Annotated in this window: 48 protein-coding genes and 2 tRNA genes (2 of these 50 only partly in view); 24 read left to right on the forward strand and 26 right to left on the reverse strand. The window is 70.3% G+C overall.

What is annotated here, in order from left to right; all coding sequences use genetic code 11:
• The 6 genes from HNQ61_RS16630 to HNQ61_RS16655 all read right to left on the reverse strand — a co-directional run.
• Positions 1-273, reverse strand: the 5' portion of a protein-coding gene (locus HNQ61_RS16630; protein ID WP_205761216.1) for an N-acetyltransferase. It extends 252 nt beyond the left edge of the window; the window shows 273 of its 525 coding nt (coding positions 1-273); it begins with the start codon at positions 271-273; its stop codon lies beyond the left edge, outside the window.
• Positions 267-1,433: an aspartate aminotransferase family protein gene (locus tag HNQ61_RS16635; RefSeq protein WP_170032489.1), complete on the reverse strand. Its 1,167-nt coding sequence runs from the start codon at positions 1,431-1,433 to the stop codon at positions 267-269. The genes HNQ61_RS16630 and HNQ61_RS16635 overlap by 7 nt, the downstream gene beginning before the upstream one ends.
• Positions 1,420-2,181: an acetylglutamate kinase gene (gene argB, locus HNQ61_RS16640; RefSeq protein ID WP_170032491.1), complete on the reverse strand. Its 762-nt coding sequence runs from the start codon at positions 2,179-2,181 to the stop codon at positions 1,420-1,422. The genes HNQ61_RS16635 and argB overlap by 14 nt, the downstream gene beginning before the upstream one ends.
• Positions 2,178-3,176 carry an N-acetyl-gamma-glutamyl-phosphate reductase gene (gene argC / locus HNQ61_RS16645; RefSeq protein ID WP_170032493.1) on the reverse strand — a complete coding sequence of 333 codons (999 nt, stop codon included), beginning with the start codon at positions 3,174-3,176 and terminating at the stop codon, positions 2,178-2,180. Before argC ends, argB begins: the two co-directional genes overlap by 4 nt.
• A gap of 266 nt (positions 3,177-3,442) precedes the next feature.
• Complete coding sequence (locus HNQ61_RS16650) at positions 3,443-3,907, reverse strand: arginine repressor (protein ID WP_205761226.1); 465 nt, start codon at positions 3,905-3,907, stop codon at positions 3,443-3,445.
• Between the two features lie 129 nt (positions 3,908-4,036).
• On the reverse strand, positions 4,037-4,942 hold the full coding sequence (locus HNQ61_RS16655; protein WP_170032495.1) for a hypothetical protein: 906 nt from the start codon (positions 4,940-4,942) through the stop codon (positions 4,037-4,039).
• 391 nt (positions 4,943-5,333) lie between these two features.
• On the opposite strand from HNQ61_RS16655, the gene HNQ61_RS28305 reads away from it, so the two are divergent.
• The 3 genes from HNQ61_RS28305 (at position 5,334) to HNQ61_RS16670 (ending at position 9,274) form a co-directional block, all read left to right on the forward strand.
• Positions 5,334-7,079, forward strand: coding sequence for a lamin tail domain-containing protein (locus HNQ61_RS28305; RefSeq protein ID WP_205761228.1), 1,746 nt, complete (start codon positions 5,334-5,336; stop codon positions 7,077-7,079).
• A gap of 169 nt (positions 7,080-7,248) precedes the next feature.
• Complete coding sequence (locus HNQ61_RS16665) at positions 7,249-8,871, forward strand: tetratricopeptide repeat protein (RefSeq protein WP_170032498.1); 1,623 nt, start codon at positions 7,249-7,251, stop codon at positions 8,869-8,871.
• 142 nt (positions 8,872-9,013) lie between these two features.
• Positions 9,014-9,274: a hypothetical protein gene (locus HNQ61_RS16670; RefSeq protein ID WP_170032500.1), complete on the forward strand. Its 261-nt coding sequence runs from the start codon at positions 9,014-9,016 to the stop codon at positions 9,272-9,274.
• Positions 9,275-9,406: 132 nt separating this feature from the next.
• On the opposite strand, the gene HNQ61_RS16675 is transcribed toward HNQ61_RS16670, so the two are convergent.
• The 3 genes from HNQ61_RS16675 to HNQ61_RS16685 form a co-directional block, all read right to left on the reverse strand.
• Positions 9,407-9,931, reverse strand: a complete 525-nt coding sequence (locus HNQ61_RS16675) for a metal-dependent hydrolase (protein WP_170032502.1) — start codon at positions 9,929-9,931, stop codon at positions 9,407-9,409.
• 216 nt (positions 9,932-10,147) lie between these two features.
• Positions 10,148-10,564: a hypothetical protein gene (locus tag HNQ61_RS16680; protein ID WP_183685714.1), complete on the reverse strand. Its 417-nt coding sequence runs from the start codon at positions 10,562-10,564 to the stop codon at positions 10,148-10,150.
• A gap of 20 nt (positions 10,565-10,584) precedes the next feature.
• Complete coding sequence (locus HNQ61_RS16685) at positions 10,585-11,085, reverse strand: hypothetical protein (RefSeq protein WP_170032506.1); 501 nt, start codon at positions 11,083-11,085, stop codon at positions 10,585-10,587.
• A 188-nt stretch (positions 11,086-11,273) separates the two neighbouring features.
• On the opposite strand from HNQ61_RS16685, the gene HNQ61_RS16690 reads away from it, so the two are divergent.
• Both HNQ61_RS16690 and HNQ61_RS16695 read left to right on the forward strand, forming a co-directional pair.
• Positions 11,274-11,963 (forward strand): response regulator, encoded by a 690-nt coding sequence (locus HNQ61_RS16690; RefSeq protein WP_170032508.1) that lies wholly within the window; start codon positions 11,274-11,276, stop codon positions 11,961-11,963.
• Positions 11,947-13,617, forward strand: coding sequence for a HAMP domain-containing sensor histidine kinase (locus tag HNQ61_RS16695; protein WP_170032510.1), 1,671 nt, complete (start codon positions 11,947-11,949; stop codon positions 13,615-13,617). The genes HNQ61_RS16690 and HNQ61_RS16695 overlap by 17 nt, the downstream gene beginning before the upstream one ends.
• Positions 13,618-13,801: 184 nt before the next feature.
• Here HNQ61_RS16695 and HNQ61_RS16700 read toward each other — a convergent pair whose 3' ends face one another.
• The gene (locus HNQ61_RS16700; RefSeq protein WP_183685716.1) at positions 13,802-14,197 is read right to left on the reverse strand and encodes a hypothetical protein; all 396 of its coding nucleotides are present in this window, start codon (positions 14,195-14,197) and stop codon (positions 13,802-13,804) included.
• Between the two features lie 265 nt (positions 14,198-14,462).
• Here HNQ61_RS16700 and HNQ61_RS16705 point away from each other — a divergent pair, with 265 nt between their 5' ends.
• The 6 genes from HNQ61_RS16705 to HNQ61_RS16730 all read left to right on the forward strand — a co-directional run bounded on the left by HNQ61_RS16705 (position 14,463) and on the right by HNQ61_RS16730 (position 21,918).
• The gene (locus tag HNQ61_RS16705; RefSeq protein WP_170032514.1) at positions 14,463-14,990 is read left to right on the forward strand and encodes a Spy/CpxP family protein refolding chaperone; all 528 of its coding nucleotides are present in this window, start codon (positions 14,463-14,465) and stop codon (positions 14,988-14,990) included.
• A gap of 101 nt (positions 14,991-15,091) precedes the next feature.
• Positions 15,092-16,366, forward strand: coding sequence for a serine hydrolase domain-containing protein (locus HNQ61_RS16710; protein ID WP_170032516.1), 1,275 nt, complete (start codon positions 15,092-15,094; stop codon positions 16,364-16,366).
• An 838-nt stretch (positions 16,367-17,204) separates the two neighbouring features.
• The gene (locus HNQ61_RS16715) at positions 17,205-18,545 is read left to right on the forward strand and encodes an efflux RND transporter periplasmic adaptor subunit (protein ID WP_170032518.1); all 1,341 of its coding nucleotides are present in this window, start codon (positions 17,205-17,207) and stop codon (positions 18,543-18,545) included.
• A gap of 12 nt (positions 18,546-18,557) precedes the next feature.
• Positions 18,558-19,328, forward strand: a complete 771-nt coding sequence (locus tag HNQ61_RS16720; RefSeq protein WP_170032520.1) for an ABC transporter ATP-binding protein — start codon at positions 18,558-18,560, stop codon at positions 19,326-19,328.
• Positions 19,325-20,539 carry an ABC transporter permease gene (locus tag HNQ61_RS16725; protein WP_170032522.1) on the forward strand — a complete coding sequence of 405 codons (1,215 nt, stop codon included), beginning with the start codon at positions 19,325-19,327 and terminating at the stop codon, positions 20,537-20,539. Before HNQ61_RS16720 ends, HNQ61_RS16725 begins: the two co-directional genes overlap by 4 nt.
• Before the next feature lie 35 nt (positions 20,540-20,574).
• Positions 20,575-21,918: a TolC family protein gene (locus HNQ61_RS16730; protein WP_183685718.1), complete on the forward strand. Its 1,344-nt coding sequence runs from the start codon at positions 20,575-20,577 to the stop codon at positions 21,916-21,918.
• Positions 21,919-22,374: 456 nt separating this feature from the next.
• Here HNQ61_RS16730 and HNQ61_RS16735 read toward each other — a convergent pair whose 3' ends face one another.
• The 8 genes from HNQ61_RS16735 to HNQ61_RS16770 form a co-directional block, all read right to left on the reverse strand.
• A complete protein-coding gene (locus tag HNQ61_RS16735; protein ID WP_170032526.1) occupies positions 22,375-23,511 on the reverse strand; it encodes a metallophosphoesterase in 1,137 nt (378 codons plus the stop codon).
• A 559-nt stretch (positions 23,512-24,070) separates the two neighbouring features.
• Positions 24,071-26,269 carry a M3 family metallopeptidase gene (locus tag HNQ61_RS16740; RefSeq protein ID WP_170032528.1) on the reverse strand — a complete coding sequence of 733 codons (2,199 nt, stop codon included), beginning with the start codon at positions 26,267-26,269 and terminating at the stop codon, positions 24,071-24,073.
• Between the two features lie 818 nt (positions 26,270-27,087).
• Positions 27,088-27,474, reverse strand: a complete 387-nt coding sequence (locus HNQ61_RS16745; RefSeq protein ID WP_170032530.1) for a response regulator — start codon at positions 27,472-27,474, stop codon at positions 27,088-27,090.
• Between the two features lie 115 nt (positions 27,475-27,589).
• Positions 27,590-28,156 (reverse strand): DUF488 domain-containing protein, encoded by a 567-nt coding sequence (locus tag HNQ61_RS16750; protein ID WP_170032532.1) that lies wholly within the window; start codon positions 28,154-28,156, stop codon positions 27,590-27,592.
• A 7-nt stretch (positions 28,157-28,163) separates the two neighbouring features.
• Positions 28,164-28,808 carry a YceI family protein gene (locus HNQ61_RS16755; protein ID WP_170032534.1) on the reverse strand — a complete coding sequence of 215 codons (645 nt, stop codon included), beginning with the start codon at positions 28,806-28,808 and terminating at the stop codon, positions 28,164-28,166.
• 75 nt (positions 28,809-28,883) lie between these two features.
• Positions 28,884-29,843, reverse strand: a complete 960-nt coding sequence (locus HNQ61_RS16760; protein WP_170032536.1) for a tetratricopeptide repeat protein — start codon at positions 29,841-29,843, stop codon at positions 28,884-28,886.
• Between the two features lie 161 nt (positions 29,844-30,004).
• Positions 30,005-30,754, reverse strand: a complete 750-nt coding sequence (locus tag HNQ61_RS16765) for an energy transducer TonB family protein (RefSeq protein WP_170032538.1) — start codon at positions 30,752-30,754, stop codon at positions 30,005-30,007.
• A 175-nt stretch (positions 30,755-30,929) separates the two neighbouring features.
• Positions 30,930-31,574 (reverse strand): TolB family protein, encoded by a 645-nt coding sequence (locus tag HNQ61_RS16770; protein ID WP_170032540.1) that lies wholly within the window; start codon positions 31,572-31,574, stop codon positions 30,930-30,932.
• A gap of 228 nt (positions 31,575-31,802) precedes the next feature.
• Between HNQ61_RS16770 and HNQ61_RS16775 the strand changes: the two genes are divergently transcribed.
• Entirely contained in the window at positions 31,803-32,381 is a 579-nt protein-coding gene (locus tag HNQ61_RS16775) for a hypothetical protein (RefSeq protein WP_170032542.1), read from the forward strand.
• Positions 32,382-32,498: 117 nt separating this feature from the next.
• Complete coding sequence (locus tag HNQ61_RS16780) at positions 32,499-32,855, forward strand: hypothetical protein (protein WP_170032544.1); 357 nt, start codon at positions 32,499-32,501, stop codon at positions 32,853-32,855.
• Between the two features lie 247 nt (positions 32,856-33,102).
• Here HNQ61_RS16780 and HNQ61_RS16785 read toward each other — a convergent pair whose 3' ends face one another.
• Both HNQ61_RS16785 and HNQ61_RS16790 read right to left on the reverse strand, forming a co-directional pair.
• A complete protein-coding gene (locus HNQ61_RS16785) occupies positions 33,103-34,989 on the reverse strand; it encodes an ATP-dependent nuclease (protein WP_170032546.1) in 1,887 nt (628 codons plus the stop codon).
• Between the two features lie 644 nt (positions 34,990-35,633).
• Positions 35,634-36,698, reverse strand: coding sequence for an aminopeptidase (locus tag HNQ61_RS16790; RefSeq protein WP_170032549.1), 1,065 nt, complete (start codon positions 36,696-36,698; stop codon positions 35,634-35,636).
• 1,077 nt (positions 36,699-37,775) lie between these two features.
• On the opposite strand from HNQ61_RS16790, the gene HNQ61_RS16795 reads away from it, so the two are divergent.
• The 4 genes from HNQ61_RS16795 (at position 37,776) to HNQ61_RS16810 (ending at position 40,495) form a co-directional block, all read left to right on the forward strand.
• Positions 37,776-37,899: transfer RNA gene (locus HNQ61_RS16795), tRNA-OTHER, on the forward strand.
• 31 nt (positions 37,900-37,930) lie between these two features.
• A tRNA-OTHER gene (locus HNQ61_RS16800) sits at positions 37,931-38,057 on the forward strand.
• Between the two features lie 363 nt (positions 38,058-38,420).
• Positions 38,421-40,061, forward strand: coding sequence for a TROVE domain-containing protein (locus HNQ61_RS16805; protein WP_170032551.1), 1,641 nt, complete (start codon positions 38,421-38,423; stop codon positions 40,059-40,061).
• A 110-nt stretch (positions 40,062-40,171) separates the two neighbouring features.
• A complete protein-coding gene (locus tag HNQ61_RS16810) occupies positions 40,172-40,495 on the forward strand; it encodes a hypothetical protein (protein ID WP_170032553.1) in 324 nt (107 codons plus the stop codon).
• A 24-nt stretch (positions 40,496-40,519) separates the two neighbouring features.
• Here HNQ61_RS16810 and HNQ61_RS16815 read toward each other — a convergent pair whose 3' ends face one another.
• Both HNQ61_RS16815 and HNQ61_RS16820 read right to left on the reverse strand, forming a co-directional pair.
• Entirely contained in the window at positions 40,520-40,816 is a 297-nt protein-coding gene (locus HNQ61_RS16815) for a hypothetical protein (protein ID WP_170032555.1), read from the reverse strand.
• 47 nt (positions 40,817-40,863) lie between these two features.
• Complete coding sequence (locus HNQ61_RS16820; RefSeq protein ID WP_170032557.1) at positions 40,864-41,154, reverse strand: hypothetical protein; 291 nt, start codon at positions 41,152-41,154, stop codon at positions 40,864-40,866.
• 132 nt (positions 41,155-41,286) lie between these two features.
• On the opposite strand from HNQ61_RS16820, the gene HNQ61_RS16825 reads away from it, so the two are divergent.
• Positions 41,287-42,561, forward strand: a complete 1,275-nt coding sequence (locus HNQ61_RS16825) for an RtcB family protein (protein WP_170032559.1) — start codon at positions 41,287-41,289, stop codon at positions 42,559-42,561.
• Positions 42,562-42,682: 121 nt separating this feature from the next.
• Here HNQ61_RS16825 and HNQ61_RS16830 read toward each other — a convergent pair whose 3' ends face one another.
• From HNQ61_RS16830 to HNQ61_RS16845, 4 genes are all read right to left on the reverse strand, one after another.
• The gene (locus HNQ61_RS16830; RefSeq protein WP_170032561.1) at positions 42,683-44,188 is read right to left on the reverse strand and encodes a M28 family peptidase; all 1,506 of its coding nucleotides are present in this window, start codon (positions 44,186-44,188) and stop codon (positions 42,683-42,685) included.
• A gap of 242 nt (positions 44,189-44,430) precedes the next feature.
• Complete coding sequence (locus HNQ61_RS16835; RefSeq protein ID WP_170032563.1) at positions 44,431-45,003, reverse strand: hypothetical protein; 573 nt, start codon at positions 45,001-45,003, stop codon at positions 44,431-44,433.
• A 4-nt stretch (positions 45,004-45,007) separates the two neighbouring features.
• On the reverse strand, positions 45,008-47,689 hold the full coding sequence (locus tag HNQ61_RS16840; protein WP_170032565.1) for an IPT/TIG domain-containing protein: 2,682 nt from the start codon (positions 47,687-47,689) through the stop codon (positions 45,008-45,010).
• Positions 47,690-48,223: 534 nt separating this feature from the next.
• On the reverse strand, positions 48,224-50,887 hold the full coding sequence (locus HNQ61_RS16845; RefSeq protein WP_170032567.1) for an IPT/TIG domain-containing protein: 2,664 nt from the start codon (positions 50,885-50,887) through the stop codon (positions 48,224-48,226).
• A 503-nt stretch (positions 50,888-51,390) separates the two neighbouring features.
• On the opposite strand from HNQ61_RS16845, the gene HNQ61_RS16850 reads away from it, so the two are divergent.
• The 6 genes from HNQ61_RS16850 to HNQ61_RS16875 all read left to right on the forward strand — a co-directional run.
• Positions 51,391-52,854 (forward strand): 3' terminal RNA ribose 2'-O-methyltransferase Hen1, encoded by a 1,464-nt coding sequence (locus tag HNQ61_RS16850; protein ID WP_170032569.1) that lies wholly within the window; start codon positions 51,391-51,393, stop codon positions 52,852-52,854.
• Positions 52,851-54,389, forward strand: a complete 1,539-nt coding sequence (locus HNQ61_RS16855) for a hypothetical protein (RefSeq protein ID WP_170032571.1) — start codon at positions 52,851-52,853, stop codon at positions 54,387-54,389. Before HNQ61_RS16850 ends, HNQ61_RS16855 begins: the two co-directional genes overlap by 4 nt.
• 37 nt (positions 54,390-54,426) lie before the next feature.
• Entirely contained in the window at positions 54,427-55,353 is a 927-nt protein-coding gene (locus HNQ61_RS16860) for a DNA polymerase beta superfamily protein (RefSeq protein WP_170032573.1), read from the forward strand.
• Positions 55,354-55,582: 229 nt separating this feature from the next.
• Complete coding sequence (locus HNQ61_RS16865) at positions 55,583-56,353, forward strand: nucleotidyltransferase domain-containing protein (RefSeq protein ID WP_170032575.1); 771 nt, start codon at positions 55,583-55,585, stop codon at positions 56,351-56,353.
• Between the two features lie 295 nt (positions 56,354-56,648).
• Positions 56,649-56,927 (forward strand): hypothetical protein, encoded by a 279-nt coding sequence (locus HNQ61_RS16870; protein WP_170032577.1) that lies wholly within the window; start codon positions 56,649-56,651, stop codon positions 56,925-56,927.
• A protein-coding gene (locus HNQ61_RS16875; RefSeq protein WP_170032579.1) for a polynucleotide kinase-phosphatase crosses the window boundary here: on the forward strand, positions 56,924-57,272 show its start. It continues 2,237 nt past the right edge of the window; the window shows 349 of its 2,586 coding nt (coding positions 1-349); its start codon is at positions 56,924-56,926; its stop codon lies beyond the right edge, outside the window. The genes HNQ61_RS16870 and HNQ61_RS16875 overlap by 4 nt, the downstream gene beginning before the upstream one ends.

Genomic DNA, 57,272 nt, shown 5'->3' on the forward strand with positions numbered 1-57,272 from the left:
GATGATCTCCGCCAGCTCGGGGCTGAAGCAGCGCAGCCCGCCGCACCCCAGCAGGCGGCCCTGCTCGTCCACCGCCACCACGAACTCGCGAAACAGGCGAACCAGCTGCTCCCGCGTCTTGGGGAGCATCAGGTTCTGCGCGGCGAAGTAGTTGATCAGCGGCTCCACCTGCAGCATGTCGCTGATGGTGGCGGCGCGGATCGTCACCGTCTCCCCCGGCGTCACGGGCGCCAGGTCCAGCATCGCGGTCCCACCGCCGATCTGCGTCAGCATTCCAGCACCTCCTCCAGGATGGCCACGCCACGGCGCAGCTCGTCGTCGCTCACGATCAGCGGCGGCAGCAGGCGAACCACGTCCGCCCCCGCGGTGCACGCCAGCAGCCCGGCTTCCAGTGCGCGGTTCACCACCGCGCCCGCATTGTCCGTCTCGATGCCCCACATCATCCCCGCGCCGCGCACGTCGCGGATGCACTCGTGGCGCAGGGCCAGCGCGCCCAGCAGGTCGCCCAGCAGCGATGCCTTGCGCCGCACATCCGCCAGAAAGACGTCCGCGCCCAGCTTGCGCACCGTCGCCAGCGCGGCCGACGCCACCAGCGGCCCGCCGCCGAACGTCGTCCCGTGGTCCCCCGGCTGCAGCGACGCCGCGACGGCTTCCGTCATCAGCACCGCGCCCATGGGGAGCCCGCCGGCCAGCGGCTTGGCAAGCGTCATGATGTCCGGCCGCACGCCGGCCTGCTCGTGCGCCCACAGCGTTCCCGTGCGGCCCAGCCCGGTCTGCACCTCGTCAAAAACCAGCAGCGCGCCGTGCTCGTCGCACAGCGTCCGCAGCGCGGCCAGGAAGGCGGGCGGAACAACGCGCACGCCGCCCTCGGCCTGGATCGGCTCGATGATGACGGCCGCCACGCGCCGGGTGCGGAGGATGGCCTCCACGCCCTCCACGTCGCCCACGTTCGCGAAGCGCACACCCGGCATCAGCGGGCGGAACGGCTCCTGGTACGCCGGGCGGTCGGTGACGGCGAGCGCGCCCATCGTCCGCCCGTGGAAACCGCCGTGAAAGGCGAGCACCTCGTACTGCCGCCCCTGCGCCCAGCGCCGCGCGAACTTGAGCGCCCCCTCGTTGGCCTCCGCGCCGCTGTTGCAGAAGAACACGCGGTCGGCAAAGGAGTGGGCCGCCAGCCACGAGGCGAGCTCGCCCGCCGGGCCGGTGCGGTACAGGTTGCTGGTGTGGATGAGCCCCGCGTCCAGTGCGCCGCGGATGGCGTCAGCCACGTCCGTGTCGCCGTAGCCCAGCGCGTTGACGGCGATTCCGCCCACGAAGTCCAGGTAGCGCCGCCCGTCCTCGGCGATCAGCGAGCAGCCTTCGCCGCCCGTAAAGACGGGCTCGGCGGGCTTGTACACGCCCAGCAGGGCGGATGCGGTCTCAGTCGCCGGCATGGGCCGTCTCCCGTGCGTGGTGAATCCGCGTTCCCGCGGCGCCGTCCGTAATCATTTCCAGGTCGCCGATGCGCACCGCGCCCACCGACTCGGCCGCCCGCAGCGCCGCGCGCAGCTTGGGCCGCATTCCGCCCGCCGCCTCGCCGCTGGAGAGGAGCGCGTCCGCCTCGTCCGCATCCAGCGCGCTCACCGCGGTTCCCCCGCTGCGCACGCCGGACACGTCGCTCACGAAGAGCAGTTCATCCGCCGCCAGCGCCGCCGCGATCCCCGCCGCGGCGTCGTCCGCGTTCACGTTCAGGCCGCCGCCGTCGGGGGCGCGCGAGACGGGGGAGATGACGGGCGTCAATCCCATCTTCAGCCACCCGTGAACCAGCTCCGTGCGCACCTGCGTCAGTTCGCCCGTGCGGCCCAGCGCTCCGCCGTGGGAGACGCGGCCATTCAGCAGCCCGGCGTCCTCGCCGCTCACGCCCATGGCGTCCACGCCGGCGTTCAGCAGCGCGGCGGCCCAGCGTTTGTTCACCGATCCGCTCAGCACCATGCGCACGACATCCATCACCCGCGGCGTGGTCACCCGCAGTCCGTCGCGCCACTCCGGCTCCAGCCCCAGCACGCGCTGCAGGTCCGACACTTCCTTGCCGCCGCCATGGACAAGAACCGTCTCGATCCCCGATGCCGCCACCGCCCGCGCGACTTCGCTCATCCACCCGGCGTCCTCGGCCAGGTTGCCACCCACCTTGATCACCCTCACAGCAGCGCCTCCGTCTCGGGCCAGCCGAACATCAGGTTCAGGTTCTGTACGGCCTGCCCCGCCGCGCCCTTGCGCAGATTGTCGATGGCGGCGACCACGATCAGCATCGGCGAGGAGACGTCGCGGACGGCGGTGACGCCGATGGCCACGCGATTGGTCTGGACCACGTCGGCCAGCGAGGGGAGCCGTCCGCCGGAAAACACCTGGACGAAGGGCTCGCCTGCATAATCATCCAGCCAGAGCGACGCGGGGTCGCCGGCCAGCGGCACGTGCAGCGGTACGTAGATCGTCTCCAGGATCCCGCGGCGCACCGGCAGCAGGTGCGGGGTAAAGACGAGGTCCGGCGCGGCGCCTTCCGACAGCGCGGCGGCCTGCGACCGCATCTCGGCCAGGTGCCGGTGGATGTTCCCCGCCGCGTAGGCGCTGAACCCTTCCGCGACCTCGGCAAAGAGCAGCTCCCGCTTGGGCGACCGCCCCGCCCCGCTCACCCCCGACGCCGCGTTGATGATCACCGGGCCGGCCGTCAGCCCGCGGCGGAAAAGGGGAGCCAGGGCCAGCGTCGCCGCCGTGGGATAGCACCCCGGGTTGGCGATGAGCCGCGCCCCGGCGATGCGCTCGCGGTGCAGCTCGGGAAGGCCGTACACCGCCTCCCGCGCCCACTGGGGCGTGGCCTCGCCCGGCACCCGCAGGTCGGCGGAAAGGTCGATGGCCCGCACCCCGGCCGCGTGCGCCCGCTCCATCCACTTGGCGCTTTCGCCGTGCGGCAGGCAGCTGATGACGCAGTCGCAGGCCGCGAGGTCCGCGTCCGCCGCGCGCACCAGCGCCGGGCCCGTGGCGCCGTGCACGAGTTCGCTGAGCGGGGTGCCCGCTTCAGACTCGGAAGTCGCCCAGGCGATGGTGGCCCGCGGGTGCGCCGCCAGAATGCGCAGCAGTTCGCGCCCGGCGTATCCGCCCGCTCCGAGGATTCCGATCCGTCCGACAGAATAGTTATTCATCACGACGGAATACTATGCACAATCCGGGTGGGCGTCAACCCGTTTGCCTGTAACAGTCTCTGCAAGTCGCTCCAGGAGTGTGACTTCGGGCGGATGCCGCGCCGCGGAGGGCGTTACGGACCATCTCACGCAGAGCAGCAGAGCAGCAGAGAAAAGACACGGAAACGGGAAAAAGGCAGGAGAAAGATCGAGTCTTTCTCCTGCCTTTTTCTCTTCTCTGCGCCTCTGCTGCTCTGCGTGAGGCGCTTCTTTTCCGTGGATGATCGTCAGCCGCTGTCCGTTCGCCGGTCGGCGATGGCTTCGATGCGGGATACGATGACGTCGCGGTGGTCGGGGCTGCGCAGCACGATCAGGATGGTGTCGTCCCCGCCGATGGTGCCCACGATCTCCGACCACCCCTCCGCGTCAATCGCCACGGCGATGGGCTGCGCGCCGCCCACGAGCGTCTTGAGGACGAGCAGGTTGCCCACGCCGTCCGCGCCCACGTACAGCGCGGGGAGCAGGCGGCTGAGGGTGGGACCCACGTCCGGGCCGCCCGCGGGGACCACGTATCCGCTGCCCCCGTGCTCGTCCGGCGTCTTTACCAGCCCCAGGTTGCGGATGTCGCGCGAAAGGGTGGCCTGCGCCACCTCGATGCCCCGCGCGGCCAGCAGTTCGCGCAGTGCCTCCTGTGACGGAACACGATGGGTGCGGACGATTTCCAGAATGGCCGCATGCCGCGGAAGCTTCACGGATGATGGGGGCAAGGGGATGAATGGCGTTCACTGGCCGAAGATACATGCCGGGCACACCGCGTTCCACTCCGCGGGAGCGAGACGCGATCGGGCGATGAAACGGCGCGTTTGGCTGACCGACTCCGCTCAGGCCCAGTGTGCCGCGTCGGATGGCTCGGGCGTGGCGGGAAGCGCGAGGACGGAGGGAACGCGGAACGTGGGGGGCGAGAGCGCCGCGATCTCCGCCGCCGCCGCGGCGCCCCGCCCGTCCGAAAGGCCGGCGCAGAATCCGTGGGCGTCGCGCAGCGCGGCGAACCAGAGCAGCGGGCGCGGGCCGTCCACGCGCTCCAGAAACTCCGACGCGGTGCGGATGAACGCCGCCTCGTCCCCGGCGTGCAGCGCGGTGCGCATTTGCAGCCACCGGCGGCAGTAAACGAACGGATCTTCTTCCGTTTCCGGCCACGCCAAGTGCGGCGCGAGCAGTTCCACCGCGGGGCCGCCCATATCCGGCTCGCGGGCCAGCAGCAGCGCCAGTTCGGTGACGATCTCGTTGAGCGAAAGGGCGCGCAGGCGCGGAATCAGCGGCGGCGCCGGCCTGCCGAGCTGCGCCAGCGGCCACGCATCCGCATCGCCCTCCAGGTAGTTCCACAGCGCGGCGGCCGTCCGCAGTGCGCCCTCGGCATCCACTCCGGAAGCGACACGGGCGCGCAGGTGGATGTGCGACAGGTGCACCCGCCGCCCCTCCGCGTTGGGAAATCCGTGCTCCTCGCTGACCCGGTTGGCGACATCGAGCGCGACATCCAGTTCCCGGAGCGCCGCGTCCCACTGGCCGTGGCAGTACGCCAGATACGCCTCGCCCGCGTGGTGCATCGTCTCCGCCAGCATGCGCCCGCGCGGCGAAAGCTCCGCCGCCGCCAGCGCCTCGCGGGCCTGCACCAGCCACTCGCCCGCGGCGTCCAGGTCGCGCGCTCGGGCGTGCCGCAGCGCCGTTTCGCGCGTGTACGACACGGCCCGCAGCCCGGCGGAATCCTCCGCGCCCAGCCACGCGATCACCGCCTGCTCCGCTGGGAAGCCCCGCCGTCGTGTCCTGGACGAGCGTGCCGCCGCGCAGATACTCCGCCCCGCGCCGCACGGCATCCACCAGGCCGTCCAGCGCCACGCATTCTGTTGTCGTGTCCATTGGCGGTGTGGATTGCGTGCGGAGGGGGAAGTTGATGCTACCAGGAGGAAAGCGGCGAGCGGACAAGAGTAAGCGCAAAAGGAAAGTGATTCAAGCGATGGGTGTCGCGGTGATCTGAACGGGGATGAGAGGATGCTGGCCGGCATCCAGCCCACGCATTACCTTAGGCGACCATTCCTGACACACTGCTGGCCGCCGGCTCCCGCCTCAGCGGGCCGCGGCTGCACGACACTTCCCATCCCCCTGCCCCGCAAGAGGTTGCGCATGCGCCTGTCCCATTCGCCCCGTGCCCTGCTGCTCCTTACCGGCCTGCTCGGCGCGCCGCTGGCCGCGTGCGATACGCCGTCCGGTGTGCCGCGCGCCGTTCCCGCGGACGGAGCCGCGCGCGTCGTCATTCCCGCCAAGGGTACGGCGTCCACGCTGGACGTGGGAAGCTGGAACATCGAGTGGTTCGGCGACGCGTCCAACGGGCCCGCGAACGAAACGCTGCAGCTGAGCAACGCCAGAGACGTCATCGGCGGCGCGGACCTGGACATCTGGGGCGTGGCGGAAATCGTGAGCCAGACGCAGTTCAACACGCTCGAGTCGCAGCTTTCCGGCTACAGCGGCGTGCTGGCGAGCGAGTCGACCGTCACCAACGGCTCCACCTATTACGCCGCGAGCGAGCAGAAGGTGGGCATCCTGTACCGCAGCTCCATTGCGACGCTGCTGGGCGCAAAGGTGATTCTGACCGCCAACGACGCGGACTTCGCCGGCCGCCCCCCGCTGGAGGCCCGCCTGCGCGTGACGCTGAACGGCGCCACGGAAGACATCGTCGTCATCGTGCTGCACATGAAGGCATTCGACGACCTTGCGGGATGGACTCGCCGGCAGGCCGCGGGCACGGCGCTCAAGAGCTACATCGACACCACCTGGCCCACGCAGAAGGTGATTGTCGTGGGCGACTGGAATGACGACGTGGACACCTCCATCACCTCCGGGCAGGCGTCGCCGTACCAGAACTTCGTGAGCGACGCGGCGGACTACCTGTTCCCCACGCGCGCCCTCTCGCTGGCGGGAATCGCGTCGACGACCGGCTATTCCGACATGATCGACCACCACCTCGTCACCAACGACCTGAGTGCCACCTATGTCGCGAATTCCGCGCAGGTGTACCGGGTGGATTCATACATTTCCAGCTACGCGTCGACCACCAGCGACCACTATCCCGTCCTCAGCCGCTACACCTTTGGCAGCGGCGGCGGATCGACGGCGGGCGTGACCGTCACCGCGCCCAACGGAGGGGAAAGCTGGGCGGCCGGAAGCGCGCGCTCCATCACCTGGACCTCCACCGGCGTCACGAACCTCAAGCTGGAGTACACGCTGAACGGCTCCACGTGGAGCGTCATCACCGCGAGCACGCCCGCGTCGGCCGGCAGCTACGCGTGGACGGTTCCCTCCACGACGTCCACGACGGCAAAGGTGCGCGTGACGGACGCCTCCGTGTCCACGCGGACGGATGCAAGCGATGGCGTGTTCAGCATCACCGCGTCGTCCACGCCGGCGAGCGTGACGGTGAACGAGATCATGGCCAACGAGCCGGGAAGCACTACGGCGGCGGAGTACGTGGAGATCGTGAACCTGGGCGGAACCAGCGCCTCCATCGGAGGATGGACGCTCAGCGACGCGGCGGGCGTGAAGCACACCTTTGCCGCCGGCACCACGCTCGCCGCGGGGAAGGCGATCGTCGTCTTCGGCGGGGCGGCGGGGATTCCCGTGGGGCTGGCCAACGCGGTTTCCGCCTCCACCGGTACGCTCGCGCTGGGCAACAGCGGCGATTCCGTGATCCTCAAGGACGGCTCGGGCGTGGTCAAATTCACCTACGCGTATCCCTCGTCCCTGGCGGGAACCGATGGCGTGTCGATGAACCGCAGCCCGGACGCCAGCGCCACCGGAAGCTGGGTGCTGCACACCGCGCTCGGCTCTCTCTCGTCATCCCCCGGCGTGCGCGCGAACGGCGTCGCCTTCTGAGTGATCGATGCCAGGCCCCGGGTCCCCGCGGACCCGGGGCTTTCGCGTGCCATCCCGCGCCGGATGTGGTGCCGGCGACGATCCTCGTCCAAAGGGATTGGACCACGCCACGGATCGCGTGTAGATTCAACGGCTTCGCGCGTTTCTCCCTCCCCTTCCCGCCGGACCGATGCGCCGCAACGCCCTGCTTCTGACCGCCCTGCTCGCCGTCCCCGCCGCGCTGCCCGCGCAGCACGAGGGCGGACACGGCGCCGCGCCCGCGGCTCCGCCGGTGGCGGATTCCACGATCACGCTCCATCGAGAGGCGCTGGGCACCTTTCACTGGCCCGTGCGCACGGTGTCGCAAGAGGCGCAGGCGTACTTCGATCAGGGGACGCGGCTGATGTTCGCCTTTGCCCCGGACGATGCGTATCGCTCGTTCGCCCAGGCGCGCCGGCTGGATCCCGCGTGCGCCATGTGCTGGTGGGGCGAGGCGTGGTCGCTGGCGCCGTACCTGAACGGCCCCATGGACGCGGAAGACGCGCCTGCCGCCTTTGCCGCCGCCGCCCGTGCACGCGCACTGGCCGCGGAAAGCGGCTCGCCGGCCGAGCGCGCGCTGACGGAGGCGATGGCGGTGCGCTTTGCGCCGGAGCACCCCGCCGGCGGCCGCGCACGGCTGGACTCCGCGTACGCCAAGGCGATGGAGGACGTGCATGCACGCTTCGCGAATGACGCGCAGATGGCCACGATGTACGCCGAAGCGCTGATGCTGCTTGAGCCTCGCCGCGGCATCTGGAGCCTGGAAAAGCCGTCCGTCACCCGCATTCTGGACGTGCTCCAGGGCGTGCTGGCGGCGGACCTGGGCCACCCCGGCGCCTGCCACCTCTTCATCCACGCGACGGAAACCACGCCGCGCGTGGGCGAGGCCGAGGCGTGTGGCGAGCTGCTCTCCGCCTCCATGCCGCGGGCGAGCCACATCAACCACATGCCGTCACACACGTTCAACCGCGTGGGCCGCTGGGGCGACGCGGTGACGGTGAACCAGCTTGCGGTCCGCTCGGATTCCGCCGCGCGCACGGGGGACGGAATCTCCGTCTACGCCGCCCACAACCAGATGATGCTGGCGTACGCCGCCGCGGTGGATGGGCAGTCTGCGGTCGCGCGGCTGGCGTCAAACGGATTCGCGGAACTCGTTCCGGAGGGCGACGGTGCGTCGCTCCAGGCGCTGATGGCCGTGCGATTCGGGCGCTGGGACGACGCGCTGGCGCTCACCGCCGCGCCCACGCACCCGGTGCACCGCGGCCTGTGGGCGTTCGGGCGCGGCTACGCGCACCTTCGCGGTGGGCGCGCGGACAGTGCCGCCCTCTACCTTGCGCGGGTGGACTCGCTGGCCACGAACACGCCGCAGACCATGGTGGTGCGCCAGCATACGCCCGCGCGCCTGCTGGGCGTGGTGAGCAACATCCTGCGCGGGGAGATGGAGCGCTCCGCCGGACGCGCAGACGAGGCGATCACCGCCTTTCGCGCCGCGGTCGCGCTGGAAGACCAGCTGGTGTACGACGAGCCGGAACCGCTCCCCTTTGCCGCCCGCGACTGGCTGGGCGCGGCGCTTCTGGATGCGGGGCAGGCGGATGAGGCCGCGCGCGTCTACACGGACGCAGTGGCGGACCGCCCCGGGAACGGATGGAGCCTGTGGGGGCTGGAACGTGCACTTCGCGCCGCGGGCCGCACGGAAGAGGCGGACGCTGCCCGCGCCCGCTTCGCCTCCGTGTGGACCCGCGCGGACCTGCAGCTCTCCGCGACGCGCTTTTGACGGGATCCGTACGGCGCGGCGCGGGACACGAGGGATTGATCGCGGACGCGGCGCGTTGCCCCGCGGCCGGTGGGGCGATTAGTTTGGCGCACCGCGGGTGTAAACAGAAGTCGTCGGCGAACTGGCCGGGAGAGGAACACGGATGGATCAGGAGCAGAGGGCGGAGGTCGAGCGGCACCTGCACGCGGCCCGCAAGATCATGCTGGACACGATGAAGACCTTTCGGGAAGAAAAGATCAACCCGGCCGCGGTGGCGCAGGTGCTGGGTGAATCCGCCGTGCAGCTGATGATCCGCAACTACGGGCCGGATTCTGCCCGCGTGTACACCAAGAGCCTGACGGAAGAAGCCCTCCGCCTGGCGCACCACTACCGCACGCAGGCGGCCCCGGCCGAGCCGGAGTAACGCTCGTCTGACGGAAACTGAACGGGTCCCGGCACCATGCCGGGACCCGTTTTCTGTTCCGTCGATGGCGGATTCCGAAACTCGGCGGCGGCGAACCCCCAGGGCCTCTCCACCGTTTGAGGGCCTGTTCGCTCAGGACGGCGCGAACCCGGCCGTGCGCCGATTCCTCGCCCGCAGCCAGACCACCAGCGCGGCGATGGTGATGAGGATCTCCAGGCCGAACGTCCAGTGCAGCACGAAGTTGTAGATCCAGGCGCCGTGCGCGGCGGGCGGATGGCTAAGCGCGAATTCGTGCTGGGAGAACGGCCACGCCCACCGGATTCCGCCTGCCGTAGTATCCAGAATCAGGTGGATCATCACGTTCGCCGCCACCACCGCGCCCGCGATCCACGCCTCCCGGCGTGCCCGGATGAGCATCAGGACCAGAGCGCCGAGCGCGAACACGGCGATCCACGCAAGCGGAATGTGCGTCAGATAGGCGTGGTGCACCTGCCGCCGGTGATCCACGAAGTGCCACCAGAACAGATCCAGATCCGGCAGCACGCTTGCCGCCACACCGAGCAGCAGAATCCGCATCTGCGCACCGTCCGGCACGGCGAAGCGGCGCAGCAGCCCGCGCGTGGTCAGGTATCCCGCGGGGATGTGGGCGATCAGCATCGGGCCTGAGGATGTGGCGGGAAGGAATGCCGGGCTTTCAGCGAGGCCCGGCTGGGGCGACTGAAGTCGCGGCAACAACGGCGCGAAGTCCGCCTGCGCGGACTGTGGCGAAAGATGGGGTGTGTTTCGACAGGTCTCGCGCCGGCGCGCCCTCGCTGACGTCGGTGGCGGATTCGGTGTGCGCCGCTTACGCCGAAGTCCGTGGAGCGGGTGGCGTCATTGGAGTGGACCGCGCCACGCATCGCGGCTGGTGCGGCGATACGTGCCCGCGGCTGCCACCCCCGCGGGCATGCCGCAGTCCTGTGCGGAACCGGCCTGCGAAACGACGGCCCGCGAACCGCGGAAGCGGATGCGGATCTCGCACGCGTGTCCGAAAGCGGCTGTCGTGTACACGGCCTCGCCGTCGTCCAAAGCGGCGGTCCCCGTCACCGTCCCCTGCGAACCCCACGCGCCCGCCGCCGTGCACTGCAGCACCAGATCCGCCACCTTTGCCTCCGCGCGTGCGCCCAGCACGCATCCGGCGCCGCCGGTCTGGTCCAGCATGTACGTTCCCGTCACGTCATCGCCCGTACCGCCGCACGCCGCGCAGACAAGGGCGGCGGCGATCACCGCGACACGCAGCCGTGTCATCATCCGATAGCCCATCGCGCGGATCAGTAGCGGCAGCGGAACGGATTTTCATCGGGATTGGCGTTGCTCAGCTCCACCTGCACGGAATCGCCGCCCTCCACCTCTACCTCTTCCAGCCACGCCCAGCGGTCCTCGCCCACCACCGTGTCGGCCCACACGCGGTAGCGCCCGGCGGGCACGCTGTCCATGACAAAGCGCGCCTGCGCATCCGTGCGCACCGTCTGCTTTCTCCGCGCGCCCAGGATGCGGGCGCGCTCCGCCCAGGCCCGCGCGACCTCCTCTGCCGTGGGCGGCGCGGCGGCGGCTCCCTTGAACGGACACGCGCGCGACAGCAGCGTATCCAGCTCTGTCTTTTCCATGTCCTGCACCAGGTGCACGGGCAGGTTCGCCAGGCTCACGTCGTTGCCCGCGCTCTGCGCCACGAACGCCGTTCCCGTCACGCGCCCGGGCTGTGGCGATCCGCACGCGGTGGCGGAAAGCAGCAGAATCGCGGCGGCGGAACGGGCGGCCATGCTGTTCATCATCAGTTCATGTACGGCTGGGTAGATTGGCGGGCTGCACGGTTCAGCTTCGCGCCCGTTCCCGCCGCGCGCAAGTGACGGACGCGTCGCAAAGCGGACCGGCGGACCATCGATTTCGGACACGGGCGCGAGTGGTGTCACCCTTGCGAGTCCGTCGTCATCCACGATCCCCACACTCTGATTCGCGGCCGATGCGCATTCTGCTGGTGGAAGACGAGGCCCGCCTGGCGAGCGCGGTAGAGCGCTACCTGCGCGAAAGCGCGTTTGCGGTGGACGTGGCCGGAACCGGCAAGGACGCCATCTTTCTGGCCAACGTCAATCCGTACGACGCCATCGTGCTGGACATCGGCATCCCCGAGCCGGACGGATTCGAGGTCCTGCGCCGCCTTCGCGAGCGGGGGAACGCTGCCCGCGTGCTGATTCTGACCGCGCGCGACGGGGTGGAAGACCGCATCCACGGGCTGGAGCTGGGGGCCGACGACTATCTCGTCAAACCCTTTGCCCTGGGCGAGTTGCGCGCCCGCCTGCGCGCCCTGCTGCGCCGCGGCGAGAGTCTGACGCCGGATGTGCTGCGGGTGGCGGATCTGGAACTGGATGGCAATGCGCAGAAGGCCGTCCGCGGCGGGCGCGCCATCCCGCTGACCGCAAAGGAATACGCGCTGCTGGAGTACCTGGTCCGCAACGAGGGCAAAGTCGTAGGCCGCGCGGAGATCAGCGACAAGGTGTGGGACGAGCGGTACGATCCGGCGTCCAACCTGATCGAGGTCTACATCAACCGTCTGCGGCGCAAAGTGGATGCGGAGGGCGCGCCGCCGCTGATCCACACGCGGCGCGGCGCGGGCTATGTGCTTTCGCAGGAGGCAGATGGCGATCCGGGTTGATTCCATCCGGCTGCGGCTGACCCTGTGGTACGCGGCCATTCTCGCCATCGCGCTCGTCGCCATGGCGGTCGCCACCTACACCCTGCTGGACCGCCTGGCCACCGCGCGCGCCACGGCGTCGCTGATCGAGACGGGCGGCGCCGTGCTGGCCACCGGCGGCCGCGGCGAGCGCGGGCTGGAAAACGCCGTCCGCCGCTTTCGCGCGCCGGACCGGCGCGTGGTGCTGTACGCGCCGGACGGACGCGTGCTGGCGGCGTCGGACCCGCCGCCGTTCGGGCCGCCGGTGGCGGAAGAGGTGTTCGCCGCCGTACCGCCGCTCCGTGACGTTCCCGTCAGCCGGCGCCCGTCGCAGCCGGCCGGCGCGGACGCGCGCCCCCGTTCCCCGCGGCCGGATTCGGCCGAATTCACCCGAATGGACACGGCTATCCGCCGCGCGGGTCGGAGCCGCTACGACACCCTTTTCGCACGGGAAGACACGGGGCCGCGCGTGGCGGGAAGCGGAAGGGACGGCCCGAGCTCAGACGCCGGGCGGGGCCCCTCGGAACGGGCGGACCGCGGACCATCTCCGGACGACCGCCCCCGCGTTGCCGGTCCCGCGAGCCGCGTCATGCGGCTGCGGCCGGGCGACTCGCCGGTGCGCGTGGGCGCGCGGCCCCTGCGGCGCGGCGACGGCTCCGTGCTGGCGGTCATTGCGTCCACTCGGCAGGAGCAGCTGCTGCGGGAGCAGGCCCGTCTTGCGCTCGCGCTGGCGGTTGGGGTGACGCTGCTGATCGCCGTGGTTCCCGGCTCGCTGCTGGTGCGCCGCAGCCTGGCCCCCATTGGCGACATGACGCGGCAGGCGGCCCGCATTGGCGCGGAGCGGCTGGGCGAGCGCCTGCCCACCGGCAATCCGCGCGACGAACTGGGCGCGCTGGCCCGCGTGCTGAACGATCTGCTTGACCGCCTGCAGGCGGCTTTTGCGCAGCAGCGCCGCTTCATGGCTGAGGCCGCGCACGAGCTGCGAACCCCCGTGGCCGTGGTGCGCGCGGAGACGGAACTGGCGCTCAGCGGCGAGCGGCCCGCGGCAGAGTATCGCGAGGCGCTGGGCGTGGTGTGGAGCGAATCGGAGCGTCTGGGGCGGATTGTGGATGATCTGCTCACCCTCTCCCGCGCGGAGGCCGGCGAGTATCCGCTGCGCGCCGGACACGCCGACTTGGCCGAGGTGGTGGCGGATGTGGTGCGTGCCCACCGCGCGCTTGCCGCCACCCGCGACGTAACGCTGGTCGCGGACACAGCGGATGAACTGCCGCTGAACGGCGACGAGGTCCTGCTTTCGCGCATGCTGCGCAATCTGGTGGAGAACGCGGTCAAGCACGGCCGCATCGGCGATCAGGTGCGGGTGGAAGCGCGGCGTGACGGCGACGTCTACGTACTGCGCGTGGCGGATACGGGACCGGGCATCTCCGACGCGGCGCGCGAGCGGGTGTGGGAGCCATTCTTTCGCGGCGCAGGCGCGCGGGCGGCAGGCGCGGAGGGCGGCGCCGGTCTGGGGCTGCCCATCGCACGGTGGATCGCGGAGGCGCACGGCGGCGTTCTGGATCTGGCGGAAACCGGTCCGCACGGCACCGTCTTCGAAGCCCGCATCCCGGTGCAGACGCCGCTCCCCGTGGCGTGATCCGATCAGGTAGGGACCGAAGTCCATCGATGGAATAGAACGTTCGGTTTTCGACGCACCCGCAAAAGCTCTGTTCGGCGGATGAGATTGTGGTGGATCGCGAGCATCCCTGAGCGGATGAATCCGCCGCTCAAACATCGCGAAGCCCCGACTCGCGGCCGCTGCCCCGTCGACGATCGCGGCTTCAACTGCGATCCCGGAGTTCTCTCCATCTCATCAATGATGCTCCGACGGCTTCGCGCGGCAGATCGCCGAACCAGCGCCGCCACTCCTCGTCGGTCAGCCTCACACCGTTCGCAATCTCATTCATCGCGTTGCTGATCAGCAGCGCGTCATCTCCCTCATCATCCATGTCGTCGGCCGCGGGCCAGCGCTCGAGCAGAGCGGGCAGGCGCCCTCGTTCCACACCCGTGCGTGTCTGGAAATCGAACTCGTCCAGGAACGGGCCCTCGTAAATCGCGCGGAGGCAGCGGAACGCGACATCCTGATCCGCGCTGCTGAGTTGCGTGAGATACATGCACGGACGCTGACGTGAATGGTTGAAGGCGGAGCCAGGGCCGGAGTCGAGCCGAACGTCCACCGGTGACGGAATACGGCAGCCAGAGGACGCCGTCAGACGGGCCGCGAATGCTCATCTACGGCATCGGCCGTCATCAGCAGAATCAGTGCGAGACACGCTTCCCCACGACTTAATCTTTCCCTCATCCTCATGTTAATCCTGCAGTTAGCTACCCGCCGCTAGGTTGATTGCGTGACTGGCGCCGGACGGCTTCTGCCGCCCGCGGCCACTCCGGAGGAGGGGCCTCAACGCCCTTCTCCACAACCCAGAGAAGAGAGACACAACCATGCGTCGCAATCATCTGATGGGCTTTGCCTTTGCGCTGGCCGCCGCCACCTCGGCGCAGGCTGCCTCCGCGCAGACGGCCCAGCCCCAGCAGCAGCACGACGGCCGCGGGCACCAGCAGGGCGACCGCGCCGAACGCCGCGGGCCGGGACAGCGCCTGTTTCAGGGCATCACCCTGACGGCGCAGCAGCAGGAGCAGGTGCGCGCCATCATGGCCGAGGGCCGGCCGGCGCGCGGTGAGCGCCCCGCCCGGGGCGCCCAGGCCGACGGTCAGCGCGGCGAGCAGAGGCAGCGCGGAGAGCGCCGCCAGCTTACCGAGCAGGAGCGCCAGCAGTTCGAGGCACGCCGTGCCGAAATGCAGCAGCGCCGCACGCAGAGCCTGCAGCGCATCCGCGGCATCCTGACCGCCGACCAGCGCGCACAGTTCGACCGCAACGTGGCGGAAATGGAAGCCCAGCGTGGCCAGCGTGGTGAGCGCGGCGCCCGCGGGCAGAAGGGCCAGCGTCAGGGCGGCGCCTCGCGGTCCTGATCGGGAATGAGCAACGCGCGCTCCGGCGCGCGTTCCACTCCAGCGGCGGGCGGTCTTCACGGGGAGGGCCGCCCGTCCGCGCGAAATGAAAGGGAGAGCGGATGAACACCATCCTCCGTACGATCCAGAGCCGCTGGCGCACCGCCGCGGGAGTGGCCGTCGCCGGCATCGCCCCGGTGATCCTGGCAATGGCGAAGACGCCACCCGCCTCGGCGGTGGCCGCGGCGCCGCTGGTAGCCGTGCACGCACCGGTTGCCGCCACCGCCGCGACGCTCAAGCCGCGCCCCGCCGCCAAGCCGCTGGCCCGCGCGCCGCTAACCCGCGCCGTGGACGCCGTGCGCGCCGAAGTGAAGCGTGGTGCGTTTCCCGGCGCGGCGCTCGCCGCCGGACGCGGAGCGACGACGTCGCTCATCGAGGGTGTGGGGACGACGACGTGGAAGGGCGCCACGGTGGATCCGGAGCGCACCGTCTACGATCTGGCGTCGCTCACCAAGGTGGTGGCCACGACCACGGCGGCCATGCTGCTGTACGAGGATGGGCGTCTGGACCTGGACGCGCCCGTGTCGCGCTATCTCCCGGAGTTTTCGGGCGGCAACAAGGATGACGTGACGATCCGCGACCTGCTGACGCACACTTCCGGACTCCCGGCGGGCACGGGCGTTCGCGGCAGCACGGCGGATGAAAAGCTGGCGTCGCTCATTCGCACGCCCCTGCGCCGCGCGCCGGAGACGCGGGTGGAGTACAGCGACGTGGGATTCGTGACGCTGTTCGCCGCGCTGGAAAAGGCGGCGGGCGAGCCGGTGGAGCAGATGCTGGAGCGCCGTGTCTATGGCCCGCTGGGGATGGCCAGCACCGGCTACGCGCCGGGCGCCGACTGCGCGCGCTGCGCCCCCTCCTGGCAGACGGCGGACGGCACGCCCGTCCGCGGCAAGGTGCACGATCCCACGGCGCGCGCGCTGGGCGGGGTGGCGGGAAACGCGGGATTGTTTTCCACGGTGGCTGACCTGTCGCGCTTCGCGGCAATGCTGGCCGGCGGCGGCGAACTGGAAGGTGTCCGCGTGCTGAAGCCGGAGACCATCGACACCTTTTCCCGCCGCCAGCCGGGCGCGGACAACCGTGCACTGGGATGGGAGACGCCCAACGCCGATGGTACGGGCGCGGCGGGAAAGAGCATGAGCCCGCGCGCGTTCGGGCACACGGGGTTCACGGGAACGTCGCTGTGGGTGGATCCGGAGCACGGCACCTGGGCGGTGCTGCTGGCCAACCGCACCTTTGACGCGCACGCCAGCAACCGCATTCAGAAGCTGCGCCGCACCGTGCACGCCTACGTTACCGAATCCGCCGAAGAAGCGCCGGATTCGCTGCTGGCCGACTGACGGAACAACGCGATCAGGATGAACGGCGACAGGCGCCCGGCGTGGGAATCACGCCGGGCGCCTTTTCGTCTCGTGTGGATGATCGGACGCGGCGGATTCGGTGTGGGCCGGAGCTTGGGCGCGGCCGCCAGCTGGGGCCCTCACCCCGCGTGCTGCGCACGACGACCCTCTCCCACGAACGGATGTGGGAGAGGGAGCACACCCCAGAATGGTGTTCTTTGGATGGTGCTGTGCCGGCGGACGGCTGGGAGGCCCCTCCCCCGGCCCCTCCCCGTGCAAACTGCCGCACGGAGAGGGGAGAACTGCAACTCCGCGTGAAGCAGCTGTTTGACGCGCGTTCGGAGAGGGCCCCCTCCCCCCAACCCCCTCCACCCGCTCCGCGGGAGAGGGGGAGCCGTTCGGCGCGGGGACGGGTTCGGCTAGCGGCGCGGTCTGCCGGGGTGTTGTTCCCCGATGCAGTTGAAGCCCCGAACCGGACGCGCCAGCGGCCGGTGTCGGGGGTTCCCGCAGTTTGAGCGGCGGATTCATTCGCTCAACCCACTTCGGCTCACGCGACGCTCCGCTTCCCGCACCGCACCCTCCGCCCGCCCCGACAACCCTCCCCCAGTCTTTTTTGGGGGAGGGTGGGCCGGTGGTGCCGGCCCGGGTGGGGGCCGCCCGCGAACTCCGCCACCCGCGCCCAAACCTCCACCCTGCAACGCCTTCCAATTCTCCCGCGCCCCGCGATCAGCGGATCGCCCTCCACCTCCCGCCCGTTCATCGTGGGTTTAGGTACGCGGAATATCTTTCATGCACCGTCGCGCCGGAGGCCGCCAAAAGCGACCCGGCAGGCGACCAGATGATCGAAATCAGCCAGCCCCGCGAGGGGGAGGACACGTCGATGAACCGCAAGATCAGAAACGCAGCCGCGATCGCGGCGACCGTGGCGGGAGCCGGAGGACTCTGGTTCTTTCAGCAGGCGGACGCCAGCGAAACGCCGGCCTACCGCCTCGCCGCCGTGGAACGCGGCGACGTGCGATCCACCGTTTCCGCCACCGGCGCGCTCAGCGCCGTGACGACCGTGCAGGTGGGCACCCAGGCATCCGGCAAGGTCACCGAGATCCTGGTCGACTACAACGACCGCGTCCGCAAGGGACAGCTTCTGGCCCGCATCGACCCCACCCTGCAGGAGCAGGCCGTGGCCGAAGCGCAGGCCGGACTGGCCCGCTCGCAGGCGCAGTACGAGCAGGCCAGCCAGGAAGTAGAGCGCAACAAGCCGCTCTACGACGCGCGCATCGTCACCGCGACGGAGTTCGGCGCGCTGCAGTCCGCCTACTCGGTGGCGCGCGCCAACGTGCGCAGCGCCCAGGTGGCGCTGGACCGCGCGCGGCAGAACCTGTCGTATACCGCCATCTACGCTCCCATCGACGGCGTCGTCGTGGAGCGCAACGTGGACGTGGGCCAGACGGTTGCCGCCAGCCTGAGCGCGCCGCAGCTCTTCCTGATCGCCAACGACCTGAGCGAGATGCAGATCCTGGCCGCCGTCGATGAAAGCGACATCGGGCAGATTCACGACGGCCAGCCGGTGAGCTTCACCGTGCAGTCGTTCGGCGAGCGGACGTTCAGCGGCACCGTGCGGCAGGTTCGCCTGCAGAGCACCACGACGGAAAACGTGGTCAGCTACACCGCCGTCGTCTCGGTGGACAACGCGGACGGCTCGCTCCTGCCCGGAATGACGGCGACGGTGGAATTCCAGACGGCGGCCGAGCAGAACGCGCTCACGGTCCCCAACGCCGCCCTCCGCTTCCGGCCATCTGCCGAGGAGTTGGAGAAGGCCGGCGTCACCATCCCCCGCGCAGACAGCGCCGCGGCCCGCTCCGGCGGCGCGGCGGCACGTTCCGCCGGCACGGGAGCACGCGCGGCGGGCGCGGGGCGGACGGCGGGCGCGGCTCGCGGCGGCGCCGGACGCGCGCTTTGGACGGTGGACGCGCAGGGCAAGCTGTCCCGCATCCGCGTGACGCCGGGTCTGTCCGACGGGCAGCGCACCGCGGTCAAGGGGGAGGGCATTCAGCCGGGAATGCAGGTGATCGTGGGCCAGGCGCAGACCGAATCCGCTTCGGGATCGTCATCGGCCAGCACCAATCCGCTGCAGCCGCAGCGCCCCGCCGGCATGCGCGGGCCCGGCGGCCCCGGCTTCTGAGAGAGGCGCATCATGTCATCGACAGAAAACAGGCCGGTCATCGAACTGGCCAACGTGCAGCGCGTGTACCGGACGGGAAAGACGGAAGTGGCCGCCCTGCGCGGCGTGGACCTGACCGTCATGCCGGGCGAGATGATCGCCATCATGGGCTCATCCGGCAGCGGCAAGAGCACGCTGATGAACACGCTGGGGTGCCTGGACGTGCCCACGGGCGGCAGCTACACGCTTGACGGCATCCGTGTGGAAAGCCTGGGCAGGGACAGCCTGGCGGACCTGCGCAACCAGAAGCTGGGCTTTGTCTTTCAGGGCTTCAACCTGCTCGCGCGGACGAGCGCGCTGGACAACGTGGAGCTGCCGCTGCTGTACGACCGCCGCGGCCGGTGGAAGGGCACCCGCGCCATGGCCGCCGCCGCGCTGGAGCGGGTCGGACTCGGCGGGCGGCTGGACCACGAGCCCAGCGAACTGAGCGGCGGCCAGCAGCAGCGCGTGGCCATCGCCCGTGCGCTGGTGACGCAGCCCACGCTGCTGCTGGCGGATGAACCGACGGGCAACCTGGACAGCCGCACCACGATCGAGATCATGGCGCTGTTCCAGGAATTGAATGACGAGGGCGTTACCATCGTCCTCGTGACGCACGAGCCGGAGGTAGCGCAGTACGCCCGGCGCGTGGTGGAAGTGCGCGACGGCCGCATTCTTCGCGATCATCCGGTTGATGACCGCCGGCGCGCCGCGGACGATCTGGCCGCGATGGACGCGGCCGCGGAGTACCGGGAGGCGGCATGAAGACGCGGCAACTGGTAAAGGTGGCCGGGCAGAGCATCGTCAAGAACAAGATGCGCACGCTCCTGACGATGCTGGGCATCGTCATCGGCGTGGGCGCGGTCATCATCATGGTTGCGGTCGGCAACGGCGCGCAGGAGCAGATCAAGAACAGCATCGGCAGCCTGGGGACCAACCTGTTGATCGTCATGCCGGGCTCGGCCACGGCGGGCGGCGCCAGCCAGGGCGCGGGCACGTTCAGCCGCTTGACGGTGGAAGACGCCGAAGCGCTCAAGCGCGACGCCACGCTGCTGGCCGGCGTGTCCCCCGTCGTCAGCACGCGCACGCAGGTCATCGGCGGCGAAGGCAACTGGCGCACGATGATCAACGGCGTGTCGACGGACTTCGCGGAGATCCGCGACTGGACGGTGAGCAGCGGCGAACTGTTCAGCGAATCGGACGTGCGCGGATCGCGGAAAGTGGCGGTCCTCGGCAAGACGGTCGCGGACAACCTGTTCCCCGGCACGGACCCGGTGGGCGAGCAGGTGCAGATCGGCCGCGTACCGTTTTCCGTCGTCGGCGTGCTGGCGGGCAAGGGGCAGAACGCGGGCGGGCAGGACCAGGACGATGTGATCCTCATGCCTTATACGACAGCGCGGACGCGGCTGAGCGGCAACGTGCGCATCGGGCAGATCGTGGCCAGCGCGGCCACGGCCGACGACATGGCCGCCGCGCAGGAGGAGCTGTCGACGCTGATGCGCGAGGCGCACCGCCTGGGCGACAACCCGGACGACTTCACCGTGCGCAACCAGACGGAGATCGCCGAAGCCGCGAGTTCCACCACCAAGGTGATGTCCTCGCTGCTGGCGGCAATCGCGAGCATCTCGCTGCTCGTCGGCGGGATCGGGATCATGAACATCATGCTGGTTTCCGTCACCGAGCGCACGCGGGAAATCGGCATCCGCATGGCCATCGGCGCCCGCGGCCGCGACGTGCTGACGCAGTTCCTGGTGGAGAGCGTGGCGATGAGCGTGGCGGGCGGGCTGATGGGGCTGGCGGTGGGCTTTGGCGGGGCGGCGCTGCTCGCCCGGCTCACGGGATGGACGACCTCCACGCCGCTGAGCGCGGTGCTGCTGGCGGTGGGCTTTTCCGCCGCGGTAGGGGTGTTCTTTGGATACTACCCGGCCCGCAAGGCCGCGGCGCTGAATCCCATCCAGGCGCTTCGCTACGAGTGAGTGCGCCGGGTAATCCGCAGATACAGGGGTTGATGATGAAGACGATTGGACGGACTTTGGCGATGGCGGCGCTGCTGGGCGCCGTGCCGGCCGCCGCACAGACCGCGGCGCCGCGCACCATCGGATACGGCGAAGCGCTTTTGCTGGCGCTGGAGCAGAGCGCGGGCGTGCGGCTGGCGCAGAACGCGGTTTCCGCGGATGCCGCCACCGTGCGGCAGAGCCGGCAGCAGTTTCTTCCCAGCCTGCAGTTGACCACCAGTGGCGCGCAGAGTCTGGGCGGCACCAGCGTGGACAACGGGTCCACGGGCGGCGTATTCGGCACCACGCAGTCGATGAACGCGGGAATCAGCAGCAGCTTGGTGCTGTTCGACGGCTCAGCGCGCAGCGCGCAGCTTCGCGCGGCGGAGCTGGGGCGGGACGCCAGCACGGCGGACCTCACGCGGGCGCGGCAGACGGCGGTGTTCACGGTGGCCAGCGGCTTCACCGCGCTGCAGAGCGCGCAGGAGCAGCTTCGCGTGCGGCGCGAGGATCTGGCCGCGCGCGAGGCGGAGCTGGCGCAGATCCAGGCGATGGTGAACGCGCGCACCCGGCCGGTGAGCGATCTGTACCAGCAGCAGGCGAGCGTGGCGGCGTCCCGCGCGCAGCTGGTGCAGGCGCAGCGCGACGTGGAGCTGGGCAAGACGGACTTGGTGCAGGCGCTGCAGCTGGATGCGCGCGGCGCGTACGAGTTCACCGTTGGCGACACGGACCGCATCGTTCCCGCGGCGAACCTGTCGCTGGATTCGCTGGTGAACCGGGCGCTGGCCAGCCGCGTGGACCTCGCTGCGCTCCAGCGGGAAGAGGCGGCCGCGCAGCAAGGCGTGCGCGCCGCCAAGGCGGGAACGCTGCCCACGGTTTCCGTCAGTGCGGGATACAACACGGCGTTCACCAGCGCCAACGACGCGGCGCTGTTCGACCAGTTGAACGACCGTCGCGGCGGATCGGTGTCCATCGGCGTGTCGCTGCCGCTGTTTGACCGCGGCGCCACCTCCGCCGCCACGCAGCGGGCGAACCTGGTGGTGGACAACGCGCGGATCGCGCTGGAAACCCAGCGCAACAACGTGGCGGTAGAGGTGCGGCGCGCGTACCTGGACCACCAGGCCGCCGGCGCGCAGCTGGAGGCCGCGCAGGCGCAGCTGGAAGCGGCGCAGCGGGCGCTGGACGCGTCGCGCGAGCGGTACCGCGTGGGCGCGGCGGCGCTGCTTGAGGTGACGCAGGCGCGGGCGCTGCAGGTGGAGGCGGCGAGCGCGGTGGTCACCGCCCGAAACGCCCTGCTGCTTCAGCGCACCGTGATCGCCTACTACGTGGGCGACCTCGCGCTTCCCGCCACGGCGGAGTAATCGCCGGGTGGGTGGATGGATGACGAACGGCCGGCCCTGGTTCAGGGCCGGCCGTTTTCGCGTGGACGGAGGTCGAACGAGGCGGAACGGAAGGGCGCGCGGTTCAGATGGTTGAGGCGCATGCCGAGGCTGCCCTCACCCCCCAGCCCCCTCTCCCGCAAGCGGGAGAGGGGGAGCCGTTCGGCGCGGCGGACGGTTTGTCGCGCGTCGCCGTCCTTGTCAGTGAACGCAGTTGAAGCCCCGATCGTGGACGCGATAGCGGCCGCGAGTCGGGGCTTACCGCTGTTTGAGCGGCGGATTCATTCGCTCAACCCACTTCGAGCCCACGCCCGGTTCCACCTTCCTCACCGATCTGTCCGCCCCGCCCCAACCCTCCCTCAGTCTTTTTTGGGGGAGGGTGGGCCGGTGGTGCCGGCCCGGGTGGGGGCCGCCCTGAACTCGGCGACGTGCGCCCGATCAGCCGCCCCGCCGCAGCGTCACCACCGTAACCTCCGGCGGCGTGCCGACGCGGAACGGGATTCCCCAGTAGTTGGTGCCCGGGTTGATGTACAGCACCGAACCGCCACTGCGGTACAGCCCCATCGCGTGCTCCAGAAAGACTGACGCCACGCTCCACCGCAGCCGCGGGATGGCGAGCTGCCCGTAGTGCGTATGCCCGCTGAGCGTCAGGTCCACGCCGCGCGCCGCCAGTTGCGGCCACAGCGCGGGATTGTGCGCCAGCACCACCGTGAACGCGTCCGCCGGCACCCGCGCGAGCGTCCGCTCCACGTCCGGCGCGACCTCCCCCGCCGCGACGCCGAACCCGCCGCGGCCCGCGGGATCGCCGGTGCCGCCCATCCAGAACCGGCTTCCGTTCCGCTCCATCGGCACGGCGTCGTTCACGAGCACGCGCCAGCCCAGCCGCTCCATCCCCGCGCGCACGGCGCTCCATCCCGCGTACACGTCGTGGTTGCCCGCAATCGCGAACACGCCCATCGGCGCCGACAATCCGCCCAGCGCGGCGCCCAGCGGCTCCACGTCGCGCGCGTAGTCGTCCACCTGATCGCCCGTGAGCACGATCACGTCCGGGCGGGCGTTGTGCACCGCGTCGCGGATGCGCGCCAGGTGCCGCCGCGGCGTGTGCGGGCCCACGTGCAGATCGGAAAGCTGCACAATCCGCATCCCGTCCAGCCCCTCTGGAAGTCCGTCGATGCGGATGTCCAGCGGCCGCAACACCAGCCGCCGCGTGCCGATGTATCCCCAGACGGACAGGACCAGCAGGAGCGCGCCGAGGCCGGCCACCGCCCATCGCCCCGACACCTGCGCGGCGCCGAACGGCAGCCCGGCGACCAGTCCCACGAGCGCGGCGATGGCGAGAAAAGGGAGGAACAGCTGCCCGTACCAGAACGGCCGCATCACCCACACGCGGGTGAACACCGACGGGTACCCGCCCGATGTCATCCGCTTCACAAAACCGATGATCGGCAGAAACAGCATGAGCGCCACCACCAGGATCGCCAGCCATCCGCCGGGTGTCACCGGAGCGAGAATGCTTCCCAGAATCAGCCAGCACAGGCCGTCCCAGAGACCCAGAATCAGGATTGCCTTCTTCATCGAGCGAACACACGCTTTCTATTTCGGACACGGACGCGCACTGGGTGTCAGAAGACGACACCAGCAGCATCCTCGATTGAAAGAACTTCGTCGGAATACCAGATCCGTACCCCGGAACCATGATCCGGTTAGTCTCAAGGGCCGAGGAACTGAAACCGGTGTGCTTCGGATGGGACCGCTCGCCGGAAAGGGCCCCCTCTCCCCGGCCCTCTCCCCCGCTCCGCGGGAGAAAGGGAGACCTAACCACGAAAGCACACCGCGGCGCAGGTGGCGATTCCATGCAGTTGAAGCCCCGAACCGGACGCGCCAGCGGCCGTTGTCGGGGCTTACCGCTTCTGGAGCGGCGGATTCATCCGCTCTCGTGCCGGGGATCGGCGGCGGCCTTGCGCTCGGCGGATCAACGGATGTGATCCATCGCATCATCCGTCGTGATTGAGAGACGGCCGGCGATCACGAGGATCGCCGGCCGCCGCTCATCCACCGGAACCGCCGCGGTTCATCGACCGAAGTCAACGTCCTTCATCGGCGGAAACGATGCCGCTCATCCACCCTCGCGCGGTCAGGGGCGCGCGGCGGGAGCCGACGTGGTCGGGAAGCCGCGGCGGCGCATGAGCGCGTCCACGCTGGGATCGCGCCCGCGGAACGCACGGTACGCCTCCGCCGGGTCCACCGTGTTCCCCACCTGGAACACGTACTCCCGCAGCCGCCGCGCGACCTCGGGATCGTAGTACCCGCCCGGCGCCTCGGCGAACGCCTCGGCCGCGTCGGCGCTCAGCACGTCGCTCCACAGGTAGCTGTAGTAGCCGGCCGAATACCCGTCGCTGCTGAACACGTGCCCGAACTGCGGCGTGCGGTGGCGCATCACGATCTCGCGCGGCATCCCCAGCTGCGCCAGCGTCTCGCGCTCGAACGCGCGCGGGTCGATGTCCGCGTTTCCGGCCAGGTGCAGCTTCATGTCAATCAGCGCGCTCGACAGGTATTCCACCGTGGCGAAGCCCTGGTTGAACGTGCCCGCCTGCTTGATGCGGTCCACCAGCGCCTGCGGAATGGGCGCGCCGGTCTGGTAGTGCAGCGCAAAGCGGTTCAGCACCTGCGGCGTGCTCAGCCAGCGCTCCAGCAGCTGCGACGGGAACTCCACGTAGTCGCGCGACACAGCGGTTCCCGACAGCGTGGGATAATTGACGTTGCTCGAAAGCCCGTGCAGCGCGTGCCCGAACTCGTGGAACAGCGTGGTCGCGTCGTCCCACGAGATCAGGACGGGCTCGCCGGCGCTTCCCTTTACGAAGTTGCTGTTGTTGCTGACGATGGTGGTGACTTCGCCGTCGAACCGCTCCTGATTGCGGTACGCATTCATCCACGCGCCGGAACGCTTGCCCTGCCGGGCGTACGGATCAAAGTACCACACGCCGATCTGCCGGCCGCTGGCCCGGTCCGTCACCCGGTACACCGTCACGTCGGGATGATAGACGGGAACGTCCGTCACCGGCGTGAACTGAAAGCCGAACAGCTCGCCGGCCACCCAGAACATCCCCTCGCGCAGCTTGTCGAGCTGCAGGTACGGCTTGACCTCGTTCTGGTCCAGGTCGTACTTGGCCTTGCGCACCTTTTCGGCGTAGAACCGGTAGTCCCACGGCTCGATGGTGATGTTGGCGCGCTCGGCGTTGGCCACGGCCTGCATGTCGGCCACTTCCTGCCGCACGCGCGCCACGGCCGGCGTCCACACCGCTTCCATCAGCTGCATGGAGTTTTCCGGCGTCTTGGCCATGGCATTCTCAAGCCGCCAGTGCGCGTGCGTGGGATAGCCCAGCAGGTTGGCGCGCTCCACCCGCAGCTTCAGGATCTGGGAGATAGTGGCGTTGTTGTCCGTTTCGCCCTTGTCGCCGCGGTCCACGAACATGCGCCACGCGCGCTCGCGCAGGCCGCGGTTCTCGGAATACGTCAGGAACGGGTCGATGGATGAGCGGGTGTTGCTGATCACCCACTTGCCCGTCATCCCGCGGCTGGTGGCCTCGGCGGCGGCGGCGGCGCGCAGCGACTGGGGAAGCCCGGCGAGCTGTGCTTCGCTGTCGATGACCAGCGTCTGCTCGCTCTCGTCCTTGAGCACGTTCTGGCTGAACTTGGTGTACAGCCCGGCCAGCGCCTGGTTGATCTCGGAAAGCCGCGCCTTCTGCGCGCCGCGCAGCCGCGCGCCGGAGCGCACGAAGTCGGTGTAGCGCAGCCAGGCAAGCCGCTGCTGCTCCGGCGTGAGGCGCGCCTTGTCGGGCGAGTTGTAGACGGCCTCAATGCGCCGGAAGAGCGCCTCGTTGCCGGTGATCTGGTCGCTGAACGCGGCCAGGCGCGGCGCCATCTCGCGCTCCACGGCCTGGAACTCCGGGCCGTTCATGGTGCTGCTCCACACGCCGTACACCGTGCTCACGCGGTCCAGCGTGCGGCCGGCGCGCTCCATGGCGGCGATGGTGTTCTCGAACGTGGGCGCCGCCGGATTGGAGGCGATCCGCTCGATTTCCGCCAGCTGCTCGGCCATGGCGGCCTCCATGGCGGGCTGGAAGTCGGCGATGCGCACCTGGTTAAAGGGCGGAACGCCGCCGTACGGGCCGGTCCACGGGGCCAGCAGCGGGTTGCTGCCGCGCGCGGGCGCGGGGGCCGAGGCAGCGGGTGCGTCGGCGGAGATGTCGTTGCTGTTCTGCACAGTGGCGCAGGCGGCGGTCGCGGCGGCCAGCGCCAGCGCCGCCGTGCGGGTGATCAGGGAGTCGCGCATGATTGTCGGATGAACGGGTATCCGGCCGCGCGGGGCGCGCCGGGGTGCCACGATCCGGCGCGCCACGATGCGTGGCGGCCGATGCCCCTTGTAAAGCCAAGTGGGCCATCGGTTCCCGCCAGATCCGGGCCGGACACTTCGTGGCGCCTTCCGCGTCTTCGGGACCGCGGGTGCAACGGACGCTCCGTTGCGCATCTGCGGCTCCGTACGGGCGGCCACGAAAACCGTTTCACGCGGAGGACGCGGGGGGTAACGGAAGGGGGCGCGGGGGTGAGATGAGGGGCGGCCACGGGTCAACGGGTAGGCCACACCCCCACAGCAGGTTGGGCGCGAACTCCAACATCGGCGCATGCGGAGAGGGGCCCCCATCCCCGGCCCTTCCCCCAAAAACCCTGGGGGAAGGGAGACCTCAGCGCGAGGGCGAACATCGGTGCACGCCGGCCGCTGTCGCCCGGCGGTTGGAACCGCGCCTTGAACAACACGATGTCCGCCGCCGCGGACCGCTTCCGCGGCGTTGACCGTCGTCCCACGATGCAGTTGAAGCCCCGAACGGCGCCTGTGGGCGTCGTGTCGGGGGTTACCGCTGTTGGAGCGGCGGATTCATTCGCTCAACCCACTCCGCTCACGCCCGGCACTCTCAGATTCACCCCGAACCATCCGCCCGCCCCCAACCCTCCCCCATTCTTTTTTGGGGGAGGGTGGGCCGGTGGTGCCGGCCCGGGTGGGGGCCGCCTTGATGCATGAGAAAGCGCCCCGCCGTCAACTCCCGGCAGGGCGCTTTCTGTTTCACATCTTCGATAAAACCGCGATCCAGCCGATCACCCCTCCGCGTCCTCCGGCGGCCCGACGAGCCGCCGCACCTCCTGCAGCAGGTGCGGCGGCAGGCAGGGCTTGATCAGCAGCCCGTCGAACCCCTCCGCGATGATCCGGTCCCGGTCCACCGACAGCGCCATCGCCGTCAGCAGCACGATGGGAACGTCGCGGGTGCGCGGATCCGCGCGAAGCTCCAGCATGGCCGCGCGCCCGTCCATCACCGGCATCGCCAGATCCATCAGCACCAGATCCGGCATGTGCTCGCGCACCTTGTCCACCGCCTCGCGCCCGTCCGCGGCCTCCAGCGCGTTGTATCCGTCGCGCTCCAGCACGGCGGTGAGCGCGATCCGGTTGTCCTCGTGATCGTCGGCGAGAAGTATGGTCCTTGGCATGCGGAGTCCGAAAACGATCTCATGACGTAGAAACGCCGTGCCTCCGCGGCACGGCTAGGGCCGCCTCACCGGCGCGTCCCGCCCGGGAACCCGCAAGATCAGCGCCCGGCGCTCCTCATCCGCCGAACAGGTCCGCCTGGGGCGTGGCCGGGTAGACGATCGTTCCGTCCGCCTGCACCACCGCCCCCGCCGACATCCGCGCCGGCGCGGGCGCGGCCAGGCTCACGATGTCGCTCACCTCCGCCCCGCGCGCCAGCAGCGCATCCGTAATCAGCCGGCGGTGGCACCGCCAGGGCACCGCCTCCGCGCACATGATCACCACGCGCCGCGACTCTGAATCCGCCAGCAGCCGGTCGATCTCCGCGCGGAAGGGCGCCGTCGCCATGTAATCGGCGTAGGCGCGAAAGGCGTCGTTGCGCCACGCCGTGTTGGGCGATGGCGCCGCGCCCGCCTCGGCGCGCCGCCGCCCGCCCAGCGCCTCCGCGTGGCGGTAGTCCATCCCCGCCTCGCGCAGCGATCCGGCCAGCGCCTCGGAGCCGAACTGCGGGTGGCGCCGCGAGCCGGGAAAGCGCCGCACATCCACCAGCAGTTCCACTCCGTTTGCCGCCAGCAGCGCGACGAACTCACCGATCGTCCGCGTGCTGTGGCCGATGGTGAACAGCGCTCCCGGTCCGCCTGTCATCCGCGGATCAGGACGCGGCGGCCTGCTCCACCGCTTCTACCGCGATGTTGATGGTGACCTCGTCCCCCAGCGTCACGCCGCCGCCCTCGGCCGCGCGGTTCCAGCTGACGCCGTAGTCCATGCGGTTGATCGTGGTCTGCGCCTCGAAGCCGATGCGGCGGCGGCCGGGCGCGCCCGCCACCTCCAGCATGCGGCCGGTGAGCACCACCGGCTTGGTGGTGCCGCGGATCGTCAGATTTCCCGCCACGCGCAGGTCGCGGCCGTCCATCGTCACCCGCGTGCTGCGAAAGGTGATGACCGGGTGGTTGGGCGCGTCAAAGAAGTCGGCGGACTTCAGGTGCGTGTCGCGGCGCTCGTTGTTGGTGTCGATGCTGGCGGTCTGAATGTCCACCTGCACCGAGCCGCCGGCCAGGCTGGCCGGGTCCGCCACGATGGTGCCGCTCCACTGGTTGAAGCCGCCGTTCACCCGGCTCACCAGGTGGCGGATGCGGAACGACAGTTCGGAATGCGACGCGTCGATGCGCCAGGTTACCGGCGCGGCGGGCGCGGCGATGGCGGGAACCGGCGCCACTTCGCGCGCGGGTGCGTTGGCGGCAAGGCCGATGACGAGCAGCGGCGCGGCGGCGAGGGCGATCCGTGTGGAAACACGCATTGGGTCGGGTCCTTTGTGCGATGATGATGGATGGGCTTCAGCACGAAGCCCGGGAGTGCCGGAAAGGGTGCGCGCCTACCGTTCTCCGCGGCGGCGCAGGATGCGGCGAAGGTCGGCCTCCGCGGCGATGTAGCCGAAGGGAGCCCAGTTTTCCGCCGAGGTGATGCGCCAGAAGATTTCCTCGGCCTGGTCGGGGCGGCCGTTGTACAGGTACCAGTTGCCCACGCCGTACCCCTGCGTGGCCAGCGTGAGCGCGTCGGCGGAACCGGGCGCCAACAGCGAGTCCGGCGAAAGCTCGCCGCGGTACATCAGCAGGCGGCGCAGGTAGGCGCCGTTTTCCACCACGTCCATGTCGGGGCGGATTCCCTGCAGCACCCGCTCCGCCTCTTCCTTTCGTCCGAGGCGGCGGTAGCTCATGTACAGCCAGTCGCTTGCCGCCACCCGCGCGTCGTCGTTGCGCGACACGATGAGCGCGTTGCCGAACGCCGCGGCGCCGCGCGTGAAGTCGCCGCGAAGGTAGTACGCCAGCCCCAGGTGGTACCACACGTTGAACGCCAGCGTGGTGCGCGGCTCGTTGCGCGCGTTGGGCACGCCGTCCGGCTCTTCCTGGTCCGGCTTTCCGCGGATGAGCAGCGCGGCGCGCTCCAGGTCGCGCTGCGCCCGGCCGAACTCGCGCACGGTGATGAGCCGGTGCCCGCGGTGGCGGTAGAAGCGTGCGTCCGTGGGGTGCTTGCGGATCCCCTCGCCAAAGATCTCGATGGCGTCGCGGTAGCGGCCCAGATAGGCCACGCGCCGGCCCAGCCACAGGATGGCGTCCGCGTTCTCGGGATCGCGCTGGTACACGGCGTAGGCGGAATCCAGGTCCGCCGCCAGACGCTGCCGGGTTTCCAGCGAAAGCGCGGGCGCGTACAGCGGGGCCGACAGCAGCGACACGGCTTCCGGATACCCGGCGGCCGTCGGCGGGCCGCGGTGCACACTGGCGCACGCGGTCAGCAGAAAGGCCGGAACCAGCGCGAGCGCGGCGGCAAGCCTCATCAGGACGGGGGCTGGGGTGCGGAACGCCGGACGGTGCCGCGCCGCCGTCCGCGGCGGGCGCGTACGGCCGCGCGGGGGCGGCGGTGAAGCGTGTGATGATGGAGGATACTCGCGGCGAAGCGGCTTGAAAAGGGGCCCCACCACGGCGGGGCCCCTCGCGCTCAGCGAACCCGCAGGGGGATGGTGGCTTCGCCGGGGACGGGATAGCCGTCCACGGTGGCCGGATTGAAGGCGATCATCCGCACGTACTGCAGCAGGCGCTGGTTGGCGAACACGCGCGCCGCGCTGCGCTCCACGTGCGCGTCCGTCACCCGTCCCGACTCATCCAGCGCCACCCGCACCCACACCAGCCCGCCCTCGGCCATGGTGGGCGGCGGGGCGGAATCGCGGATGTCGCCCCATCCGGAATAGGTGCCGGCCAGCGCCGGATCGCTGCGCTGCACCGGCTCGGCGCGGCACTCCTGGCTGCGCGCCACACGCAGAACCGGCCGGGCGCCCAGGTCCACCCGCATCCGCACGCCCCATTCGCGCTCCGCCGGCTGCGTGGTGCGGCGCGCGGCAAACACCAGCCGCTGCACCGAATCCGCCAGCGCGTCGGTCACGCGGTGCTCCATGACGTCGCGGCGCACGTTGGTGCCGTCCTCGTCGTAGCGCATGGCCAGCAGCACGTGGCCGGCCGGCTGTCCCGCCTGGCTCCACAGGCGCGCGAGTTCTGTGGAAAGCGCGGCGGAGTCCACCATCGCGTCGGCGGAGGGCAGCTCGCGCGGGGCGCCGGCGCCGCGGCAGCCGCGGTCCGAGTCCGCCCGCGCGTCGCTCAGCTGCGAACTCTCATCCGCGGCGGAGGCGAACGGGGCGCAGGCGGCGGCCATCAGCGATGCGCCGACCAGGAGAATGCGGGGAGAGATGGGCATGATGAGGCCCCACGGCACGGGAACGGGGCCGCGTGTCATGTAACAACGCGGTCACGGATGCGAGATGCTTCTGTCTCAGAGATAGTACCGACGCATCCGCAATGCCAGACTTTTCTCACCTTCTCCCATAATCGTTACGGACGGACTTTCTTTCCAGGATCGATGAAGATGCGCGTCAGCGGCAGGACGGCTCCGGCAGAGGGCCTGCCTCCGCCTCGAGAAAATCCCGCACCGCACCCTCCGTTTCGCCGATGGACCCCACCTCGCGGCCGTCCGGGGTGAACAGCCAGGTCCAGTCGTACGATCCGCCGGCCAGATGGTAGCGATGCTGGTCGACCAGCAGGTGGCCGGCGTATGAACCCGCGGGCACCACGTCCACGCTGTTGCCGGGGATCAGGTACCGTTCCGCACCGGTCGCCAGGTCGGCGACGTGGACGGCGTTCGACGTCGCCCAGGCGGCACTCCGGAAGTAGACGCGCGCTCCGTCCGGCGAAAAGACGGGGCCGCGCAACCCTTCCAGGTTCCGCTCCGGCGCCTCGTCCGCGCGCGACTGCACCAGGCGGCGGAGACCGCTTCCATCCGTCCGCACGATCCAGATGGACGACGGCTCCCCGCCGGCGGCGCCCGTGCGGACGAACGCCACCTGCGCGCCGTCCGCGGAAAGCCGCGGCTCCGAATCCTGCCCGGACCGGGTGAGGGTGCGCGCCTGGACCCCGCAGCGCGGGCGATACAGGATGTTGCCGGCCGCGGCCTCGACGGACTGCGCACGCATCGGCGCGGCGATCAGGAGCGGCAGCAGTATCAGCGCGAGCGTTCTCATGGCGGGCAGCGGGTTTTGATGGGAACCGGGGATGACGGATGGCGGGCCGGTTCAAGGTAGGCGCGAAGCGTGATTACCGGAATCCCGCCATGATGCGCCTCTCGCGGAGCGGATGAACATCGCGCGAACCGAACCTCCCGGCCGTGCGGGCGGGAGCGGATTGCACGCCATGGAGCGGCGGCATACGTTCAGCGGGTGAACCGGCCTACCCGCAGCCCCTGAGCTCCCATGCGCGCATCCATCCTCGCCCTCGCCGTCCTGGCCGCCTGCGCTCCGGCAACCCGGGGCGGCACCACGCCCGGAGCGCCGGGGCAGACCGGCGCCACCGGCGGCGAAAACACACAGGTCATCGCCAGCGGCGACGCGCTCAGCGTGTCCACCTCCACGCAGTTCCGCCTGATCGGCGCGGACATCGCCGCGCCGGTGGACCGCGTATGGGCGGTGCTCCCCGCCGTCTACCAGGAACTGGGGCTGCAGGCGACCGCGGACGCGCCCCGGCGCACCGTGGCCGTGCGGGGCGCCGTCATCAGCCGGCGCTTTCAGGGCCGCAGCGCCACGCAGTTCTTTGACTGCGGCAGCGGCCAGTTCGGCGCGGAGATCGCCGCGCAGAACGAGATCCGCATGGATCTGCAGAGCACGGTGCAGCCCGGGAGCACGGCCGCCACTTCGCGCCTGGAGACGGGACTGCGGGCCAGCGCGCGCGGCGCCACGGGCGCCAACGCGCTGATGGCCGTCTGCCACACGAAGCAGACGATGGAGGCGCTGGTGGCGGAACGGGTGCGGCAGAAGCTCGGCCTCACCGGCTGACATCCGCTACCCGCCACACGACGAACGCGGGCCCGGAGTCCGGGCCCGCGTTTCTCCATCTGCCATCTGGTCGATCGGTGTTGCCCGGCGGCGTTCTCTCCCCACCTGCCTTCCATCATGAACCGCTCCGCCTTGCCCCCGCTCACGATGCTTTTTCCGTTCTTTTCTCCCGGACTGGCGCGCTGGATCCGCTGGGGTGCCGGGATCGGCGCCGTAGTGGGGTTCGCGCTCGCGGGGTACGTGTACTGGTACTTCATGCGCGGGCCCGGTTCGGCATCCATCGATGCCGGCGAGGCGTACGGCTATATGGCGTTGCTGGCCGGATTTCCCTTCGTCCTGATCGGGATGGTGCTGGGAATGCCCGGAGTGATCGCGGGCACCGCATTGACCTGGGCGACGATCGGCGGCACCATCGCGGGAGTGATCGGCGTGATCGTCCGCCGTATCCGCGGAACCGATCTCCTGCCCGACTGACGCCTTTTGGGCGCGCCGGAGCGGATGAATCCGCCGCTCCAGAAGCGCAAAGCCCCGACACAACGCGCTCCGCGCGATGTTCGGGGCTTCAACTGATCTGGCTCCCGCACGATTCCGGGGTGTGCTCCCTCTCCCACATCTGTTCGTGGGAGAGGGTCGTCGTGCGCAGCACGCGGGGTGAGGGCCCCAGCCCGCCGCCACGCCCATCCTTTGGTTCCACGAAGAATCCACCGCCCCAACAATCCCCTCACGCCACCGCCTGACGCCTCCCGTCATCCGGCCCGCGATCCCGATCCTTGTCCCGGTCGCGATCCCGCGGGGCCGGCTCGGGCTCCACCTCCGGCGCGGGCTCCAGGCTCAGCACGGGCACGCCCGGCTCCGGCGGCTCCGGACGCGCCAGCTGCCGCTGCACGGGGACGCTTTCCTCGCGCATCCCCTTTCGCCGCGGCTCCGCGATCCACCCCGCCACGCGCTGCATGAAGCGCCACACGCCACTGGTTCCCGGACGCTGGTACGTGCCGTCCGACGGGTCCATCCCCATCCGGTTAAAGACCTGCGTGAGCCATTCCGGCCCGTGCCCGCTCACCCCCAGCTCCGGCATCCAGCACTCCAACTCGCCCGCCGGCACCAGAAACACGCCATACTCGGCCAGGTTGTCCAGCAGCAGTTCGAACTGGTCGCGCGCCTCGCCGTTCAGGCGATAGATGCCGCCGTCCTTGTAGTGCGCGTTGTTCATCTTCTGGTGCAGCAGGCGCCGCGACTGCTCCCACGGCTCCCAGAACACCTGCGGAACGAACGCCGCGTGCAGCAGGTCGCGAAAGTCCTCGCGCCCCTTGAGCAGGTCCAGGTCCAGAATGGCCGCCGCGGGCAGACCCATCTCGCGCAGCGGCCGGATGATGCGCCGCACCGTCTGCTTGTTCTGCGCGTTCAGGAACACGCATCCGTCGGCCCCGCCGGAGCGGTGCGCCAGCATGCGGTCGTTGATCTCCTGGTAGTACACGCGGTCCGCGTCCGCCTCGCACACCACGGCGCCCTCGTGGAACATGGCGCCCAGCACGCCGGTGCTGCGCAGCAGCGGATCGCGCATCATGGCTTCCAGCTGGTGCGCGGCCAGCATGCGCGCGCCCGGAATTCCGTGCCGGTGCGTCAGCCGCACGATGTTCACCGCGTGGCCGGAAGTGACGCACCCCATCACGAAGTCCGGCGAATGGGTGGCCACGAGCACGTTGGCCCCCCGCTCCGCCGCCAGCTGCGTCAGCCGCCGCCCCAGCTTGCGCGTCAGTGGCGGATGAAGAAAGGCTTCCGGCTCGTCCACCAGCATGATGCGGTAGTCGGCGCTGAGCAGCGCGGCGGTCAGTCCGGTGAACGCGCGGATGCCGTCGCTCATTTCCGCGATGTCGGTGGCGCGGCCGTGAAAGGCGCGCGAGCGGTCGTCGGCGGCCTGCTCCTCGTCGTTGTCCAGCGGCGCGCGCTCCGACATCCGCACGCGAAAGTGCGAGCCGGCCGTGGGGTCCACGACAAAATAAAGGCCGAACGCATCCGCCGTGATCTCGCGGATGCGCGCGCGAGCCTCGTGGTCGCGGAACAGCACGCCCAGGTGGTTGGTGGGATTGGCGGCCCGTGCCGCGGCGGCCTGCGGCTGCGTAAGCGCCAGCCGCGTCTGCCCGTCCAGCCGCAGCGTGAACAGCGCCAGCAGGTCGCGGCAGATGATGTCGAGTTCTTCGTCCGTGGGGTGGTCCACGTGCGCCGCCGCCGCAAGGAGCGCGGCGATGTCGATGGTGGCCTCCACCAGCGGCTCCGCCGTGTCCGTGGCGCGCCTGCGCGAATACTCGCCCGGTGACCGCAGACGGAGGACGGTGATCTCGTTTTCCGCCGTCGCGCCGTCCTTTACGCCCAGCGCCCGCGACCGCAGCATCTGCTCGATGGTGGCGTCAGACGGAAGCCTGATTCCCAGCTTGCGGATGATGTGGCGCGGCGAGTCGCCCCCGGACCCGATGAACTCCTCCACCTCGCGCAGGGCGAGGCTCTTTCCCGAGTTGTTGGGACCGACGAAGACCGTCATGGGGCCGGGCGTAAACCGAAGCGGTTCATCGCCTTCCGCCGCGCCGAAGCGCAGGGCTACAGACTTGAGCATCGTGTCGGGACACCCGGCGGGGCCATGACGGGAGCGCCGGGTGCGGGCTGTGGGTGCGCCGACGGTCGGGTCGCGGTCTGGGATGAGGATCTCGGAACGCAGGGCCCTGATTCAGGAGAGGAAAATCGCGAAAAGTGCGCCAGCCGCGCCGCAATCCCGCGCATCCGCCCGCCGTGCAAGCGCTTGGGCACGGATGCGGACGATCGTGCACATGTACGAGCCGGACCGCCGTCCGCGCCTCTCCCGAGCGAATGGGAAAAGATCGTGCGAACGGACCAGCGTGATTGCCGCGCCCGGGTCTCCTGAGCGGATGAATCCGCCGCTCAAAGAACGCGTAAGCCCCGACACAACGCGCTCCGCGCGATGTTCGGGGCTTCAACTGCATTCGGGCGATGAACAACGGTGGGGCCGCAGTCCGCGCAGGCGGACTTTGTGTCTATCGAGGCGCGGTTTCAACCGCCGGACAGAACCCCGCCATGCCCCCCGGATCTCTCCTCCAAGCCAATCTGGTGTGTGCTCCCTCTCCCACATCCGTTCGTGGGAGAGGGTCGTCGTGCGCAGCACGCGGGGTGAGGGCGTCACTACACGCCGCGCACGAGCCACGATCTCGAGCACCCAATCATCCAACACCCGCCATCAGCCGATCAGCCCGGACCCACCAGCGCCGCCACGCCCGCGTATGGATCCGCGTGGCTGCCCCGCGCCGCCTCCACGATGTCGTGCGTCGCGCGGCGGAAGTCGCCGCCGCGCGACTCGTACACGCGCTCGAACAGTTCCAGCCGCCGGTAGTAGATGCGCCGCGAAATCAGCGTGGCATTGTTCAGCGGATCGCGCGTAAAGCTGCCGAACGTGTCCACCCGCAGCCGCGGCCGCACGTCGCGCGCAAACCGCGCCTGCGCCTCGCTGAAGATGCGTTCGCGCTCGCGCAGCTTATCGTCGGCGGACAGGTCCGGGCGGGCGTACAGCGCCTCCAGATCATCCACCATCGCCTCCAGAAACTCGCCGAACAGCAGGTCGTCGTGCCACGCGCCAGTCGCGGTCACGCAGGTCTGCGCCTGGGGCCCGTCGCGTCCGCAAAAGAACTCGATGGCGCCGCGGCCGCCCACGAAGTTGGCCAGGCTCTCGTTGAAGACCGCCTGCCCCGGGGCGTAAAAGGTGTTGTGGAACAGTTCGTGGATGACGGTATTCGCCAGCGAAACCTCGTCGTAGCGCAGCAGCGTGCTGAGCAGCGGATCGTTGAACCAGCCCAGCGTGCTGAACGCGGCGGAAGGGCGCACGTACGTGTCGAAGCCGCGGGCCTGCAGGCGGCGGGCTTCCTTTTCCGCATCTTCCGGGTCAAAGAAGCCCTTGTACGGCACGCTTCCCGTGATGGGAAACCACCACGTGTACGGCTGAAAACGATCGCGGTACGCGGCGGACACCACGGTCACCAGCGTGTCGGAATCCACCCGCGAAAAGAGCGTGTAGCTGTCGCCGGTATTGAGGCGCAGCGAATCCGCGGCGAACTGGCGGGCCTGCAGCACCAGCAGAAGCTTGTTGCGCGTGGGCGCGTCCGTGGCGGAATCCGCGACGATCGCGGCGATGGGCCGCCGCCGCGACAGGATCTTTCCTTCTTCCCACGCGCCGCGCAGCACGTACAGTGGCGAGCACGCCGAAAGAGTGCAGAACGCCGCGAGTGCCGCCGCCAGCCGCCAGCCAGGTTTGATCATGCGTCCCACAAAGGCGCGAGGTCCGGTCCGTCGTTTCGCGCCCAATCTACCGACGCTCCTCGACACGCGCACCGGATGAGCCTGTGCCGACCAATTCCCTCTCCCCGCTCCGCGGGAACGGGAGACCTCAGAGCGTACGGATGGCACGCCGCGGCGCGGAGCAATCGATGCCGACGGCCATCGTAACAAATTTCCAAATTGCCGCGGTCAAGTCAGCGGCTCGGCCCCGAACGCGGCTCCGTGCCCTAACCTGTTGCGCCGTCGGGAGAAGCGGCCAGCGCCGCCGCCCGGGTCCGAAGACGATCCCGCTCCATCATCACCCCTGGCCGTGGAGATCGAGGAACGGGGCGCGAAAACCGGCCCTTGACAGACCGCCATTTCCCGGCTACACTCATCGCCACTTGGGAGTCGCGTCCCGATGATCGCCTGCCTTGCCGCCCCGTGCGCAACGCAGGCTCCCCCTCCAACGCAGCAGTGCGGCGGACAGGGATCATCAGGATGCGGCTCTTTTTTTGTTTCTGGCGGATTCGTTCCGCTTCACCCGTGCAGCAGGTACCGACTTCGATGATGGCGCACTTTGCGATTCCGGCGATTCTCAGCCCCGCGGCCCAGCCGCTGGGCACGGGACCGTCGTGCGCCCTGGTCGGGAACCCGGAATTCGACAAGACGGACACGAACGGACTCCGTGGTGCAGCCGGCAGCAGCCGGCGTGATACGGACCACATGAATGCGGGAAGAACAGCCGGGTGCGCGCCCTGACGCGCAACGGAACTGTTCACCGGGAGCGACGCTTTTTCGCCCCGCCCGCGCAACTGCCGGGCGGGGCGATTCTTTTTTGGACACGGCGCGGGAGGTGATCGGGATGGAAGGACGCGGAGGCTGACGGATGGATGGGCCGGCGGGGCGTGAAGCACCGCCCGGGTGGACAAACGCGACCCCCCGCAGGAGGGGCGACACGTTTCCGCCGGCCCGCATCCGATCCGCCGCCAGACAACGAACCGACTTTCGCCCGCGGCGCAGCGGGTTGGAAAGCCGCGATGCGGCCGGGGCAACCGGCCGCATCGCCCGGAACAACGTGGACCTGTAGCTCAGAGGCAGAGCGCTGACTCCCTCCCCACTTCCTTGCCCGTGCCGCGGGCCGGCGGCGGAGGGTTACCGACTGATAATCCAGAGGTCGCGGGTTCGAATCCCGCCGGGTCCACATCAGGCACTCCCCGCGAATTCGCCGGGGGCGCCCCGTAGCTCAGTCCGGTAGAGCATCGCGGATTCCTCGCCGTTCCCTTGTCCGCTCACAAGGCGGGCCGATGCGTGAGGATTAACGGGACGCGAGGGTCGCGGGTTCAAATCCCGCCGGGGCACTGAACAGCACGGATCGCCGTGGAGGCGATCCCGCAACACCATCCGCCAGCACGCGGAACACGACGAGGAACACGGCCCGGGCGGGTCGAACCGTTTCGGTCATCGCTCCAACCCATCCCCGACATGCGACTGGGGAGCCGAAGCGAACACCGTCATCCGCCCGGGCCACGCACAGGAGCCGCGCGCGCCGGCCGTGGCAGTCCCTCCCCGCACCCCGTCCGCGTCCGCGCGGGCCGATGGCGGAGGGTTCTCTGGTGGCCCGCGGGTTCGAATCCCGCGCCGGCCGCGGCTCCACCCTTCCCTTCGCACAACGGCGGCGGGAAACGACCCACGCCGGCCCGGAAAGGAGGGCGGGACTTCATCATGATGGACTATACCCGGTACTTCGCCACCCGCTTCCGGGCGATGCTCACGCCGCAGTCGGCGCCCATCCCGGGCTCCGCGCAGGTCCGGAACTCGGCGGGCGGGTACGCCTGGCAGCTCACCCCGTGGGACCGGCTGGACCGGTTCCTCGTCCTTGGAAGCGAGGGCGGAACCTACTACACCACCGAGCGCGCGCTCACGGCGGAAAACGCACGGAGCGCCGCCGCGTGCATCGCCCAGGACGGGCCGCGCGTGGTGGCCCGCGTGGTGGAAATGAGCGAAAGCGGCCGCGCGCCCGGGAACGACCCCGCGCTGTTCGTGCTGGCCATGGCGGCCGGGCTGGGCGACGAGCCCACCCGCGCCGCCGCGCTCGCGGCCCTTACGCGCGTGGCCCGCACGGGGACGCACCTGCTGCACTGGCTGGGCTTCGCGGGCGCGTTCCGCGGGTGGGGACGCGGGGTGCGGCGCGCGGTTTCGGCGTGGTACACCGAGCGGGAGCCGCGCGAACTGGCCTACCAGCTTCTGAAGTATCCGTCCCGGGACGGCTGGTCGCACCGCGACGCCCTGCGGCTTGCGCATCCCCGGCCCCGGTCGCAGGAGCAGCAGGCGCTGTTCCGCCGGGCGGTGGCGCGCGGCCGCGGCGAGGAGGTCGCGGGAGACACTCCGGCCCTGGCCCTGGTGCGCGCGGCGGACGGGCTGCACCGCGATTCGGCGGCGGCGCCCCAGGCCGCGGCCGCGATCCGCGAGCACCGGCTGACGTGGGAGATGGTTCCCAACAGGCTGCTGGCGCACGCGGAGGTGTGGGAGGCGCTGCTGGAGTCCATGCCGCTGACGGCGCTGATCCGCAACCTGGCCGCCATGACCCGCGTGGGGCTGATTGCGCCGGGGAGCGCGGCGGCGGCGCAGGTGGCCGCCCGCGTGGCGGACGCGGACGCGCTGCGCCGGGCGCGCGTACACCCGGTGCGGGTGCTCTCGGCCCTGCGCACCTACGCCCGCGGCAAGGGGCGCGGGGCTGCCGGATGGGCCCCCGTGGCCTCGGTGGTGGATGCGCTGGACGCGGCCTTCTATCTGGCGTTCGGCGCGGTGGTGCCCTCCGGGCGGCGGACGCTGCTGGCGCTGGACGTTTCGGGGTCCATGCTGGCGAACGTGCTGGGGCTGCAGGGCATCACCTGCCGCGACGCTTCGGCGGCGATGGCGCTGGTAACCGCCGCCACGGAGCCGGCCCATCAGTTCGTCGCGTTCACCGCGGGGCCGTACGCCTCGCGGTGGGGGGCGACAGGTACTGGCCTGACTCCGCTCGCCGTCTCGCCCCGCCAGCGGCTGGATGACGTGGTGGCCGCGGTGAGCGGGCTGCCGTTCGGCGGAACTGACTGCGCGCTGCCCATCACCGAGGCGCTGCGGAACCGGTGGGCGGTGGACACGTTCGTGGTCTACACCGACAACGAAACATGGGCGGGGACGGTGCACCCGTCGCAGGCGCTTCGCGAGTACCGGGAGCGGATGGGGATTCCCGCCAAGCTGGTGGTGGTGGGGATGGCGTCGAACGGGTTCAGCATCGCGGACCCGGAGGACGCGGGGATGCTGGATGTGGTCGGGTTCGATGCGGCCGCGCCCCAGCTGATCGCCGATTTCGCGCGATAGGTTGCGCGGTCCGGGCTGACCGGGCCGCGCACCCGCCGCGGCGGCGCCCGCGATCCGCAACACACAATGCGCCGGGCGGGAGATGCCCGGTTTTTTGAAGCGACAGAACAATGAGCATCATCAAGCAGAAGCAGGATACGCCGGATCAGCGGCCGGGGCCGGGCGACTACTTCGTCGTGCAGTCCGAGTACAGCACCTGGTACGTCACCGCCGCGACGGCGGAGGCGGTGGGACGGGCGCTGGACCGCCGCTGGCTGCGGCCGCGATGGCTGCGGTTCGTGGACCTGAACGGGAGCCGCGCCTGGCTGCGGGCCGACCGGGTGGAGGCGGTCTTTGAATCCACCGAATTGCAGCGGACCCGCGACCGGGAACTCGGCTACCTGCGCCGCAAGGAGGAGCGCGCCGACCGCCGCTGGGACGACGAGGAGTTCTGAGCCGAATGGTGGGTTTCCATCGGATCACGGATCAGGATTCTTCGTTGGGTGGCCGAACATTTCCAGTCTGCCGAGCGGAAATACATCGCTGACGACAAGGTCGCCCTCCTGCTCGGAAAAGAAGAGTCCCCACTGCGAATCAACGGTGAGCATGTAGGACCCGTTGTTTGCCGGACGGACAGAGTACGCCTCGACGTCATCATACGACGTACCGGGCCGGGTGAGTTCCAGCAGGTGCGTGATGCTTTGATTGACTGCATCACGGTCCTCAGGATCCAGCCACAGGAGTGCGATATGTGCCGGGCGCTTCAGCCTGAGCATGATTGCCTCCAGAGTACGGGGGGTTCCAACGCCGGACATCCGAGAATTCAAGCAGGTGCGGTGATCCGACCCCGCAGCCACTCCAGACGCTCGAGCGGGAAGATGTCTTCGATGACCAGGTCGCCCGCCTCTGGCTTGAAGAAGATGCCCCACGGTTCCATGCGCAGCAGGTAGGATCCGCTGGCCAGGGCGCGGATTTCGTAGCCGTTGAAGGCTTCCGGATGGGAGCCCGGCCGCGTCTGGGCAAGGAGTCGGGCGATCGCCTCGTCAATCATCGCCCGGTCCGACGGGTCCAGCAGCCTGAGGGCGATGGCGGCACGGTTCTGAAAGTTGAGCATGGAAATCTCCGTGGGATCGGGGTTGCACACGGAACAACGATGGGCCGTCCGGTACGTCCACACAAGTGACGGAATCAAGCCCGTCCGCACGTTGGCGGCAAACGATTTACAGCGACAGCAGAGACAGGGGAAATGCGCATCTTCGGGCAGCACGACGAGAACACTATCCGCCAGATACAGGACGTAGCCTCGCGTGCGGAGCAGACCGCGCTGATGGCGGACGGGCACGTGGGCTACACCATGCCCATCGGCGGGGTGGCGGCGTACCGCGACAAGGTTTCCGTCGTGGGCGTGGGTTTCGACATCGCCTGCGGGAACGCGGCGATCCGCACCGACCTTACCGTGGCCGACATCACCGGCGGGCTCACGCTGCCGGAGGTGCAGCGCAATCCGCACCGCCTGGCCGAAGACCGCCAGGCGCGCCGCATGGCCGATGAGATCCAGCACGCGATCTCGTTCGGCATCGGCCGCAAGAACAACGCGGACGACGCGCCCACCGACGACCCGCTGTTCCTGGACGCGGCCTGGTACGCCATCCCCAATGTGGGCGGCTACCGCGACACGCTGCAGGACAAGGCGCGGCGCCAGCTGGGCACCGTAGGAAGCGGCAACCACTACGTCGATGTCTTTGCGGACGAGGCGGGAACGGTGTGGGTGGGCGTACACTTCGGCAGCCGCGGGCTGGGGCACACCATCGCCTCGGACTTCCTCTCGCTCAGCCAGGGCGGCGACTGGGGCCAGCGCGCCCGCGAGGCCGAGGTTCTGCTCGACCTTCAGCAGCCGCTGGGGCACGACTACTGGCGGCTGATGGAGCTGGCCGGCCGCTACGCCTACACCGGGCGCGAGTGGGTGGCGCGAAAGGTGGTGCAGATGCTGGGCGGAACCGAACTGGAGCTGGTGCACAACCACCACAACTTCGCCTGGAAGGAGCAGCACACCACGAAGTCGGGCGAAACGGCGGAGATGGTGGTGGTCCGCAAGGGCGCCACGCCCGCCTTTCCCGGGCAGAAGGGCTTCATCGGCGGGTCGATGGGCGACGACGCGGTGATCGTGCGCGGGGCCGAGGCGCCGGACGAGGAAACCGCCGCGGCGCAGCGCGAGGCGATGTTCAGCACCGTGCACGGCGCCGGGCGCGTGATGTCGCGCACGGCAGCGGCGGGAAAGGTTCACCGCAAGACGGGGCGGGTCATCACCCCCGGCCGCATCTCGCGCGAGATGGTGAGCGACTGGCTGGGCAAGCGCGGCGTGATCCTGCGCGGCGGCGGGCTGGACGAGGCGCCGCAGGCGTACCGCCGTCTGCCCAAGGTGCTGGAGGCGCAGGGCGCGACCATCCACATCGAACACGTGCTGCGCCCGCTGATCGTGGTGATGGCGGGCGCGGGGGAGATTGATCCGTACAAGGATTAGGGGAAAGTGCGTGAGTGCGTTAGTGCGGGGTGCGTGAGTGCGAACGGCAGTGCGGAGCCGAACCGGAGTTTTCGCCCTACCGGCGCACTAACGCACTCACGCACACAGCACTCACGCACTTCTACCGCGTTGCCGCCTCGAGCGCGCGGGCCTGCCCGCCGGCGTACCACCCGATGAGGGCGGGTTCCGAGGCGGCGGCGTGCACCGTGTAGAACAGCAGCCGCGCCACGCGGGTCAGCTTTTCCGTGTTCAGCCGCATCGGATCATCGGTGACATGGTGATCGTCGGGACGGTCCAGCGCTGTCAGAAAGAGGGCAGGCACGCCGGCGCGGACAAAGCTGGCGTGGTCGCCGCGGGCGAACCCGTGCAGCGCATCGTCCACGTCTGACGGCAACTGAAAGCCGAGTTCCGGGTGCGCGGCGTTCGCGCGGGCGACCGTCTCGCCGAGCGACGAGTATTCCTGGCCCAGGACGGTCAGCGTGCCGGGCGCGTTGCGGCCCCTCATGTCCAGATTGATGTTCGCCACGACGCGCCCGCCCGCGACCGTGGGGTGGGCGGCCCAGTGCGCGGAGCCGCGCAGGTTCCGCTCCTCGCCGCTGACGGCGAGAAAGACGATCGAACGGGCGGGCGCCATCCGTAGCCGGCCGAACGCTTCCGCCGCGGCGAGCAGGGCGGCGGTGCCGGAGGCGCTGTCATCCGCCCCGTTGTAGATGGAGTCGCCGCGTGCATCCGCGCGCCCGACGCCCGCGCGGGCAAAGTGCGCGGTGAGCACCACGTACTCGTCCCGCCGCGCGGGGTCGGAGCCGGGGAGCACCGCCACCACGTTCTGCGCGGCCACGCTCACGGTGCGCGCCGGGGCCGCCATCGACAGTTGCACGCCGGGCAGCGGCAGCGGCGTGGTGGATGAGCGGGCGCGCAGGGCCCCGTCATCCAGCCCGGCGGCGCGAAAGATGGAGTCTGCAGCATCCGCGCGGATGACGGACACAGGGATGGAGACGAGCGGGTTGGTCGCTTCCACCTGCTGCGCGAACCACGCGATGCTGTCCGCGTCCATCGCGGGATCCAGTACGAAGAGCAAGCCCGTGGCACCGGCTCGCACGGCGGACAGGACGGCGCCGCTCATCACAGGAAATCCGTCCACCGGGCTGCCGGCCAGGTGAAAGACGGCGATGCGGCCGCGTGCGCCTTCGCTCAGCGGCTGGGGCTGAGGGAGCGCGGGGCCCACGTACACGGCCTCGCCTTCCACCGCGGTCGAGGCGGCGAAGCTGAAGTAGTCCGCGCCGTACCGCCACTCCGTCCGTCGCCCGTCCGCCTGCATGGCAAAGCGGCGCTCGGACGCGGGGACGCAGGTGGCGTAAAAGGCGAAGCGCTGGATGTACGAGCCGCTGTCCCCCGCCGCGCGCAGCCCCGCCCGGCGAAAGATCGCGGCGATGGAATCCGCCGCGGCCTCCAGTTCCGCGCCGGGCGTGGCGCGGCCGCGCATGGCGTCGCCGGCCAGCCATTCCACGCGGGCGCGGAGGGACGGCTCGCGGATGCCTTCCGCGGCGCGGCGCACGTCGGCCTGGGCGTGCAGCGAAGCCGCGGACAGCAGCGCCAGCGGCAGCAGGTGTCGGGATCGGATGCGCATGAAGAGGTCGGGATCGGCGGGTCGTGGCGGCCGGGAGCGCCCGGATGGAGCCGAAGCATGACACCGGCCACGTACGAAAAGATCCGCGTCCGCCCACCCGGCGCGCAGGACACGGCCGGAACGCCGCACCATCCACGCCGGAAACTGGGCTCCCGTGTGGGGAGAGGGAGACAGGTGGCGGACCGAGGGTGATCCGCCCGTCTGGATGAAAAAACGGCCCGCGCGGGAGCGCGGGCCGGGGATCAGCGCGGGGGAACGACGTCCAGCGGCGGGGAGCCGCCCGGGGTGGCGGGCTGCAGCGGTTCCGCCGTAACGGGCCCGCCATCCGGCCCGGTAATCTCGCCGAACGTCTGAACCGGGCCCTGTGGCGGGCCGGTGACCCAGATCCGCGCCCCTTCCCGTCCGCGCAGCGCGTCGGGAAGGTTGGAGAGCGGAACGCGGCCGCCGTCCGTCATCCGCAGAAACCAGCGCTCGCCGTCACGCACGAGCACGCCGTCCGTCACCGGAATGCCGTCCACGGAACGCGCGGTGACCGCGGCGACCTGGAACGCGGCGGGCGACGTGCGCCGGCCGGTGACGGCCACCTCCACCCCGGCCAGGGCGCGCAGAACGGGTTGCTGCCCGGCGAGCGCGACCGCCCGCCCGTCCGCGGGGATGAGGACGACGAACGTGGCGGGTTCCGAACCGGTTACTTCCACCCGGCCGCGAAGCGAATCGGGGGAGGCGGCCATGGCGGCCGCCTCCCCCGGAACCGGGTTCCCCCGCGCGCACGCCACGGCGGCGAGCGCGGGGAGAATCCAGGCGGTGATCTTCATCCGCTTACTGCAGCCGCGCCACAGCCACGCGGAGCGTGCCGGGCAGCGCGCCACCGCCATTGCCCGACAGCTTGAGCAGCTGGGCCTTGGTCTGCGTGCCGGAGATCTCGTACCACAGCATGCCGCCGCCACGCATGGTGGTGGTGATGGGCGTCGCGGTGAAGCTGCCGAACGCGTACTGCTGCGGCGTGAGCGGATACGGCAGCGTGTACGTGCCGGGCAGGTCCGCGTTCAGCCCGGCGTAGATGCTGCGCAGGTTCCACGTCTGCACCTTGATGTCGTTGTTCGACGTGGTCAGCCCGGGGTAGTCGTCAGCCGCAAGCGACAGCGCCCATCCGCCCAGCAGGTTGTCGAGCGACGTGCCCGCGCGCGCCGTAAGGTTGGTGGCGCCGCTGGTGGTGCTCTGCGTCAGCGCCGTCAGGAAATCGGCGTCCGACGAGCCGTAGCGGTCGATGGCGTAGCGCACCAGCGACCACGAGTTCGCGTACCAGTAGCTCGCGTTGTCCGAGGCCGTCGCGCCAAAGGGCGAAAGCAGGCGCGCGTTCTGGCCGAACATGGTGGTGTACATCGACGAGAAGTGCCGCTGCATGATGCTGGCGGGGCGGCGCGTGTTGCCGTCGCACTCCGCGAAGCCCGCGGGCCGCACGTCGCAGTACAGGTTGATGGGGTTGGACGCCGAGCCGTAGCCGGTGTTGGCCTTCCACGCCACGTTGTCCACCGCGTTGCGCATCCACAGCTCTTCGCTGTGGCGGGCAAGGCCCTCTTCCAGCCACGCCGCCTCGTACGAAGGGGCGTTGTTGGCCACGCGCGCCGAGTTGGACGCCACGTGCTTGGCCTCGTGGATGAAGGTGGAGCGGATGGTACGGTACCAGTTGTCCGGCGTGTTGCCGCTGCTGTACCCCGTCGCGTTGACCACCGGCTGGTAGGCGTAGAAGAACTCGCCGAAGTTGCTGGCGCCGAAGGTGCCGGTGCCGGTGTACGGCCCGCCGACGGCCGGCGTGTTGGCGTCGTCGTTGGGGAACTGGTCGCAGCTCACCACGTAGCCCGCCACGCCGCTGAAGCTGTTGTTGATGCGCGGCGTGAACAGCGCGATCAGCACGCCGTTGTTGTCCGTCTCCGCGTCACGGCGCAGGATGTCGCCGAAGTTGGTGCGGAGGATCGGCTCCATGTCGTTGTTGAACTGGTCGCCGATCTTCTGGTAATTGGCCGCCATCGCGGGGCTGTTGGCGCTCTTGAACGCGTCCGGCGTGGCGTCGTCTTCGTAGATGGCGATCTTGCCGTCAAAGTACACCCGCGTGGCGCTGACGACGTAGTAGCTGTTGCAGATGTTGCTGACGTTGATGTTGGACACCCGGAAGGTGCGCGTCGGCGCCGGATCCTGGGAGACCACGCTGCGGTTGGCGCGCATGCGCGGGTCGCCGCGGAACTTGGCCATGCCCCGCTCGTACGCCACGCGGTTCTTTTCCAGCAGGTCCGCATGGCGGTCGTCGGCCGCGCGCTGCGCCGCCTGGGCCACGTAGCCGTCCAGCGTGAGGCCGGCGGGCACGGGAGCGGAGACGTTCGCGGGCGCCTGCACCGCCGGGGCCTCACCGGAGCCGTCCGCCGCGAAGGTAAAGGGCGAGTTGCTGCTGGGGCTGGTGCTGTTGCTGAACACCGACACCAGGTAGCGCGTCTGCACGCCGGTGGCCGTGAGCTCGTTGCAGGGCACCTCGGCGGCGTTGGTGATGATGAACGACTCGCCCACACCCAGCGTGCGCTGCGTGACCTGGAGCGGGCGGGCGACAGCCACACCGCGCATGCCGCCGCTCTGCACGTCGATCCCCACCGTGCCGCTGCTGACGCAGGGGACGATCACCGACAGCTGCGTGCTGCTGCCGCCGGTCACCGTGGCCGTGGCGCCACCGATGCGGACGGTGTTGCTGGCGGGGGTGGCGTTGAAGTTGTAGCCGGTCAGCGTGATGGCGGCGCCCGGCACCAGGGAGGCGGCCGAGACGTCGGTCACCTGCGGCGCCACCGTCTCGGTTTCACCGGCGGGCGTCTCGGTCTGCACGTACACCTGGAAGGTGAACGACGTCACGCCCGGATCCAGATTGAAGATCCAGCGGCGCGGGGTGGACACCTCGCCCGAGGCCAGGATTCCGTCCGCGCCCAGGCTGGTGCCCGAGTACTGGAAGTACGGCTGCTCTTCGCCGCTGATGCTGGCGACGCCGTCCGGGTTGGCGACGGTGGCCGAGCCGGCGGGGAAGGCCGCGGGACCCGTGTGAAAGAACACGCGCAGCCCGGTGGATTCCGGCGTGGAGCCGTCGGTGGTGCCCATGGCCAGGCTGGCCAGGTTCTGCACCGTCGCCCGGAACTCGAAGGCGCCGGCCGTCGCCTTGAGGCTGTCGGACGCCAGGCGCACGTACGAGCCCTGCCCGCCGTAGGTGTGCGTCACCCGGGACGGTCCGCTTCCCGGCGCCAGCAGCGCGCTCACGCCGCCCGCACCATCGGCGAAGCACTCCACCGACTTGTCGGCGACCATGGCGCGGCAGGTGAGCACGCCCAGCGCGCCCTCGGCGCCCGGAAGCGTCGCGCGCTTCTGGCCGGAATCGGTGGAGTCGGCGCAGGCAGCGGCCGCGGCCAGCAGCAGCAGCGCGGCGCCGGCACGCGCGGTTCGCGACGCGCGGGGCAGAATCGGATTGTCCATCAGATGGCGTCCAAGGTACGGGAAGGGGATCACGCCGGGCTGCGGTGGGCGCATTCCGGTGACTGGGCGGAGCGGTGGGGCAGACGCGCGGAGAACCCCGGAACCGGGGCGGCGACGTCGAAGGTGGCGCATGGGGCTGAAACGAACGCCGTCGCAGCACTGCGCGGCGTCCGTCAAAGTGCTGCATGACTGCTCCAAAGTCAACGGCCATGGCAAGATACCCGGCGCGGTGAGCCGGGCGCGCCTGGGGTGGAGAGCCGCCCTTTCATCCTGTTCCAGCCGGAAAAACCGGTGGCGGGCCTGTGTTTGCAACCGCGGGGAACGGATCAGGAGCGGGATGCGGACAAACTGATACATCCGCGGCCCGCCATCATCACGCCATCCTCTGCGCGGTGGAGGGAACGGTGTCGGGGCTCCTCCGGCCACCGAAGCAGACGGGGGAGGCGGCCGTGACGGCCGCCTCCCCCGGAATCAGGCTTCTTCCATTCGCGCGCGACGCGGCGCATGCGCGGAGGAGCCTGGCGCGCGATCCGCCTACTGCACCCGCACGATGGCCATGCGCACGGCGGCGGGGAGCGGGGCGCCGCCGATCCCCTCCAGCGTGAGCAGCTGGGGCTGGGTCTGCTCGCCGGAGAGGCCGTACCACAGCACACCGCCACCGCGCAGCGTGGTGATCGCCGGCGTGGTAAAGGCGCCGAACGAGCGCGGCTCCGGCACCAGCGGATACGCCAGCGGAAAGCCCGAGGCATTGGGATCGGTGCTCATCCCGGCAAAGATGCTCCGCAGGTTCCAGGTGGGGAACTGGATGGCGGCGGGCGGATTGGCGAGGTCCGGCTCGTTGTCCGCGGCCAGCGCGAGCGCCCATCCACCCAGGATTTCGTCCAGCGGCGCGCCGGCCACGGCGGTCAGCGCGGCCGGCCCGGTCGCGGTGGACTGATTCACCGCGGTGAGGAACGCCGCGTCGGAGGTGCCGTAGCGGTCGATGGCGTAGCGCACCAGCGACCACGAAATCCCGTACCACACGCTGCTGATGTCCGCTTCCGTGGCGCCGAAGGGCGACAGCAGCCGCGCGTTGGTGGCGTACATCTGCGTGTACAACGAGGTGAAGTGCCGCAGCATCAGTCGCGCGGGGCGCCGCCGGTTGGCCGCGCACTCCGGCGATCCCGCGCGGCGCAGGTCGCAGTAGATGTTGACCGGGTTGGCGGCCGAACCGAAGCCGGTGTCGCCCTTCCACGCCACGCGGTCCACCACGTTGCGCATCCACAGCTCTTCCGCGTGGCGCGCCGTGCCCTCTTCCAGCCACGACGCCTGGCTCCCGGCGGCGCCGTTGGCGATGCGCGCGGCGTTGGAGGCCACGTGCTTGGCTTCGTGGATGAAGGTAGAGCGGATGGTGCTGTACCAGCTTTCGGCCGTGTTGCCGGCGTACCCCGGGCCGGGAACCACCGGCTGGTACGCGTAGAAGAACTCGCCGAAGTTGCTGGCTCCGTTGCGTCCCGTGCCTGTGTACGGGCCGCCCACCGGCGGATCGCGGGTGTCGTCGTTGGGGAACTGGTCGCAGGCGACCACGAAGCCGGCCAGGGTGGCGTAGGCGTTCACGCGCGGCGAGAACAGCGCGATCAGCACCCCGTTGTTGTCCGTCACCGCGTCGCGGCGCAGGACGTCGCCGAAGTTTTCGCGGAGGACGGGCTCCATGTCGTTGTTGAACTGGTCGCCGATCTTCCGGTAGTTGACGGCCATCTCGGGGTTGTTCGCCGCCTTGAAGGCGGCCGGAGTGGCGTCGTCCTCGTAGATGGCGAGCTTGCCGTCGTAGTACACCCGCGTGGCGCTGACCACGTAGTAGCTGTTGCAGACGCTGCCCACGACGTTGGACACGCGAAAGGTGCGGCTGGGCGCCGGGGGGGCGGGAGCGATGGCGTCACGCCGCGGGCGCATCCGCGGGTCCGCGCGAAAGCGGGGATACAGCTGCTCGTACGCCGCGCGGTTCTTTTCCAGCAGCTCGCCGTGGGCCTGCTCCGCGCGCCGCACAGCCGCCTCGGCGAGGTAGCCGTCCAGGGTGAACCCCGGCGCGGCCACGGCGGCGGGGAGCGCGTCCGCCGGCGGTACGGCCGGGTCCGACGAGAACGCGGCGGGCGAGTTGCTGCCGGGCACGGTGCTGTTGCTGAACACCGCCACCGTGTACCGGGTCTGGCGGCCGGTGGGTGTGAGCTCATTGCACCCCACCCGGGCGTAGTCGCTGATGACGACCGACTCGCCCACCTCCAGCGCACGCTGCGTGACCCGCAGCGGCCGGGCGACGGCCACGCCGCGCAGCCCGCCGGCCTGCACGTCGATGCCGACGGTCCCGCTGCTGATGCAGGGAACGATCACCGACAGCTGCGTGGCGCTGGCGCCGGTCACCGGGGCCGCGGCGCCGCCGATGCGGACCGTGTTGCCGGCCGGCGCGGAGCTGAAGTTTTCGCCGGTGAGCGTGATGGTGTCGCCGGGCACCAGGGTGGAGGCGGACACCTCGCTCACCTGCGGCGCCACGGTCCGGATGTCCGCCTCCGGCGTCTCCGTGCGCACGTACGCCTGAAAGGTGAACGAGGTCACGCCGCCGCTCAGGGTGAACACCCAGCGCCGGGCGGCGGACACCTCGCCGGGGGCCAGGATGCCGTCCGGCCCCAGGGCGGCGCCGGCGTACTGAAAGTAGGGCTGGCCGGGTCCCGTAAAGTCTCCGGTGCCGTCCGCGTTTCCCGGGGTGACCGAGCCGGACGGGGAGGCGACCGGCAGGGTGTGAAGGAACACCTGGAGCCCCGCGTCACCGGGCGTGGCGCCGTCCCCCGTGGACATCGGCTGGTCGCTCAGGTTCTGCACCGTCGCGTCCAACTCCAGGGCCGCGTCCGTCGCGGTGATGTTGGCAAAGGCCAGCCGGGCGTACTGTCCCTCGCCGCCGATGGTGTGCGCCACCGCGGCGGGACCCGTTCCCGGCGAGAGCGACAGGCGGGCGCCGCCCTGGTCGTCCGCGAAGCACTCCACGCGCCGGTCGGCGATCTGCGCGCGGCAGGTGAACACCGCCAGGTCGCCCCGCGCGCCCCGGACGTCCGCGCGGGCCCGTCCGGAACCGGTAGAATCCGCGCAGGCCGCGGCCGCCAGCAGCAGCAGCAGCGCGGTGCCCATGCGCGCGATTCGCGACGCGGCGGGCGGAGGGAACTTGTCCATCAAATGGTACTCGGGTGCGGATACTGAAGTCTGCTTGCGCCGCTCCGCGAAAAGGCGTTGCGGCGATGGGGAAAAGCGGGTCGGGCGGATGGTCACGCGCGGCGCACGGAACCGCGGCCCGGCCTTCCAGACTGCCGCGCGGCCGCCGCAGCGTCAACCGGCCCGGGGCGATCCCCGGAGCGGTATTCTGGACGCCGGGAACCGCGGCTCGTCACATGTTTCGCGGCCGTTCTGCAACGCCCGGCCGCCGGCGATTCGGACAGCTGACGCGCACCGGCCGGAAACGGATGTCCCGCAACTCCGGGGCCGTCCCTTTGGGGCCGCGGACCCGGATCGTGGTCCCGCGCGGACGGCCGGCATCGTCCGCGGTCCCGGTGAGTTCCGCCGGCGCATCCGTGTCGGAAAATAGAAATCGGCGTGATCTTTCGCCATCGATCCCCGCTGCACGCCGGGGAATCGTGGCAGGAGCGCGCTTCCATCCATCAACGCTGGATTGCACCACCATGCTGCTCACCATCCGCACGACGCACGCGCCCGCCACCGACCTGGGCTACCTGCTGGGAAAGAACCCGGCGCGGTCGCAGCGCTTTGACCTGGGGTTCGGGACGGCGCACGTCTTTTATCCCGAAGCCACGGAGGAGGCGTGCACGGCGGCGCTGCTGCTGGACGTGGATCCCGTGGGCCTGGTGCGCGGGCGCGGCAACGGCGACGGCGGCACGCTTGACCAGTACGTGAACGACCGGCCGTACGCCGCGTCGTCCTTTCTGTCCGTCGCGCTGTCGCGGGTGCTGCGCAGCGCCATGTCGGGGGTGAGCCGCGACCGTCCGGAACTGGCCGCCACCGCCATCCCGCTGGAGGCGCGCATCACGGTGGTTCCCGTGCGCGGCGGGGCGGAGGTGCTGCGGCGCCTGTTCGAGCCGCTGGGCTACGTGGTGGATGCGGAGGCGCATCCGCTGGACCCCGCGCACCCGGAGTGGGGCGACAGCCGCTACCTGACCGTCACCCTGCGCGCCGAAACCCGTCTGGCCGCGCTGCTGACGCACCTGTACGTGCTGATTCCCGTGCTGGACGGCGCCAAGCACTACTTCGTGGGGGATGAGGAGGTCGAGAAGCTGCTGCGCCACGGCGAGGGCTGGCTGGCCGCCCACCCGGAGCGCACGATGATCGCCTCGCGCTACCTGAAGCGCCGCCGCTCGCTGGTGGACCAGGCGCTGGCCCGGCTGGTGGAGCCCGAGCCGGACGCCGCGGACGAGGGCGCCGCGCCGGACGAGCCCACGCTGGCCGCCGTCCGCGACGCGGAGGAGGGGGCGCTGGAGGCGCGCATAAGCCTGCACCAGCAGCGGCTGGAAACGGTGATGCAGGCGCTGCGCGAAAGCGGCGCCGCCCGCGTGCTGGACCTGGGCTGCGGCGAGGGAAAGCTGCTGCGCATGCTGCTGGCCGAGCCGCGCTTCACGGAAATCGTGGGGATGGACGTGTCGCACCGCGTGCTGGAGGTGGCCGCGGACCGGCTGAAGCTGGACCGGCAGCCCCCGCGCGTCCGCGACCGCGTGCGGCTGATCCACGGCGCGCTCACGTATCGCGACGGGCGCCTGGCCGGCTACGACGCGGCCGCCGTGGTGGAGGTGATCGAGCACCTGGATGCGCCGCGGCTGGCGGCATTCGAGCGGGTGCTGTGGGAGTACGCCCGTCCGGAAACGATCGTGCTGACCACGCCCAACGCGGAATACAACGTCCGCTGGCCCACGCTGCCCGCCGGCCGCTTTCGCCACAGGGACCATCGGTTCGAGTGGACGCGGGCGGAGTTCGCGGAATGGGCGGAGGGCGTGTGCGCGCGGTTCGGCTACATCGTCCGCCTGCTCCCCGTGGGCCCGGTGGACGAGGAGGTCGGCGCGCCGACGCAGATGGCGGTGTTCACCCGCACGGACTCGGCCATGGTGGACGTGAGTCTGGAAAGCGGGGATGGATGATCAACCGGCTGATCCGCTTTTTCAGCGGACGGGATCCGGAGCCGGTGGCCGGGCCGGGGCCGGTGCTGGACGAGCAGTACGTGGAAGCCCGGATCATGGCGCGGCTGCTGGATGTGCTTCGTGCCGGCGACGCGGAGCGCGCGTTGGCGGAGGCGGCGCTGCGCCGGGAGGCCGACTCCGTTTTCCCCAGCCAGTGGCCGCGGACGGACGCCATCCTCCGCGGCTGGCGCTACCTGGGCTACTACACAGAGCGCCCGGACGCGGCCACGCCCGTACGTCCCGGCTCCGCCGCGGCCGAGGTGCTGGCCTCGCACGGCGACGGGTTCGTGCGCGCGGAGATGGTGGCGCGGCTGGCGGAGCAGCGCGACGGGCGTGAGCTGTGGCCGCTGCTGCTACGCGCCAAGGACTGGGTGCCGCAGGTGCGGGACGCCGCGCGCGCCGCGCTGCGTGACCGTCTGCTGGCGGGATACGAGGAGCACTGGATGCGCAACCTGGCGCTGGTGCTCTGGGCGGGCGAAGGCGAACGGGCCGACGCTGGACTGGCGGCGGAGGTGATGGCGCTGGTGCGGGCATCGCCGCGGGGCGAGGAGATGCTGACGCGCGGCCTGCACTCGGGGGAAAGGGCGGTGCGCCACGCCGCCTTCGCCGCGCTGACGGACGTCGGGGGTCCAGAGTTGGCTTACAGGCTGGAAACCGTGCTGCTGCGTTCGGACGACGTGGCGGTGCGGCGGCGGGCGGCGGCCATGGTCGCAACGCTGGAGGATGAGGATGCGCGAAGGCTGCACGCGTACCTTCGGCTGGACCGCGCGGCCGTGATCCGGGCGCGCGGGCTGGAACTCGCCGTCCGCGTGGCGACGGACCCGGAGTGGATGCTGCGCGAGGGGTTGGTGGACCGCTCCGCGATGGTGCGGCAGACGGCGCGCTTTCATCTGAAGACGGTGGCCCCGCTGGATGTGGCGGCGTTTTACCGCGAGCGGATCACGGCGGATCATCCCCAGCTGGCCGTGGCAGTGGCCGGCCTGGGGGAGACGGGGACGGCGGCGGATTTCGGCATCCTCTCGGCACAGCTGAACCACCGGTCGGCCGCGGTGCGGCGGGCGGCGGTGCGCGCGCCGGACAGGCTGGCGGGCGGAAGCGAGGTGGAGGTGTTTCTCGCCGCGCTGAACGACGCGTCGGGCGGCGTGTCCAGGCAGGCGGTGGAGGCGCTGCGCTCGCGGCGCAGCCTGGTGCCGGCGGGCCGGCTCGCGGCGCTGGCGGAGGCGGATGAGGCGCACGTGCGCCGCAACGCGTTCCGCCTGCTGCAGACGGGACCCGCGTGGAGCGCGATCGTGTGGATTCTGCGCGGCTGTGCGGATGACGATCCCCGGATCGCACTGGCGGCGCAGAACCATCTTCGCCGCTGGCGGCCGCGGCTGAACCGCACGGCCGCGCAGCCGTCGATGGCGCAGAAGCTCGCCGCGCGCGAGGCGATGAACGAGGCGGGCGATCGAATCCCGCCATCCATGAAAGACTGGCTCCACTTCGTTCTCCGCTGACCGGCGGAGCGCGCCGGGGCGGAACGAGAGGAGTACCGTGAACAAGCACCTGATTCTGCCCCTGGGCACCCACGTAACGCTGCGGCACCCGGCCACCACCGGCGCCGGAGTGCTGATCGCGCCCGCGGGCGCCGTGGGCCACGTGGTCCGCGCGCCGGACGACGCCTCGCATTCCTACCGCGTCCGCCTGCCGGGCGGCGCGGAGGTGTCCGTGCGCCGCGAGCACCTCACCATCCGCAAGCAGGAGCACGCCGCCGCGCTGCACAAGGCAGGCGGGATGGTGGACGAGGCGGACATGTACGCGCACGTGGCGCTGCGCTGCGTGGTGGGATCTCGCGCGTACGGGCTGCAGTCCAGCGCGTCGGACGTGGACCTGCGTGGCTTCTACCTGCCGCCGGCCCGGCTGCACTGGGCGCTGTACGGCGTGCCGGAGCAGCTGGAAAGCGCGGACAGCGACGAGGTCTACTGGGAGGCCGGCAAGTTTCTGGTGCTGGCGCTCAAGGCCAATCCCAACGTGCTGGAGTGCCTGTACACGCCCCTGGTGCGCGACGCCACGGCCATCGGCCAGGAGCTGCTGGACAACCGGCACCGATTTCTGTCGCGCCGCGTCTACCAGACGTTCAACGGCTACGTGATTTCGCAGTTCAAGCGGCTGGAGACGGACTTTCGCATGGACGGCGCGCCGCGGTGGAAGCACGCCATGCACCTGATCCGCCTGCTGCTTTCCGGCATCGGAGCGCTGCGAGAGGGCGCGCTCCCCGTGGCGGTAGAGGATGAACATCGCGCGGCGCTGCTGGACGTGCGCGCGGGCAGCGCGCCGTGGGATGAGGTGAACCAGTGGAGGCTGGCGCTGCACCGCGACTTTGACGCGGCCTACGCCGCCACGGCGCTGCCGGAAGCGCCCGACTACGACTGGGCGAACGACTTTCTGGTCCGCGCGCGGCGAAGTGCCGTGGAGGGATGAGGAGAAGTACGAAAGTACGATAAGTACGAGAGGGGCCGTTCCGGGCGCGGGCGGCTTCGGCTCGCGCCCTCCATCCGCGGCGCCTGGCCGTTCGTCCGGCACGGCCGGAGCCGGCGACCGGGGCTCTCCGGGCAAGATCCGCCGATTGAAGCGCGAGTCCGGACCGGACACATTCGCACTCACGCACCCAGCACTGACGCACTCACGCACTTCCCTTTCGTACTTTTCCATGATGACGGACCCGCGCCTGCGCGCCGAAATCCACGCGCACCCCTACCCGCTCCTCTTCGCCACCGTGAGCGGCGCGCACCTGTACGGATTCCCCTCCGCCGACTCCGACCACGACCTGCGCGGCGTGCACCTGCTGCCGCTGGAGCACCTGGTGGGCCTGTCCACCGGCGAGGAAACCATCTCGCTGGAGCACGTGCGCGACGGCGCCGAGGTGGACCTGGTGACGCACGAGGCGCGCAAGTTCATGCGCCTGCTGCTGCGCAACAATGGCTACGTGCTGGAGCAGCTGTACTCGCCCCTGATCGTCCACACGACGGCGGGACATGATGAACTGAAGCACATCGCGCGCGGCTGCATCACGCGCGGGTGCGTGCGGCACTACGCCGGCTTCGCGGCCGGCCAGTGGCGTCTCTGGGAAGGCGAACAGCCGCCCCGCGTAAAGCCGCTGCTCTACCTGTACCGCGTGCTGCTGACGGGAATCGTGCTGCTGCGCACGGGGCGGGTGAACGCGTCGCTGCCGTCGTGCAATTACGACATCGGCCTGCCGTACATCGACGACCTGATCGCGCGAAAGGTGAACGGCGACGAGCAGGGACTGATCGCCGGCGCCGACGTGGAGTTTCACCGCGCGGAGTACCTGCGGTTGCGCGCGATGTTGATGGAGTCCGCGGAGCGCAGCACGCTTCCCGATGCGCCCTCGGACGAAACCCGCCGCGCGCTGCACGATCTGCTGGTCCGCCTGCGGATGCCGCCGTCCGCCGCCGCGTGACGGAAAAGGCGACGATGAAGATCGGGATCGAGGTCCAGCCGTGGGTCATGGAAGACGGCAACTACGGCGACTTCGCCGTGGGCGAAACGGAGTGGTTCGCGGTCGAATTCCTGGGTCCGCTCGCCCCCTGCGCGCCCGCGGAGCCGCGCCTGCATCCGCGCGGCGGCGCCGTTTACGACGTGACCGCACGTGTCGTGTACCGGGATGAACGTGTGTGGATGATCGACATCGGCGTCCTCGCGTTCTGCGACGCCGGCGACCCGGCCGATGTACGGGCGGGCGACTGGTCACGGGGATGGTTCACCTCGGCATCGACCCATTCGTCTTCCGCGACCGGCACGCAGGCGTTCCCGGCGTGCCGGAGGCCATCTACCGCTGGCGCATCACCCGCATCCGCGAGCACACCGCGCCCGAACCGCCGCGGGACGTGTGGCGCAGCTTTGAAGAAACACCGTGGACCGTGCGCGACGTGTCCAAAACCGCGGCGTGGAACACGCGCCCCGGCTTTGAGACGACGTATCTGATGGATTGCGAACGACTGAACCAGGCGCCCGTACGGGGCGTGGAGACATGACCGAGATCAACGACATTTCAGAGTCCGGCCGGGCGCCCGCCGCCATTGACATTCCCGACCTTTCCATGGTGGTGCTGGTGGGCGCGTCCGGATGCGGAAAGAGCACGTTTGCGCGCCGCTTCTTCCGGCCCACGGAGATCCTGTCGAGCGACTTCTTCCGCGCGATGGTGGCGGATGACGAGCTGGACCAGAGCGCTACGCCCGACGCGTTCGAGGCGCTGCACTTCGTGGCGCGCAAGCGGCTGCGGGCCGGGCGGCTCACCGTCATCGACGCCACCAACACGCAGCCTATGGCGCGCCGCCCGCTGGTGGCAATCGCGCGGGAAACGCACGTCATCCCCGTCG

It is taken from the genome of Longimicrobium terrae, assembly GCF_014202995.1.
Lineage (GTDB): Bacteria > Gemmatimonadota > Gemmatimonadetes > Longimicrobiales > Longimicrobiaceae > Longimicrobium > Longimicrobium terrae.

Bases quoted from the DNA above. Each gene is read 5' to 3' on its own strand.
- HNQ61_RS16670 (WP_170032500.1), top strand. From the start codon at position 9,014: ATGGATCAGGAGCAGAGGGCGGAGGTCGAGCGGCACCTGCACGCGGCC.
- HNQ61_RS16785 (WP_170032546.1), bottom strand. From the start codon at position 34,989: ATGCTCAAGTCTGTAGCCCTGCGCTTCGGCGCGGCGGAAGGCGATGAA.
- HNQ61_RS16745 (WP_170032530.1), bottom strand. From the start codon at position 27,474: ATGCCAAGGACCATACTTCTCGCCGACGATCACGAGGACAACCGGATC.
- HNQ61_RS16835 (WP_170032563.1), bottom strand. From the start codon at position 45,003: ATGAAGATCACCGCCTGGATTCTCCCCGCGCTCGCCGCCGTGGCGTGC.
- HNQ61_RS28305 (WP_205761228.1), top strand. From the start codon at position 5,334: ATGCGCCTGTCCCATTCGCCCCGTGCCCTGCTGCTCCTTACCGGCCTG.
- HNQ61_RS16825 (WP_170032559.1), top strand. From the start codon at position 41,287: ATGCGCATCTTCGGGCAGCACGACGAGAACACTATCCGCCAGATACAG.
- HNQ61_RS16765 (WP_170032538.1), bottom strand. From the start codon at position 30,754: ATGCCCATCTCTCCCCGCATTCTCCTGGTCGGCGCATCGCTGATGGCC.
- HNQ61_RS16720 (WP_170032520.1), top strand. From the start codon at position 18,558: ATGTCATCGACAGAAAACAGGCCGGTCATCGAACTGGCCAACGTGCAG.
- HNQ61_RS16870 (WP_170032577.1), top strand. From the start codon at position 56,649: ATGGTTCACCTCGGCATCGACCCATTCGTCTTCCGCGACCGGCACGCA.
- HNQ61_RS16855 (WP_170032571.1), top strand. From the start codon at position 52,851: ATGATCAACCGGCTGATCCGCTTTTTCAGCGGACGGGATCCGGAGCCG.
- HNQ61_RS16770 (WP_170032540.1), bottom strand. From the start codon at position 31,574: ATGAGAACGCTCGCGCTGATACTGCTGCCGCTCCTGATCGCCGCGCCG.
- HNQ61_RS16730 (WP_183685718.1), top strand. From the start codon at position 20,575: ATGAAGACGATTGGACGGACTTTGGCGATGGCGGCGCTGCTGGGCGCC.
- HNQ61_RS16665 (WP_170032498.1), top strand. From the start codon at position 7,249: ATGCGCCGCAACGCCCTGCTTCTGACCGCCCTGCTCGCCGTCCCCGCC.
- HNQ61_RS16805 (WP_170032551.1), top strand. From the start codon at position 38,421: ATGATGGACTATACCCGGTACTTCGCCACCCGCTTCCGGGCGATGCTC.
- HNQ61_RS16695 (WP_170032510.1), top strand. From the start codon at position 11,947: ATGGCGATCCGGGTTGATTCCATCCGGCTGCGGCTGACCCTGTGGTAC.
- HNQ61_RS16740 (WP_170032528.1), bottom strand. From the start codon at position 26,269: ATGCGCGACTCCCTGATCACCCGCACGGCGGCGCTGGCGCTGGCCGCC.
- HNQ61_RS16715 (WP_170032518.1), top strand. From the start codon at position 17,205: ATGATCGAAATCAGCCAGCCCCGCGAGGGGGAGGACACGTCGATGAAC.
- HNQ61_RS16780 (WP_170032544.1), top strand. From the start codon at position 32,499: ATGAACCGCTCCGCCTTGCCCCCGCTCACGATGCTTTTTCCGTTCTTT.
- HNQ61_RS16755 (WP_170032534.1), bottom strand. From the start codon at position 28,808: ATGCGTGTTTCCACACGGATCGCCCTCGCCGCCGCGCCGCTGCTCGTC.
- HNQ61_RS16815 (WP_170032555.1), bottom strand. From the start codon at position 40,816: ATGCTCAGGCTGAAGCGCCCGGCACATATCGCACTCCTGTGGCTGGAT.
- HNQ61_RS16725 (WP_170032522.1), top strand. From the start codon at position 19,325: ATGAAGACGCGGCAACTGGTAAAGGTGGCCGGGCAGAGCATCGTCAAG.
- HNQ61_RS16810 (WP_170032553.1), top strand. From the start codon at position 40,172: ATGAGCATCATCAAGCAGAAGCAGGATACGCCGGATCAGCGGCCGGGG.
- HNQ61_RS16750 (WP_170032532.1), bottom strand. From the start codon at position 28,156: ATGACAGGCGGACCGGGAGCGCTGTTCACCATCGGCCACAGCACGCGG.
- HNQ61_RS16790 (WP_170032549.1), bottom strand. From the start codon at position 36,698: ATGATCAAACCTGGCTGGCGGCTGGCGGCGGCACTCGCGGCGTTCTGC.
- HNQ61_RS16830 (WP_170032561.1), bottom strand. From the start codon at position 44,188: ATGCGCATCCGATCCCGACACCTGCTGCCGCTGGCGCTGCTGTCCGCG.
- HNQ61_RS16850 (WP_170032569.1), top strand. From the start codon at position 51,391: ATGCTGCTCACCATCCGCACGACGCACGCGCCCGCCACCGACCTGGGC.
- HNQ61_RS16705 (WP_170032514.1), top strand. From the start codon at position 14,463: ATGCGTCGCAATCATCTGATGGGCTTTGCCTTTGCGCTGGCCGCCGCC.
- argC (WP_170032493.1), bottom strand. From the start codon at position 3,176: ATGAATAACTATTCTGTCGGACGGATCGGAATCCTCGGAGCGGGCGGA.
- HNQ61_RS16690 (WP_170032508.1), top strand. From the start codon at position 11,274: ATGCGCATTCTGCTGGTGGAAGACGAGGCCCGCCTGGCGAGCGCGGTA.
- HNQ61_RS16710 (WP_170032516.1), top strand. From the start codon at position 15,092: ATGAACACCATCCTCCGTACGATCCAGAGCCGCTGGCGCACCGCCGCG.
- HNQ61_RS16735 (WP_170032526.1), bottom strand. From the start codon at position 23,511: ATGAAGAAGGCAATCCTGATTCTGGGTCTCTGGGACGGCCTGTGCTGG.
- HNQ61_RS16760 (WP_170032536.1), bottom strand. From the start codon at position 29,843: ATGAGGCTTGCCGCCGCGCTCGCGCTGGTTCCGGCCTTTCTGCTGACC.
- HNQ61_RS16820 (WP_170032557.1), bottom strand. From the start codon at position 41,154: ATGCTCAACTTTCAGAACCGTGCCGCCATCGCCCTCAGGCTGCTGGAC.
- HNQ61_RS16865 (WP_170032575.1), top strand. From the start codon at position 55,583: ATGATGACGGACCCGCGCCTGCGCGCCGAAATCCACGCGCACCCCTAC.
- HNQ61_RS16845 (WP_170032567.1), bottom strand. From the start codon at position 50,887: ATGGACAAGTTCCCTCCGCCCGCCGCGTCGCGAATCGCGCGCATGGGC.
- HNQ61_RS16675 (WP_170032502.1), bottom strand. From the start codon at position 9,931: ATGCTGATCGCCCACATCCCCGCGGGATACCTGACCACGCGCGGGCTG.
- HNQ61_RS16840 (WP_170032565.1), bottom strand. From the start codon at position 47,689: ATGGACAATCCGATTCTGCCCCGCGCGTCGCGAACCGCGCGTGCCGGC.
- HNQ61_RS16775 (WP_170032542.1), top strand. From the start codon at position 31,803: ATGCGCGCATCCATCCTCGCCCTCGCCGTCCTGGCCGCCTGCGCTCCG.
- HNQ61_RS16685 (WP_170032506.1), bottom strand. From the start codon at position 11,085: ATGATGAACAGCATGGCCGCCCGTTCCGCCGCCGCGATTCTGCTGCTT.
- HNQ61_RS16680 (WP_183685714.1), bottom strand. From the start codon at position 10,564: ATGATGACACGGCTGCGTGTCGCGGTGATCGCCGCCGCCCTTGTCTGC.
- HNQ61_RS16635 (WP_170032489.1), bottom strand. From the start codon at position 1,433: ATGCCGGCGACTGAGACCGCATCCGCCCTGCTGGGCGTGTACAAGCCC.